This window comes from Enterobacter cloacae complex sp. IR5450 (assembly GCF_049238665.1).
GTDB lineage: Bacteria > Pseudomonadota > Gammaproteobacteria > Enterobacterales > Enterobacteriaceae > Enterobacter > Enterobacter hormaechei_C.
This window is the reverse complement of sequence record NZ_JBMKIC010000004.1, coordinates 114,040-171,311: the sequence shown is the minus strand read 5'-3', so window position 1 is coordinate 171,311 and position 57,272 is coordinate 114,040. Positions and strand designations below refer to the sequence as shown.

Sequence of the window (57,272 nt, the reverse complement as noted above, 5' to 3'; positions counted from 1 at the left end):
CAACGCTCGCCTGCTGAGCCTGTGCGGGCCGTTTGATGACAACATCAAACAACTGGAGCGACGTCTGGGTATCGAAATCAATCGTCGCGATAACCATTTCAAACTCACCGGACGCCCAATCTGCGTCAACGCCGCGGCAGATATTCTCCGCAGCCTGTATGTTGATACCGCCCCGATGCGCGGTGAGATCCAGGATATTGAACCTGAACAGATCCACCTGGCCATCAAAGAGGCGCGCGTGCTTGAGCAGAGCGCGGAGAGCGTGCCGGACTATGGCAAAGCCATCAACATCAAAACTAAACGCGGCGTGATTAAGCCTCGTACCCCGAACCAGGCGCAGTACATCGCCAATATTCTCGACCATGACATCACCTTCGGCGTGGGCCCGGCGGGTACGGGTAAAACCTATCTGGCCGTTGCTGCTGCGGTCGATGCGCTTGAGCGTCAGGAGATCCGCCGTATCCTGCTGACCCGCCCTGCTGTTGAAGCCGGTGAAAAACTGGGCTTCCTGCCGGGCGATCTGAGCCAGAAGGTCGACCCGTATCTGCGCCCGCTGTATGACGCGCTGTTCGAAATGCTCGGCTTCGAGAAAGTTGAAAAGCTCATCGAGCGTAACGTGATTGAAGTGGCCCCGCTGGCCTACATGCGTGGCCGTACGCTTAACGACGCGTTCATCATTCTGGATGAGAGCCAGAACACCACTATCGAACAGATGAAGATGTTCCTGACGCGTATTGGCTTTAACTCGAAAGCGGTTATCACCGGTGACGTCACCCAGATTGACCTGCCGCGTAACACCAAATCGGGTCTGCGTCACGCCATCGAAGTCCTGGCCGAGGTAGAGGAAATCAGCTTCAACTTCTTCCACAGTGAAGACGTGGTACGCCATCCGGTGGTCGCGCGTATCGTTAACGCTTATGAGGCCTGGGAAGAGGCAGATCAGAAGCGCAGGGCCGAACTGGCCGCAGAACGTAAGCGCGAAGCGCAGGAGCATGAACAGAAATGAGTCAGGTGATCCTCGATTTACAGCTGGCCTGTGAAGATAATTCCGGCATGCCAGAAGAGGCACAGTTTCAGAAATGGCTGGATGCCGTTATCCCCCAGTTTCAGGAAGAATCAGAGGTCACGATTCGCCTGGTGGATGAAGCAGAAAGCCATGAGCTCAACCTGACCTACCGCGGGAAAGATAAGCCGACCAACGTGCTCTCTTTCCCGTTCGAAGCCCCTCCGGGCATTGAGATGCCGCTGCTGGGCGATCTGATCATCTGCCGTCAGGTGGTTGAGCAGGAAGCCAAGGAGCAGCAAAAGCCGCTGGAAGCGCACTGGGCACACATGGTGGTGCACGGTAGCCTGCATCTTCTGGGTTACGACCATATTGAAGATGACGAAGCGGAAGAGATGGAATCCCTCGAGACAGAGATAATGCTTGCTCTGGGCTATGAGGATCCGTACATTGCCGAGAAAGAATAGTCAGTCACTGACTACCATGCCGCCGCGCAGGGACATAGCGCGGCGGTTAACGTTGAACTAACAAGAGAACCCTTAACAAACGCCATGAGCGACGACAATTCACACAGTAGCGACACGACAACCACTAAAAAGGGATTTTTCTCCCTCATTCTGAACCAGCTTTTCCACGGCGAACCGAAAAACCGTGATGAACTGCTGGAGCTGATTCGTGATTCCGGGCAGAACGACCTTATCGACGAAGATACGCGCGAAATGCTCGAAGGGGTGATGGACATCGCCGACCAGCGCGTCCGCGACATCATGATCCCCCGCTCGCAGATGATTACCCTGAAACGCAACCAGACGCTGGACGAGTGCCTCGATGTGATTATCGAATCGGCTCACTCACGTTTCCCGGTCATCAGCGAAGATAAAGATCACATTGAAGGGATTTTGATGGCGAAAGATCTGCTGCCGTTTATGCGCAGCGATGCCGAAGCCTTCAGTATGGAAAAGGTGTTACGCCCGGCCGTGGTTGTGCCGGAAAGTAAGCGTGTGGATCGGATGCTGAAGGAGTTTCGCTCCCAGCGCTATCACATGGCGATTGTTATTGATGAATTTGGTGGCGTTTCCGGTCTGGTCACAATCGAAGACATCCTTGAGCTGATCGTGGGCGAAATCGAAGACGAGTATGACGAAGAAGAGGATATTGACTTCCGTCAGCTGAGCCGCCACACCTGGACCGTGCGCGCGCTGGCCTCCATTGAAGACTTCAACGATACCTTTGGCACCAGCTTCAGCGATGAAGAAGTGGACACCATTGGTGGTCTGGTGATGCAGGCCTTCGGCCATCTTCCGGCCCGCGGTGAAACCGTTGACATCGATGGTTACCAGTTCAAGGTCGCAATGGCTGACAGCCGACGTATTATTCAGGTTCACGTCAGAATGCCGGACGACTCACCGGTGCCAAAACTGGAAGATTAATGTAAATGGCATTTGCCCCACTCTTTGAACGCCAGCGCGTCCGTTTGCTGCTGGCGCTGTTACTCGGAGCCAGCGGTACGCTGGCTTTTTCTCCTTACGATATCTGGCCAGCCGCTATTCTCTCCCTGATGGGGATACAGGGGCTTACCCTGAACCGTCGTCCGGTACAGGCCGCGGCCATCGGCTACTTCTGGGGGCTGGGACTGTTTGGCTCTGGTATCAACTGGGTCTACGTCAGTATCGCGCAATTTGGCGGAATGCCGGGGCCGGTTAACGTCTTCCTGGTTGTGCTGCTCGCCGCCTATCTTTCGCTCTACACTGGCCTGTTCGCGGGCATCCTGTCTCGCCTGTGGCCAAAAACGACCTGGCTGCGCGTGGCGATAGCGGCACCCTTTGTCTGGCAAATCACCGAATTTCTGCGCGGCTGGGTACTGACCGGCTTCCCGTGGTTGCAGTTCGGCTATAGCCAGGTAGACGGCCCGCTGAAAGGCCTGGCCCCGGTCATGGGCGTGGAAGCCATCAACTTCCTGTTGATGATCGTCAGCGGCCTGCTGGTGCTGGCCCTGGTGACACGTAACTGGAAGCCGCTGGTTGCCGCGTTAATCCTGTTTGCCCTGCCCTTCCCGCTGCGTTATATCCAGTGGTTTACGCTGGAGCCCGCGCGCGCCACGCAGGTTTCTCTGGTCCAGGGCGATATCCCGCAGTCCCTGAAATGGGATGAGAATCAGCTGCTGAACACGCTGAAAATCTACGCCAACGCCACTGAAAAGGTGATGGGCAAATCGCAGCTCATCATCTGGCCTGAGTCTGCGATCCCAGACCTGGAGATCAATCAGCAGCCCTTCCTGAAGATGATGGACGATCTGCTGCGCGCACGCGGCAGTACGCTGATCACCGGAATTGTGGATGCGCGTCTCAATCAGCAGAACCGCTATGACACGTACAACACGATCATTACGCTCGGTAAGGGCAGCGAATACAGCTATACCTCCACCAATCGTTACAACAAAAACCACCTTGTACCGTTTGGCGAATTTGTTCCGCTGGAGTCTATTCTGCGCCCACTGGCACCGTTCTTTGATTTGCCGATGTCCTCATTCAGCCGGGGCCCTTACGTTCAGCCGCAGCTGCATGCGCACGGTTTTGCCCTGACGGCCGCCATTTGCTACGAGATTATCCTCGGCGAGCAGGTGCGCGATAATTTCCGCCCGGACACCGACTATCTGCTGACCATCTCAAACGATGCGTGGTTCGGTAAATCGATTGGCCCGTGGCAGCACTTCCAGATGGCGAGAATGCGTTCTCTGGAGCTGGCGCGTCCGTTGCTGCGCAGCACCAATAACGGCATTACCGCCGTGATTGGTCCGCAGGGTGAAATCCAGGCCATGATCCCGCAATTTACCCGTGAGGTGCTGACTACTAACGTCACGCCAACTACCGGGCTCACCCCTTACGCGCGCACCGGGAACTGGCCGCTTTGGATTTTGACCGTGCTGTTCGGCTTTGGCGCAGTGCTGATGAGCCTGCGTCAGCGTCGTAAATAACCTTACCTTCTGTTGCCGGGTGGCGGCTACGCCTTACCCGGCCTGCTCTCCGGCGCCGGCGCCGCCCGACAATTTCCTCCCAAACTTCAATTCTGGCACGCCTGTTGCTTTGTTTACTTACATCAACGCTGTCTGGCTTAACATGCAACCTTGTCGCACCAGCGTAGATCATCGGTAGCACCGAAACGGTGCAGCGAGGGATTATTGCCTCTGAATGGTGCGGCGCGCTTCGCAAAAATAAACAATAACGCAGCAAAATCTTTACATTAAGCCAGACTAAATGTTAACAAGCTTGCATAACACTGCACTCGCATTGCGCGAGATATAACAACATCACAATGGGTATCTATGCGTCACTGGCGCTGATAAGAAAGGAGTTGGGTATGCAATTACGTAAACTGGCCACAGCAATGCTGGTTATGGGAATGTCTGCGGGGGTTGTCCACGCTGAAGACGCTCCGGCAGCAGGAAGCACTCTCGACAAGATTGCCAAAAACGGCGTGATCGTGGTCGGCCACCGTGAATCTTCTGTCCCGTTCTCTTACTACGACAACACGCAAAAAGTCGTGGGCTATTCACAGGATTACTCCAACGCCATCGTTGAAGCCGTGAAGAAAAAGCTGAACAAACCTGACCTGCAAGTGAAGCTGATCCCCATCACTTCACAGAACCGTATTCCTCTGCTGCAAAACGGCACATTTGATTTTGAATGTGGCTCAACCACCAACAACCTTGAGCGTCAGAAACAGGCCGCTTTCTCGGACACCATCTTCGTTGTGGGCACCCGCCTGCTGACGAAGAAAGGCGGCGACATCAAAGATTTTGCTGACCTGAAAGGCAAAGCGGTTGTCGTGACCTCCGGTACCACGTCCGAAGTGCTGCTGCACAAGCTGAACGACGAGAAGAAAATGGACATGCGCATCATCAGCGCGAAAGACCATGGCGACTCCTTCCGTACCCTGGAAAGCGGCCGTGCCGTCGCGTTTATGATGGATGACGCTCTGCTGGCAGGCGAGCGCGCCAAGGCGAAGAAACCAGACAACTGGGAAATCGTCGGTACCGCCCAGTCGAAAGAAGCCTACGGCTGTATGCTGCGTAAAGGTGACGAGGACTTCAAGAAACTGATCGATGACACCATCGCTCAGGCGCAAACCTCCGGCGAAGCGGCAAAATGGTTCGACAAATGGTTCAAGAACCCAATTCCACCAAAAAACCTGAACATGAACTTTGAACTGTCTGACGACATGAAAGCGCTGTTCAAATCACCAAACGACAAAGCTCTTAACTAATTAGAACGACAGGGGCGGGATCTCCTGCCCTCTCGATTGTCGGGAAGCATGGACAGACTATACGTTGAGTGGTCGTTCCCCACTCAGCGCAAAAATTGAGCTTCTCACCAATCTTCGAGGGTAGCGCTGCTACCCTTTTTTTTCTGGAGTTTACTATGTCAATTGACTGGAACTGGGGCATCTTTCTGCAACAAGCCCCGTTCGGCAACACCACCTATCTCGGCTGGCTGTGGAGCGGCTTTCAGGTTACCGTTGCATTATCGATAACGGCGTGGATTATCGCGTTTCTTGTCGGTTCGCTGTTCGGTATTCTGCGTACCGTCCCTAACCGTTTTCTCTCTTCGATTGGCACGCTCTATGTGGAACTGTTCCGTAACGTTCCGCTGATCGTGCAGTTCTTTACCTGGTATCTGGTGATCCCGGAACTGCTGCCGGAAGATCTCGGCATGTGGTTTAAGGCCGAGCTGGATCCTAACGTACAATTTTTTGTCTCCTCTATGCTGTGTCTGGGGCTGTTCACCGCTGCGCGCGTCTGCGAGCAGGTACGTGCCGCCATACAGTCACTGCCGCGCGGGCAAAAGAATGCGGCACTGGCGATGGGCCTGACTCTGCCTCAGGCCTACCGTTACGTACTGCTGCCGAACGCTTACCGCGTCATCGTTCCGCCGATGACGTCCGAAATGATGAACCTGGTAAAAAACTCGGCTATCGCCTCAACCATTGGTCTGGTAGATATGGCGGCGCAGGCGGGCAAACTGCTGGATTATTCCGCTCACGCATGGGAATCCTTCACGGCGATCACGCTCGCCTATGTTCTGATTAACGCATTTATCATGCTGGTGATGAACCTGGTTGAACGCAAAGTACGCCTGCCGGGCAATCTGGGGGGCAAATAAATGTACGATTTTGACTGGAGTTCCATTGTTCCCTCCATGCCCTATCTGCTGGATGGACTGGCAATCACCTTAAAGATCACCGTTATCGCCATTATCGTCGGTATTGTCTGGGGCACCCTGCTGGCAGTGATGCGCCTGTCGAGCTTTAAGCCGCTCGCCTGGTTTGCCACGGCTTACGTTAACGTGTTCCGCTCCATTCCACTGGTCATGGTGCTGCTGTGGTTTTATCTGATTGTTCCCGGCTTTTTACAGAACGTACTGGGACTGTCGCCAAAGACCGATATCCGCCTGATCTCTGCCATGGTGGCGTTTTCCATGTTTGAAGCCGCCTACTACTCAGAGATCATCCGCGCCGGTATTCAGAGTATCTCGCGCGGGCAGTCCAGCGCTGCGCTGGCGCTCGGTATGACGCACTGGCAGTCTATGAAGCTCATTATTCTGCCGCAGGCGTTTCGCGCCATGGTTCCGCTGCTGCTGACGCAGGGCATCGTCCTGTTCCAGGATACCTCCCTGGTCTACGTGCTGAGCCTGGCAGACTTCTTCCGTACCGCCTCCACCATTGGCGAACGTGACGGAACGCAGGTTGAGATGATCCTCTTCGCGGGCGGGGTCTATTTTGTGATTAGTTTAAGCGCATCGCTGTTGGTCAGCTGGCTGAAGAAAAGGACGGTATAATGATTTCCCTGAAAAATGTTTCTAAATGGTATGGGCACTTTCAGGTGCTGACCGACTGCTCAACAGAAGTGAAAAAAGGCGATGTGGTGGTGGTCTGCGGCCCGTCCGGTTCCGGTAAGTCCACGCTTATCAAAACCGTTAATGGGCTGGAACCTGTCCAGCAGGGCGAGATTGTCGTTAACGGCACCAAAGTGACTGACCGCAAAACCAACCTTGCCCAGCTTCGCTCCCACGTAGGGATGGTGTTCCAGCATTTTGAGCTGTTCCCTCACCTCTCCATCATTGAGAACCTGACGCTGGCGCAGGTGAAAGTGCTGAAGCGCGACAAAAAAGCGGCGCGCGAAAAGGGGCTGAAGTTGCTGGAACGCGTCGGGCTGTCTGCACATGCGGATAAGTTCCCGGCGCAGCTTTCGGGCGGCCAACAGCAGCGTGTGGCAATCGCGCGTGCGCTGTGCATGGATCCGGTGGCTATGCTGTTTGATGAGCCGACGTCCGCGCTCGATCCTGAGATGATCAACGAAGTGCTGGACGTCATGGTGGAGCTGGCGCACGAAGGGATGACCATGATGGTGGTGACGCACGAAATGGGCTTCGCCCGTAAAGTGGCCAACCGCGTGATCTTCATGGATGAAGGGAAAATTGTTGAAGACTCACCAAAAGAAGAGTTCTTCGCAAATCCTAAATCTGAACGTGCAAAAGACTTCCTCGCCAAAATCCTGCATTAATCTTTTTAGTGCGCAATCTGCGGATTGCGCACTGCTTCACGCTTTAGATCTCTTTTTCTATTCGGCGTCACATCGCAGCGTTAACCTTGTCACAAATAATGCTGAGAATGGAGAACGCTATGGCACAGCCAATTATTCTCGACTGCGATCCGGGTCATGATGACGCGATCGCACTCGTCCTTGCTCTTGCTTCCCCTGAACTGGACGTAAAAGCTGTCACCTCCTCCGCCGGAAACCAGACGCCGGATAAAACCTTGCGAAACGTGTTGCGCATGTTGACGCTGCTGAAACGCACCGATATTCCTGTCGCAGGTGGCGCCGTTAAGCCGCTGATGCGCGAGCTGATCATTGCGGATAACGTTCACGGTGAAAGTGGGCTGGATGGTCCGGCGCTGCCGGAGCCGGATTTCGCACCGCAAAACTGCACTGCCGTCGAGCTCATGGCGAAGGTGCTGCGTGAAAGCGCAGAACCCGTGACGCTGGTGGCGACCGGCCCGCAGACCAACGTAGCGCTGCTGCTGAACAGCCATCCTGAACTGCACAGCAACATCGCCCGTATCGTCATCATGGGCGGGGCAATGGGGCTGGGGAACTGGACGCCAGCCGCGGAGTTCAACATCTTCGTTGACCCGGAAGCCGCGGAAATCGTCTTCCAGTCGGGCCTGCCGATTGTGATGGCGGGGCTGGACGTTACCCACCGCGCACAAATTATGGCGCAGGACATCGAACGATTCCGTTCTGTGGGCAACCCGGTTGCAACGACCGTGGCAGAGCTGCTCGATTTCTTTATGGAGTATCACAAAGCCGAGAAGTGGGGCTTCCACGGTGCCCCGCTGCATGACCCATGCACCATCGCCTGGCTACTGAAGCCGGAAATGTTTACCACGGTCGAGCGTTGGGTTGGTGTGGAAACACAGGGGAAATATACCCAGGGAATGACGGTGGTGGACTATTACTCGCTAACGGGAAACAAGCCGAATACCACGGTGATGGTGGATATCGATCGGGAAGCGTTTGTGGATTTACTGGCGGAGCGGCTGGCTTATTATTCTGCGGCCTGATGCCCTCACCCCGACCCTCTCCCACAGGGAGAGGGTGCAAACAGTTTTGCTTTTACCTACGGCTCAAACGGCCGACGCTGGAACTGGTCGTGCCCGCACTTCGGACACAGCGACAACACCTCCGGCGTATAAACGGCGATATGGTGGTGGCACTTCTCACACACCAGGTTCCCCAACCCCACTACTTCGCCGCTGTGATAGACACCGTGGTGGTTTAAATCCTGAAACACCTCACGCCATTCCAGCTGAGTTTTATCGGTAATATCCGCCAGCTCCTGCCACAGGCTCTCTTTGATGACCCGCATAAAAACGCTGTCGCCGATCTCGTCCTGGCTCTCTTCATAGCTTCGCGCGAACTCCTCCAGGTCACGGCGCACGGCGCGCGTCACCTCTTCCACTTCGGTTCGCGTTAACTCACCCGTTTGCGTCACGCGTGCGCGTGCCTGTTCGACCAGCGCGTCGATATCACGCTCGCCGTTACGCAGCCGTTCCGTCAGAGTCGCTACCAGTTCACGGTAAAATTGAGCAACCTTGTTCATCATTTTGCCTCCCGGGTAAGTAACTGTCTCTAATAATAGACCTTATTTCGCCGCCGCTTTGTCAGGTGAAGCACAGACCCGGTAAATTCCTGCAAAGTGCATTTGCGTGAAAGGCTGTTTTGACGCGGGCGTTTGGGCTATGCTATGCGGATCTGAATTACCACATCCATTGGCTACATTTGTAGCTGTATTGAACACAGGACCACTGGCTGCCATGCAAGAGCAATACCGCCCGGAAGAGATAGAATCAAAAGTCCAGCAACACTGGGACGAGAAGCGCACCTTTGAAGTAACCGAAGACGAGAGCAAAGAGAAGTATTACTGCCTGTCGATGCTTCCCTATCCTTCTGGTCGACTACACATGGGCCACGTGCGTAACTACACCATCGGTGACGTGATTGCACGCTACCAGCGCATGCTGGGCAAAAACGTTCTTCAGCCTATCGGCTGGGATGCGTTCGGCCTGCCTGCTGAAGGCGCGGCGGTGAAAAACAACACGGCACCGGCTCCGTGGACGTACGACAACATCGCGTACATGAAAAACCAGCTGAAAATGCTGGGCTTCGGCTATGACTGGAGCCGCGAGCTGGCAACCTGTACCCCGGAATACTACCGCTGGGAGCAGAAATTCTTCACCGAGCTGTATAAAAAAGGCCTGGTGTACAAGAAGACCTCTGCCGTTAACTGGTGCCCAAATGACCAGACCGTTCTCGCGAACGAACAGGTTATCGATGGCTGCTGCTGGCGCTGCGACACCAAAGTAGAGCGTAAAGAGATCCCGCAGTGGTTTATCAAAATCACCGCCTACGCTGACGAACTGCTGAACGATCTGGACAATCTGGACCACTGGCCAGATACCGTTAAGACCATGCAGCGCAACTGGATCGGCCGTTCCGAAGGTGTGGAAATTACCTTCAACGTTGAGAACTACGATCAGACCCTGACCGTCTACACCACCCGCCCGGACACCTTCATGGGCGCGACCTACCTGGCCGTGGCCGCAGGTCACCCGCTGGCGCAGAATGCGGCAGAAAACAATCCGGAGCTGGCGACTTTCATCGACGAATGCCGCAATACTAAAGTGGCCGAAGCCGACATGGCGACGATGGAGAAAAAAGGCGTTGATACCGGCTTTAAAGCTATTCACCCGCTGACAGGCGAAGCGATCCCTGTCTGGGCCGCCAACTTCGTACTGATGGAATACGGCACAGGCGCCGTGATGGCCGTGCCGGGTCACGACCAGCGCGACTACGAATTTGCCACCAAATACGGCCTGACCATCAAGCCTGTTATTCTTGCTGCTGACGGCTCTGAACCCGATCTCTCTGAGCAAGCGCTGACTGAAAAAGGCACCCTGTTTAACTCCGGTGAGTTCAGCGGCCTGAGCTTCGAAGAGGGCTTCAACGCCATCGCCGACAAGCTGGCCTCCCTGGGCGTGGGCGAGCGTAAAGTGAACTACCGTCTGCGCGACTGGGGCGTTTCCCGTCAGCGTTACTGGGGTGCGCCAATCCCAATGGTGACGCTGGAAGATGGCACCGTGATGCCAACGCCGGAAGATCAGCTGCCGGTGATCCTGCCGGAAGACGTGGTCATGGACGGCATCACCAGCCCGATCAAAGCCGATCCTGAGTGGGCGAAAACCACCGTCAACGGTCAGCCAGCGCTGCGTGAAACCGACACCTTTGACACCTTTATGGAATCCTCCTGGTACTATGCGCGCTACACCTGCCCACAGTACAAAGAAGGCATGCTGGATTCTGATGCAGCAAACTACTGGCTGCCGGTAGACATTTACATCGGTGGCATTGAACACGCCATCATGCACCTGCTCTACTTCCGCTTCTTCCACAAACTGATGCGTGACGCAGGCCTGGTCAACTCCGACGAGCCGGCAAAACAGCTGCTGTGTCAGGGTATGGTGCTGGCAGATGCGTTCTACTACGTTGGCGCGAACGGCGAGCGTAACTGGGTTTCTCCGGTTGATGCGATTGTCGAGCGCGACGAGAAAGGCCGTATCGTGAAGGCGAAAGACGCTGAAGGTCATGAACTGGTTTATACCGGCATGAGCAAGATGTCCAAGTCTAAAAATAACGGCATCGACCCGCAGGTGATGGTTGAGCGTTATGGTGCGGATACCGTGCGTCTGTTCATGATGTTCGCCTCCCCGGCAGATATGACCCTTGAGTGGCAGGAATCCGGCGTTGAAGGGGCCAACCGCTTCCTGAAGCGCGTCTGGAAACTGGTTTACGAGCACACCTCTCAGGGCGATGCGCCAGCGCTGAACGTAGCTGCACTGACTGAAGATCAACAGGCGCTGCGTCGTGATGTTCATAAAACCATTGCGAAAGTCACCGATGATATTGGTCGTCGTCAGACCTTCAATACCGCAATTGCGGCTATTATGGAACTGATGAACAAGCTGGCGAAAGCCCCGCAGGATGGCGAGCAGGATCGCGCGTTAATGCGTGAAGCGCTGCTGGCGGTCGTTCGCATGCTGAACCCGTTCACGCCGCACGTTAGCTTTACCCTGTGGCAGGAGCTGAAAGGCGAAGGCGATATCGACAATGCGCCGTGGCCAGTGGCGGATGAATCCGCTATGGTGGAAAACACCACGCTGGTGGTGGTGCAGGTTAACGGTAAAGTGCGCGGTAAAATTACCGTCGCGGTCGACGCAACCGAAGAACAGGTTCGCGAGCGCGCAGGCCAGGAGCATCTGGTCGCGAAATACCTTGAGGGCGTTACCGTACGTAAAGTGATCTACGTACCTGGTAAATTGCTGAATCTGGTCGTTGGCTAAGCGCGGGAGGATACGTGCGACAACTGGCAACAATACTCTTATCTCTGGCGGTGCTTGTCACCGCTGGCTGCGGCTGGCACCTGCGCAACACCACGGCAGTGCCTGCGCAGATGAAAACGATGATCTTCGACTCATCCGATCCGAACGGACCGCTGAGCCGGGCCATTCGTAACCAGCTGCGTTTGAACGATGTTGAACTGATCGAGAAGGGAACCCTGCGTCAGGATGTTCCTTCGCTTCGCGTCCTGAAATCAACGCTGGCAAAAGACACTGCGTCAATCTTCCAGGATGGGCGGACGGCGGAATATCAGATGGTGCTGACCGTTAGCGCGGCTGTTCTGATGCCAGGTAAAGATATTTACCCTATCAGTACCAAAGTCTACCGTTCGTTCTTCGATAACCCGCAGACGGCGCTGGCGAAAGACGCCGAAGAGCAGATTATCATCAAAGAGATGTACGATAAGGCTGCGGAACAGCTGATCCGTAAGCTGCCTACCATTGCCGCGTCGACGAAAAAAGGCGCTGACGTCATCGAAACACCGGATGCCCGCACGCCGGATATGCCAACGTCGCTGGGTAACTGATGATCAGGTTGTATCCTGAACAACTCCGCGCGCAGCTCAACGAAGGGCTGCGCGCGGCCTATCTGCTACTCGGCAACGACCCCCTGTTACTCCAGGAAAGCCTTGATGCGGTTCGCCATGCGGCAGCCGCGCAGGGTTTCGATGAGCATCATACGTTCCAGATCGATAACAGTACCGACTGGAACGCTATCTTCTCGCTTTGTCAGGCCATGAGCCTGTTTGCCTCTCGTCAGACAATCCAGATCCTGCTGCCTGAGAATGGTCCTAACGCTGCCATCAATGAACAGCTGGCTATGCTGGTGAGTTTGTTACACGGCGATCTGCTGCTTATCGTACGCGGCAACAAACTCACAAAAGCGCAGGAAAACGCTGCCTGGTTTACCCGGCTAACCCCCAGTGCGGTGCTTGTCTCCTGCCAGACTCCAGAGCAGGCGCATCTGCCAAAATGGGTTGCCGCGCGAGCAAAGCAGCACAATTTGCAGCTGGATGAGGCCGCCAGTCAGCTCCTGTGCTACTGCTACGAAGGCAACCTTCTGGCACTGGCGCAGGCGCTGGACAGGCTCGCCCTGCTGTGGCCCGATGGCAAGCTGACGCTGCCGCGCGTGGAACAGGCGGTGAATGATGCCGCGCACTTTACCCCCTTCCACTGGGTTGATGCGCTGCTGTCGGCGAAAAGTAAACGTGCTCTGCACATCCTGCAACAGCTGCGCCTGGAAGGGAGTGAGCCGGTCATCCTTCTCCGTACGCTCCAGCGCGAATTACTGCTGCTGAACAACCTTAAACGCCAGTCAGCACACACGCCCCTGCGCGCCTTATTCGACAAACATCGCGTCTGGCAAAACCGTCGGGCGATGACCACGGAGGCGATAAACCGCCTGAACCAGGAGCAGTTGCGTCAGGCAGTGCAACTTCTGATGCGCGCCGAACTGACGTTAAAACAGGATTACGGTCAGTCTGTCTGGGCGGAGCTGGAGAGTCTCTCTTTGCTGCTCTGCCATAAGGCTCTGGCAGACGTATTTATCGATGGGTGATATGCATTCTTTACAGGCAATGTATGGCGGGACCTTCGACCCGGTGCACTATGGGCATCTTAAGCCGGTAGAAATCCTCGCGAATTTGATTGGCTTGCAGCGGGTGATCATCATGCCCAACAATGTTCCGCCGCACCGTCCTCAGCCAGAAGCAACCAGCGAGCAGCGTAAAGCGATGCTCGCGCTGGCTATCGCCGATAAGCCTCTCTTCACGCTGGATGAGCGTGAACTGCGCAGGGATACCCCTTCCTGGACATCGCAAACGCTGCGGGAGTGGCGCGCTGAGCAGGGGCCCATGAAACCGCTGGCGTTTATCATCGGCCAGGATTCCTTGCTCAACTTTCCCAGCTGGTACCAGTACGAAACCATTCTGGAAAACAGTCATCTGCTGGTCTGCCGCCGTCCGGGCTACCCGCTGACCATGCGCGACGCGCAGCATCAGCAGTGGCTTGACGCACATCTGACGGACAATATAGAAGACCTGCACAGTCTCCCCGCCGGGAAAATTTACCTCGCTGAAACGCCGTGGTTTGATATTTCCGCGACCCTCATCCGCGAGCGTCTCCAGCAGGGTTTAGACTGTGACGATCTCCTCCCCTCGCCCGTGCTGGCCTATATCCTTGCGCACGGTCTGTATCAGAAAAGTACAGATGTCTGAGCATCGCCGGCGAAATTGTCCGTTAATGATTATCCTGCCTTGACAGGCTAAGCCATACTGATATCCTCCGCTGCCAGACTTTCCCGCCGATCGCTGCTTTACAGAAATTGTTTTACAAAAATGGCGATGCAATCTCAGGCGGAGGGTGGGATGATACCCGCCTTCAAAAGCCGGGCGGTGACATTTGTCCCGCGACTGGCGTCAGTTCAGGTATACTGACTGGCCACGAATTCATAGTTGTACAATCTCATTCACCCAGGGGGAAAACTTGCAGGGTAAAGCACTCCAGGATTTTGTTATCGACAAAATTGATGACCTGAAAGGTCAGGACATCATCGCTATCGACGTTAAGGGTAAATCCAGCATCACCGACTGCATGATCATCTGCACCGGCACCTCAACTCGTCACGTTGTTTCGATTGCTGACCATGTTGTTCAGGAATCGCGCGCGGCAGGGCTGCTTCCGCTGGGCGTTGAAGGTGAAGCGACCGCTGACTGGGTGGTTGTCGATCTCGGCGATGTGATTGTCCACGTCATGCAGGAAGAGAGTCGTCGCCTGTATGAGCTGGAAAAACTCTGGGGTTAATGCGTGAAGTTGCAACTGGTCGCCGTCGGCACCAAAATGCCGGACTGGGTACAAACCGGTTTTACTGAGTATCTGCGTCGTTTCCCAAAAGATATGCCGTTCGAACTGGTGGAGATCCCAGCAGGAAAGCGCGGCAAGAACGCAGATATCAAACGTATTCTCGATAAAGAGGGAGAGCTGATGCTGGCTGCCGCAGGCAAAAACCGCATCGTGACCCTCGATATCCCGGGCAAACCCTGGGATACGCCGCAGCTGGCGCACGAACTGGAGCGCTGGAAGCAGGATGGTCGGGACGTCAGTCTGTTGATTGGCGGACCAGAGGGGTTATCTCCCGCCTGCAAAGCGGCAGCAGAACAAAGTTGGTCACTCTCGGCGCTGACGCTGCCCCACCCGCTTGTACGGGTTCTCGTGGCAGAAAGTTTGTATCGCGCATGGAGCATCACTACCAACCACCCTTATCACCGCGAGTAATGACTGACCAGGGTAATTTAAGCAGCGGATGAAACTACAGAATTCTTTTCGCGACTATACGGCTGAGTCCGCGCTGTTTGTGCGCCGGGCGCTGGTCGCCTTTACGGGGATTTTGCTGCTTACCGGCGTGCTGATCGCCAACCTCTATAATCTGCAAATTGTCCGCTATACCGATTACCAGACCCGCTCAAACGAAAACCGTATCAAGCTGGTGCCCATCGCGCCCAGCCGCGGCATTATCTACGATCGTAACGGCACGCCGCTGGCGCTTAATCGCACCATCTACCAGATAGAGATGATGCCCGAGAAAGTGGATAACGTGCAGGATACCCTGAACGCGCTGAGAAGCGTTGTCGACCTGACTGATGACGATATCGCTGCGTTCAAAAAAGAGCGCGCACGTTCTCACCGCTTCACCTCCATTCCGGTAAAAACCAACCTGACAGAAGTGCAGGTCGCCCGTTTTGCCGTTAACCAGTACCGTTTCCCCGGAGTGGAAGTCAAAGGCTATAAACGCCGCTACTATCCTTACGGCTCCGCGCTGACGCACGTCATTGGTTACGTCTCCAAAATCAACGATAAAGACGTCGAACGCCTTGATAAAGACGGCAAGCTGGCTAACTACGCCGCAACCCATGATATTGGCAAGCTGGGGATCGAACGTTATTACGAAGATGTGCTGCACGGTCAGACCGGGTATGAAGAGGTTGAAGTTAACAACCGTGGCCGCGTGATCCGTCAGCTGAAAGAGGTGCCCCCGCAGGCGGGGCATGACGTCTATCTGACGCTCGACCTGAAGCTACAGCAGTATATCGAGACGCTGCTGGCGGGTAGCCGTGCTGCGGTTATTGTGACCGACCCGCGTACCGGCGGCATTCTGGCGATGGTTTCGATGCCAAGCTACGATCCGAACCTCTTCGTGGATGGCATCTCCAGCAAGGATTACTCCGGCCTGCTCAACGATCCAAACACGCCGCTGGTAAACCGCGCGACGCAGGGGGTTTATCCTCCAGCTTCAACGGTTAAACCGTATGTCGCCGTGTCTGCGCTGAGCGCGGGCGTCATCACCCGTAATACCAGTCTGTTTGACCCCGGCTGGTGGCAGTTGCCTGGCTCTGAGAAACGCTACCGCGACTGGAAAAAATGGGGCCACGGCCATCTGAACGTGACCAAATCACTGGAGGAGTCGGCGGATACCTTCTTCTATCAGGTCGCCTACGACATGGGTATTGACCGTCTGTCTGAATGGATGAGCAAGTTCGGCTACGGGCATTACACCGGTATAGATTTGGCGGAAGAGCGTTCCGGCAACATGCCAACCCGCGAATGGAAGCTGAAGCGCTTTAAAAAACCCTGGTATCAGGGTGACACCATTCCGGTGGGGATCGGCCAGGGCTACTGGACGGCAACGCCGCTGCAAATGAACAAGGCGATGATGATCCTCATCAACGATGGCGTCGTGAAAGTGCCGCACCTGCTGCAAAGCACCGTTGAAGACGGCAAAAAAGTGCCATGGATACAGCCGCACGAGCCGCCGGTGGGTGACATTCATTCCGGATACTGGGAAATCGCGAAAGACGGCATGTACGGTGTAGCCAACCGCCCTAACGGGACGGCGCACAAATATTTCGCTGGCGCACCGTATAAGGTAGCCGCGAAATCAGGTACGGCTCAGGTCTTCGGTCTTAAAGCGAATGAAACTTACAACGCACATAAAATTGCCGAACGTCTGCGTGACCACAAGCTCATGACGGCGTTTGCCCCTTATGATAACCCGCAGGTTGCGGTGGCGATGATTCTGGAGAACGGCGGCGCAGGCCCGGCGGTGGGTACCATCATGCGTCAAATCCTCGACCACATCATGCTGGGTGACAACAACACCGAACTGCCAGCTGAAAACCCGGCAGCCGCTGCGGCGGAGGACCAATAATCATGACGGATAATCCGAATAAAAAATCGCTGTGGGACAAGATCCACATCGACCCAGCCATGCTGCTGATTCTGCTGGCTCTGCTGGTCTATAGCGCCCTCGTTATCTGGAGCGCCAGCGGCCAGGATATCGGCATGATGGAGCGTAAAATCGGCCAGATCGCCATGGGTCTGGTTATTATGGTGGTGATGGCGCAAATACCGCCGCGCGTGTACGAGGGCTGGGCGCCCTATCTCTATATTTTCTGTATCATTTTGTTGGTGGCAGTAGATGCTTTCGGCGCCATCTCGAAGGGGGCACAGCGCTGGCTGGATCTGGGGATTGTCCGCTTCCAGCCGTCGGAAATCGCCAAAATCGCCGTCCCGCTGATGGTGGCGCGCTTTATTAACCGCGACGTCTGCCCGCCGTCGTTGAAAAATACCGCCATTGCGCTGGTGCTGATTTTCCTGCCGACGCTGCTCGTGGCCGCACAGCCGGACCTCGGTACCTCGATTCTTATCGCCCTCTCCGGCCTGTTCGTCCTGTTCCTGTCCGGCCTGAGCTGGCGTCTGATTGGTATCGCCGTGGTGCTGGTTGCCGCGTTTATCCCTATCCTCTGGTTCTTCCTGATGCATGATTACCAGCGTCAGCGCGTTATGATGCTGCTCGATCCCGAGACCGATCCGCTGGGCGCAGGCTATCATATTATTCAGTCGAAGATTGCGATTGGCTCCGGCGGCCTGCGCGGCAAAGGCTGGCTGCACGGTACGCAGTCGCAGCTCGAATTTTTACCGGAACGCCACACCGACTTTATCTTTGCCGTTCTGGCTGAGGAGTTAGGGCTGGTTGGCATCCTGGTTCTGCTTGCACTCTACGTGCTGCTGATCATGCGAGGTTTGTGGATTGCCGCACGCGCCCAAACCACCTTTGGTCGCGTGATGGCAGGCGGATTAATGTTGATTTTGTTCGTTTATGTCTTCGTAAATATTGGTATGGTGAGTGGGATTCTGCCGGTTGTCGGCGTACCGCTGCCGCTGGTGAGTTACGGGGGCTCGGCACTGATCGTGTTGATGGCCGGGTTTGGTATCGTCATGTCGATCCATACCCACAGGAAAATGTTGTCCAAAAGCGTATAAAAATAAGGGGATCGCAATGCGTAAGCAGTGGCTGGGGATCTGCATCGCAGCAAGTTTACTTGCCGCCTGTACAAGTGATGATGGTCAGCAACAGGCAACCGTCGCGCCGCCGCAGCCTGCGGTCTGTAATGGCCCGATTGTCGAGATTAGCGGTGCCGATCCCGTTTATGAACCGCTGAACGCCAGCGTGAATCAGGATTATCAGCGCGACGGTAAAAGCTATAAAATCGTTCAGGATCCTTCCCGTTTCAGCCAGGCTGGCTTTGCTGCCATCTATGACGCTGAGCCCGGCAGCAACCTGACCGCGTCGGGTGAAACCTTCGATCCGATGCAGATCACGGCTGCACACCCGACGCTGCCTGTCCCGAGCTATGCACGCATCACTAACCTGGCGAATGGCCGAATGATCGTGGTGCGTATCAACGATCGCGGTCCTTACGGCACCGATCGCGTGATCTCCCTGTCCCGCGCGGCGGCCGACCGTCTGAACACCTCAAACAATACTAAAGTGCGTATCGACCCAATTATCGTAGCGCAGGATGGTTCGCTGTCTGGCCCGGGCACGGCCTGTACCACGGTCGCGAAACAGACCTATGCCCTGCCCGCTCGCCCGGATCTGAGCGGTGGTATGGGGGGCGCTTCAACGCCGGCAGTGCCCGCGCAGCCGCAGGGTGAAGTGCGCGCCATCAGCAACGATACGCTGCAAAGTGAAGACGCGACAGGCGCCCCGGTGAAAAGCAGTGGTTTCCTTGGCGCACCCACCACGTTAGCGCCGGGCGTGATTGAATCAAATGAACCTGCCCCAGCGCCTGCGCCCGTCGTTGCTGCACCCGCTGCACAACCCGCCCCGGTGACCGCGCCTGCTGCTACGCAGACTGCGACGGCGAGCGGCAGCTACGTGGTTCAGGTTGGCGCTGTCAGCGATCGGACCCGTGCAGAGCAATATCAGCAGCGTTTAAGCAAACAGTTTGGCGTGCCAGGCCGCGTTGAGCAAAACGGTGCGGTATGGCGTATCCAGATGGGTCCGTTTGCCAGCAAATCGCAGGCAGCATCCCTGCAACAGCGTTTGCAGAGCGAGGCGCAGCTCCAGTCGTTTATCGCTGTTGCAAAATAATTATTCGGTGGTATCCGAAATGTCAGTTTGTGTAAACCACGTTAACACTCTCATGATGAAAGTCGGATGCCTGCCCGTATAGCATTTGCTATAGTAAGGCACTTTTTTTAATTCCATCACGGATGTCGTAGTTCTGACCATGAAGACCACTTTTTCTGCTCGTTTTGTGCAGCGCATGGCGCTGACCACGGCCCTTTGCGCTGCTGCGTTCTCCGCAGCTCACGCGGATGACCTGAACATCAAGACCATGATCCCTGGCGTTCCGCAGATCGACGCGGAATCCTACATCCTGATTGATTACAACTCCGGCAAAGTTCTGGCAGAACAGAACGCCGATGCCCGCCGCGATCCGGCCAGCCTGACCAAAATGATGACCAGCTATGTTATCGGCCAGGCTATGAAAGCAGGCAAATTCAAAGAAACCGACCTGGTGACTATCGGTAACGATGCGTGGGCAACCGGCAACCCCGTGTTCAAAGGTTCATCGCTGATGTTCCTGAAACCTGGCATGCAGGTTCCGGTCTCTCAGCTTATCCGTGGCATCAACTTGCAGTCCGGTAACGACGCCTGCGTGGCCATGGCTGATTTTGCCGCGGGCAGCCAGGACGCGTTTGTGGGCCTGATGAACAGCTACGTCTCCGCGCTGGGTCTGAAAAACAGCCACTTCCAGACCGTTCACGGCCTGGACGCCGAGGGTCAGTACAGCTCCGCGCGTGACATGGCGCTGATCGGTCAGGCGCTGATCCGCGACGTGCCAAACGAGTACTCTATCTACAAAGAGAAAGAGTTCACCTTCAACGGCATTCGTCAGACCAACCGTAACGGCCTGCTGTGGGACAACAGCCTGAACGTCGACGGTATCAAAACCGGCCACACCGATAAAGCTGGTTATAACCTGGTGGCCTCCGCCACTGAAGGCCAGATGCGTCTGATCTCTGCCGTGATGGGGGGGCGTACGTTTAAAGGACGCGAAACGGAAAGCAAAAAACTGCTGACCTGGGGCTTCCGCTTCTTCGAAACCGTGAACCCGCTGAAAGCCGGTAAAGAATTTGCCTCTGAACCTGTCTGGTTTGGCGATAACGACCGCGCTTCCCTGGGTGTGGACAAAGATCTCTATCTGACTATCCCACGCGGTCGTATGAAAGATCTGAAAGCCAGCTATGTGCTGAATACCACCGAGCTGCACGCCCCGCTGCAAAAGAATCAGGTCGTGGGTACTATCAACTTCCAGCTGGATGGCAAAACCATCGATCAACGCCCGCTGGTGGTGCTGGAGGAGATTCCTGAAGGCAATTTCTTCGGCAAAATCATTGATTACATTAAGCTGATGTTCCATCACTGGTTTGGTTAAAAATTGAACACTTGAAAGTGTGATTTTGATCCCCATATACTACGTATCAGTAAAACTCCCGCCCCGTGGCGGGAGTTATTATTTTTTACACACACGCCGGAGCTGACATGAAAACCAAACTTAACGAACTGCTTGAATTCCCTACCCCTTTTACTTACAAAGTAATGGGTCTGGCGAAACCTGAGCTGGTTGATCAGGTGGTTGAAGTGGTACAGCGCCATGCGCCGGGCGACTACTCTCCATCAGTCAAACCGAGCAGCAAAGGTAATTACCACTCGGTCTCAATCACCATCACTGCGACACACATTGAGCAGGTTGAGACGCTGTACGAAGAGCTCGGCAATATCGAAATTGTTCGTATGGTGCTGTAGTCCCTCTGCGGTTACCCGGTTTGCCGGGTAACCCACTTCCCCGCTGTGATATACTCCGCGTTACCTATTCTCCCTTGTCTTCGGAGACGTCCTTTTGTACCAGGATAAAATTCTTGTTCGCCATCTTGGGATACAGCCTTACGAGCCAGTCTCTCAGGCTATGCATGACTTTACCGATATGCGCGATGACACCACCCCTGATGAAATCTGGCTGGTTGAACACATGCCGGTGTTTACTCAGGGCCAGGCAGGAAAAGCCGAACATTTATTGATGACGGGTGATATCCCGGTGATCCAGAGCGATCGCGGTGGACAGGTAACCTACCACGGCCCGGGCCAGCAGGTAATGTATGTCCTGCTTAACCTGAAACGCAGAAAGCTGGGCGTACGTGAGCTCGTGACCTTACTGGAACAGACCGTGGTGAACACGCTCGCTGAGTACGGTATCGACGCTCATCCTCGCGCCGATGCCCCGGGCGTCTACGTGGGAGAGAAGAAAATCTGTTCGCTGGGGCTGCGTATCCGTAAAGGCTGCTCGTTCCACGGGCTGGCGCTGAATATCAATATGGATCTGACCCCTTTCCAGCGCATCAACCCATGCGGGTATGCGGGTATGGAAATGACGCAAATGCGCCAGTGGGTCGCTACCGCCACGCCTGAGAATATCCGCCCCGTGCTTTTGAAGAATTTTTTAGCGCTGCTTAACAATCCTGACTACGAATATATTGCTGCTTAACACACTTCCGGCAGTGGTTCGGTTATTTGACCAGCCACTGCTTAATTGCCGCATTTACGCTTTACAATAAACCGCATATTCTATATTTTCGAGTCGCCCATATATTAGCGTCCCATATTAATTAGAACCTTAATAGTACCATCACCGGGTATCGTGTAACGTGCGTGATAATCACCCAACTGCTTGTTTTCGATAAACAAGGGAAACTTACGAAACACTTTACGAATCTCTGCAAGCATAATAAATAAATTCAACTATCATTCATATTGTGAATGAATACGGAGTAAGAGCGTGGAGCCTACTAATTTACCAGCCAAACGCCTGAATGAAACCAGCGGCGAAGATAAGCCGCAAATTTTCCGGACTTTACGTAATATTGATCTCAATTTATTGACTATTTTTGAGGCGGTATATGTCCACAAAGGTATCGTTAATGCTGCGAAAATTCTTAATCTCACACCCTCTGCTATTAGCCAGTCAATTCAAAAATTGCGCGCGATATTTCCCGATCCCTTATTTATTCGTAAAGGCCAGGGCGTAACCCCCACCGCGTACGCCACCCATCTGCATGAGTACATCAGCCAGGGTCTGGAATCGATTCTGGGCGCGCTGGATCTCACCGGCAGTTACGATAAGCAACGAACCATCACCATAGGCACCTCTCCCTCTGTGGGCGTTCTGGTCATGCCCGCTATTTACCAGGCTGTTAAACAGCATGCGCCACAGCTGCTGATCCGCAATGTGCCCGTTAACGATCCGGAAACTCAGCTGGCGCAATTCCAGACGGACCTGATCATCGACAGCAACAGCTTCGCGGCCAGAGCATTAGGGCATAACGTTCTCTATACCGACTCTCTGGCGCTCGTTTGTCGTCAGAATCATCCTGTATTGAGCGCACCTTTGACGCCTGAAAATTTGCGTCATTACGAACATGCAACCTTTATGTCCGAGGGGCAGGGCCCGGATCCGCTGCGCCAGCGTATTGACGAACTGTTCCCGGACCGTCTGATCAGCTTCAGCAGTTACAATATGTTTACCCTCGCGGCCCTGATTGGCAGCAGCGATTTGCTCTGTATTATGCCTGTGCGTCTCTTCGCTTTGCTTCAAAAATGCTGGCCGCTGGAGAGGATTCCATTGAGTCAACTTACGACGGAATCTGTTGAAATCTCACTGCATTACAACAAGCTAAGCCTGCGCGATCCGGTGCTGGAAAACGTCATTAACGTGATCCGCCAGGCTTTCTGATCCCGCCTTTCAGCGCAAGCCCCTGCCGCAAGCGGGGCAAAAGGCACAAAACAACAACTATTTTACAAATTGGCGACCTGGCAGGCTGCTTTATCGCCCCTTTAAATGATATACTGCCTGTCGTTCGTTCAAAAATAGTTGATAATTACAACATTCCCTTGAATTGAAACGCTTTCCTTCGATATTCGCAACTGGAACACGCACGCTATGAGTAAACCCATTGTGATGGAACGCGGTGTTAAATACCGCGATGCCGATAAAATGGCCCTTATCCCGGTTAAAAACGTGGCTACAGAGCGCGAGGCGCTGTTAAGAAAACCGGAATGGATGAAAATCAAACTTCCGGCCGACTCTTCGCGTATCCAGGGGATCAAAGCGGCGATGCGCAAAAATGGTCTTCACTCTGTCTGTGAAGAGGCCTCGTGCCCTAACCTTGCTGAATGTTTCAATCACGGTACCGCGACATTTATGATTCTGGGTGCCATCTGCACCCGCCGCTGTCCGTTCTGTGACGTTGCCCATGGCCGTCCCGTTGCGCCAGACGCTAACGAACCGCAAAAACTGGCGCAGACGATTGCCGATATGGCGCTGCGTTATGTTGTTATTACCTCCGTTGACCGTGACGATCTGCGCGATGGCGGTGCTCAGCATTTTGCTGACTGTATTACCGCCATCCGCGAAAAAAGCCCGAACATTAAGATTGAGACGCTGGTGCCGGATTTCCGTGGCCGTATGGATCGCGCGCTCGATATCCTGACCGCGACGCCACCAGACGTGTTCAACCACAACCTGGAGAACGTACCGCGTATCTACCGTCAGGTACGTCCCGGTGCAGACTACAACTGGTCGCTGAAGCTGCTGGAACGCTTTAAAGAAGCCCATCCGCATATTCCAACCAAGTCTGGTCTGATGGTCGGCCTGGGTGAAACCAACGCTGAGATCATTGAAGTGATGCGCGATCTGCGCCGCCACGGCGTCACCATGCTGACGCTGGGCCAGTACCTCCAGCCAAGCCGTCACCACCTGCCTGTACAGCGTTACGTAAGCCCGGATGAGTTCGATGAAATGAAAGCCGAAGCGATGGCGATGGGCTTTACCCATGCCGCGTGCGGTCCGTTTGTTCGCTCCTCTTATCACGCCGATATGCAGGCGAAGGGCGAAGAAGTGAAATAAAGCTGTAAAATTTATTTACAGTAAAACAAAAAACCGGCCTCGTGAGCCGGTTTTTTTATGCAAGCCTTGCAGCATTGCCATTACTCTTTGTGTGAAAGCTTCTGTGCAGTGATGTCATCTTCGGCACTTTTCTTCGCTGCCGCGTCGTCATCGTTCATTGCTTTCTTAAAGCCCTTAATGGCAGCACCCAGGTCTCCACCCAGCGTGCGTAACTTCTTGGTACCGAACAGCAGGACGACCAGTGCGGCAACCACCAGCAGTTTGGTAATACTAATCTCACCCATAAATACCTTCTTTACATGAAACAGGCTGCATTCCGCCAAAAAACCTGAACGTATTAACGGTCATTTGGCGCGTGCACACAATAGCAATCTGTAACAAGGTGAATCAAGCATTGTTGAAAAAAACATCACATTAATTGCGGTGGCGCAAACCTGCGGTTGCGCAGAACAGGTAATTGCTGCCGCGCAAGCGCTATTCGGGCTGAAATTATCTCCGTCAGCAATAACGCAGGCGTCTCTGCCGCCGCCGCAACCGTCACTCCCAGCGGATCGACAACTCTGCTCTGCCCAATATTTTTGTTACCACATTCACCCGCGGCTACCACGTAACAGGTGGTATCCAGCGCGCGTGCTGCCAGCAGCGTCGCCCAGTGATGCTCCTTAAGCGGTCCTTTGACCCACGCAGCGGGCAGAACCAGCACCTCCGCCCCCTGCAATGCCAGGTTCAGCGCCAGCTCGGGAAAACGGATATCGTAGCAGGTCATCAGGCCAACCTTAAAACCCTCCACCTCAATCAGCGGCGGAATTACACTCCCCGGATCGACCAGGCGCGACTCCTGAACGCTGAACGCATCATACAGATGAAGTTTGGCGTAGCTCGCGACAATGGCACCCTCACGTATCGCCACCAGCGTGTTCACCGCGCGCCCCGGCGAGGACGGAATATGGACCGTCAATATGGTGGTGAGCGTGTTGCCAACGCTTTCGGCCAGCAGTCGTTTCAGAAACCCCCCTTCCAGCGTTTGCGCAGACTTTACCGACAGATCCGGATCGCCATCATCACGGGCCAGTAACGCCTCGGGAAGTACCAGCAACGACGCCCCCTTTTGCTTCGCCGCATGCATCAGGGAGACGCATTTATCCGCGTTTTCATTCCAGTCCGGCGTCACCGCGAACTGCCCTACTGCAACATACATAATTGTCTCCCGGTCAAAAACAGCGTTACACTCGACGCACTTACACAGCAAATAGCAGGTATTGACAGTGTTACAACTACTTATAGCCGTTTTTATTGGTGGAGGCACGGGTAGCGTTGCGCGGTGGCTCTTAAGCATGCGGTTTAACCCTCTGCATCAGGCCATTCCGATGGGGACACTGGCGGCAAATCTGATCGGGGCGTTTATTATTGGGATGGGGCTGGCCTGGTTTAATCGCATGACCAACATCGACCCTATGTGGAAGGTTCTGATTACAACCGGTTTCTGCGGCGGCTTAACAACGTTTTCTACCTTCTCTGCGGAGGTGGTGTTTCTGTTTCAGGAAGGCCGGATGGGCTGGGCGCTGACGAACATTGCCGTTAACATGCTTGGCTCGTTTGCGATGACTGCGATCGCATTCTGGTTATTTTCCTCCGCCAGCGGACATTAAGCACGGCAACCTTAATGTTGGCTTAATTTTTCTCTGTCACTCTTGGCTCAATATTGAACGAGGGTGATAGCATGAAAGAAAATCTCTTAGGCGTGGGTATGGTATTGCTAAGCGTCGCGATCGTCGCCAGCTTCCTGAAGATCTATCTTATCGGTTGATCCAGAACGAAAAAAACCCGCTCATTGAGCGGGTTTTGAAATTCTTGCTGACGCGTCTGAATTACAGAGCGATTACGTTAGCAGCAGAAGGGCCTTTGGCACCGTTAGTGATTTCGAACTCTACGCGCTGACCTTCAGCCAGAGTTTTGAAACCATTAGACTGGATTGCAGAGAAGTGTACGAACACGTCTTTGCTGCCATCTTCAGGAGTAATGAAACCGAATCCTTTGGACTCATTAAACCACTTAACGTTACCTTTAATCTTAGACATCAAAATTACCTTTACATTAAAAAACGACACAAATGCTGTGTCGGGTATCAGTACAACAATTGTGAGGCGTTTTGTCCAGCGGATCTTTGATAAAAAGTGACAAAAGTCGCGTTAATTTTCGCTGTCCGATTTTTATTCTTTACATTTCAATGTCTGTGCATTTTTTGGCCGATTTAGCAGAAAAACTCAGTTAAAACTGAAACCGCATCCAGGCAAAGTAAACGTTACCGTTGTTATAGGTACCCGGTATGTAGGTCATCTGAAACGTCGCCGGAACGTAACCAATGGAGGCAAGCGGCAGCAGTACCGGAACAGGAATGTATTTCCAGTTATCACGCGCCGTAAACCCTGCCGTATAGCCCAGCCCGAGACGGAAGTTGTCGTCCGATAACGGACGCCAGGTTTTTTCCCAGCCGTAGCCACCAATAGGCTCCCATTTATTGTAGGAGTCCTTAAACGCCATCAGGTATAGGCCATGCCAGTTACCTTTTTCATCCCAGCGAGACTGACCGAAGCCGGCCCCCCACGGACGTTCGTTATAACGGTCTGTTTTTTCTTTATCGTAGGCGAAACGTGCATGCCACGTAATGGCCGGAATATAGAGATCGTAATGCTCAGGTTCATTCCATGTTTGCGCGACGTTATCCGTGAAGGTGGTGAACCAGCCTTTATCCGCTGTATTGCTGTCTGCATTAACAGCAAACGCACACGATAACTGCCCAATAATAAACAACAAAATCAGGGGGAATTTAATTCGTACAATCACAATGCCATTACCATATTTAGTATTCGGTGCAGACCTTAACACAGAATACTTGAATGAACGCTTAACAGCATGGGTGTTATTCCTAATTACCATCCCGTTCCTGGGAATAATCTGAGGATACATAAACTGCATGCCTGAATAAGCACATGCAGTTGACATATTTAACGTTGATGTAACAATTTGTAGAGTGCGGGAATAACTAACATCGACAATAACGGTGCCGTTACCATGCCACCAATCATCGGCGCGGCAATACGTTGCATCACCTCCGAGCCACTCCCACTCCCCCACATGATGGGCAGCAGTCCTGCCATAATAGTAGCGACCGTCATCACCTTCGGACGCACGCGCAGCACGGCACCTTCGTGGATCGCCCGCATCAGCACCGTATTTCCCCCTTCTGGCTCCAGCCTGTGATATTTATCGATCGCATGATTCAAATAAAGAACCATAATTACGCCGAATTCTGCCGCCACTCCGGAGAGGGCGATAAAGCCAACGCCCCCCGCCACTGACAAATTATATTCAAGCAGCCACAATAACCACACGCCCCCAATAAGCGCGAACGGCAATGTCCCCATTATTATCAGGACATTTGATATCCGCCTGAAGGTTAACCATAAAAGGACGAATATAATCATCAGCGTGACAGGTAAAACTATTTTGAGCCTCTCGGTCGCCCGTTCCAGATATTCAAACTGCCCGGACCAGGAGAGAGACACGGCCTGCGGCAATACCACCTTCTCTCCCACCCGTTTTTGCATTTCATCCACGGCGGATTTCAGATCGCGCCCGCGCAAGTCAACATAGATCCAGCTGGAAAGGCGCGCGTTTTCACTTTTTAGCATCGGTGGGCCTTCCGTCACGACGATATCGGCCAATTCCCCCAGCGCCACCTGGCTACCGCTGGCGGTCACTACCGGCAACACCCGCAACGCGTCGACGTTATCACGCAAATCGCGGGGATAACGCAGGTTGATGGGATACCGCTCGCGTCCCTGGATCACCTCGCCAATGTTATCGCCCCCGACCAGCGTGGAGACCAGGCTTTGCAGTTCATCGACGGAAACGCCGTAGCGCGCGGCTTTTTGCCGATCGATACGAATATCCACGTAGCGTCCGCCTTCCAGACGCTCCGCCAGCGCAGAGGAGACGCCAGGAACGTCCTTCACCACCTGCTCAATCTGCCGGGCCACACGCTCAATGTCGGCAATATTATTGCCGTTCACCTTAATGCCGACCGGGCTTTTGATCCCGGTTGCCAGCATGTCCAGACGGTTACGGACAGGCGGCACCCACACATTGGCAATGCCCGGCAGCGACACGGTTTTATCGAGCTCCTCCACCAGCTTTTGCGGCGTCATTCCTGGCCGCCACTGCTCGCGGGGCTTAAAGTGGATGGTTGTTTCCAGCATGGTTAATGGCGCGGGATCGGTTGCCGACTCTGCCCGACCGGCTTTGCCAAACACGCTCGCCACCTCCGGGACGCTTTTGATCAAGCGGTCCGTCTGCTGAAGCAGCCGTGATGCCTCGCGAGCAGAGATCCCCGGCAGCGTGGAGGGCATATAGAGTAAATCTCCTTCATCCAGCGGCGGCATAAATTCGCTTCCCAGGCGGCTCAGCGGCCAGAGCGTGGCGATCAGCAGCAGACATGCCAGTGCCAGCGTCGTTTTCGGGAAGGTCAGTACCTTGTCCAGCAGCGGCTCATACAGGCGGATCAGGAGGCGGTTGATCGGGTTTGCCTTCTCATCCGGGATTTTCCCGCGAATGAAAAAGCCCATTAGCACCGGCACCAGGGTGATCCCAAGCCCGGCGGCCACGGCCATCGACCAGGTTTTGGTGAACGCCAGCGGCGAGAACATTCTCCCCTCCTGCGCTTCCAGCGAAAAAACCGGTATAAATGACAGCGTGATGATTAACAGGCTGCAAAACAGCGCCGGTCCCACTTCAACCGCCGCCTTTTCCGCCAGACGCCAGTATTCCCCCGGCGCGGGCTCCTTGCCCGGATTATCATGCCGCCACTGCTCCAGCACCTTGTGCATGTTTTCAATCATCACAATTGCGGCATCCACCATCGCCCCGATGGCAATGGCGATCCCGCCGAGCGACATCATATTCGCGTTAATGCCCTGATAGTGCATCACCACAAAAGCCCCGAGGATCCCCAGCGGCAGAGAGACCATCGCCACCAGCGCGGAGCGCAGGTGGAACAGGAACAGCGCACACACCAGTACCACCACGGCAAACTCTTCGAGCAGCTTGTGCGTCAGCGTTTTGACCGAGTCCTCAATCAGCGTGGAACGATCGTAGACCGGAACAATCTCGACTCCCTGCGGCAGCGTTTTTTGCAGCTCGCTCAGTTTCGCTTTTACCGCGCGAAGGGTTTCCAGCGCGTTCTGCCCGTAGCGCATCACGATTACGCCGCCAGCAACCTCCCCTTCACCGTTAAGCTCCGCCACACCCCGGCGGATCTCCGGGCCAATGCCAATGGTGGCGACATCTTTCAGCAGGACAGGTACGCCATCGCGGGTGGCGATCACCACATTGCGAAAATCCTCCAGCGAGCGCAAATAGCCCGTTGTCCGCACCATATACTCCGCTTCGCCCATCTCCAGCAGGGCGCCGCCGCTCTCCTTATTGGCGGCCTGCACCGCGCCGGATAGCTGGCTGTGGGTAATATTCAGCGCGCGCATTTTCGCCGGGTCCGCCACGATCTGATACTGACGCACCATTCCGCCAATACTTGCCACCTCAGATACATTCGGTACCGTCTTAAGCTCGAACTTAAGCGTCCAGTCCTGTAGGGCCCGCAGATCTGCCAGGCTGTGTTTTCCACTACGGTCGATCAGTGCATATTCGTAGATCCAGCCGACGCCCGTCGCATCCGGCCCCAGCGACACCTTCACGCCCGGCGGAAACTGCGCCTGTACCTGGCTTAAATATTCCAGCACCCGGGATCGCGCCCAGTAGAGATCGGTGCCATCCTCAAACAGCACATACACATAAGCGTCACCAAACATTGAAAAACCGCGCACGGTTTTAGCGCCCGGCACAGACAACATGGAGGTTGTCAGCGGCCAGGTCACCTGATCTTCAATCACCTGCGGCGCTTTCCCGGGGTAACTCGCTTTGATAATGACCTGCACATCAGACAGATCGGGCAACGCGTCCAGCGGCGCGCGCTGCACCGCCCACCAGCCCCAGCTGGCCATCATCAGCGCGGCCAGGATCACCAGCAGGCGGTTACGCAACGAGGCGCGAATCACAGCGGCAATCATGGCGTCACCTCCGGCATCACGCTACGCAGGCTGGCTTCGGAATCAATGAGGAATTGCCCGGACGTCACCACCTTATCGCCCTCTTTGACCCCGGACAGGATCGCCGTCCAGCCCTGCGCCGTCAGGCCGGTTGTCACCGTCACAGGCCGGAAATAACCGTCCCCGCTAGCCAGCAGCAGACGCGCAGACTCTCCGCTGTTAATCACCGCCTCTTCCGGCACCGCCAGCACCGGCGGGCCTTTCATCTCTTCCGCACGCCTGACGGAGAGGTACATGCCCGGCTTCAGCTTATGTGCGGAATTTTCCAGCACGATACGGGCTTTCAGGGTTCGCGTGGTCGTCTCCATCTGCGGCAGCAATTCGCTGACCGTGCCGTGGAATTGCTCCCCCGGCCAGCTTTCTGACGTTGCGACCACGTTGCTGCCCACTGCCAGAGACTGCGCCTGCGTTTGCGGGTAATCGACCACCAGCCAGACCGGATCGAGCCTGGCGATCTCAAACAGCGGCGCCGTTGCGGTGATTTGCGCCCCTTCCCGCACGTCCAGCTTCACCACATACCCCGCCCGGTCAGCGCGCAGGGTGAGCGTGGTCTGCGGCTTACCGCTACGCTCCAGCAAACGAATGACCTCTTCCGGCATAAACTGCAACGCCAGCCGCTCGCGTGCGGCGCGGGTCAATGCGGCATCGCCAAGCTGACGAACCGCGAGATACTCCTGCTGGGCGGTGGTCCACTGCGGGATCCACAGTTGCGCCAGCGCCTCTCCGGCTTTCACCTGCTGCTGCGGCGCATTAACAAACAATTTTGACACCACGCCATTGGCCGGGGCTGACACCACCGAGACGTTACGTTCATCCGTTGCAACCGTGGCAAAGACCGAGAACGGCGAAACCAGCTGGCGCATCTCAACGTTGGCGGTTTTCATCCCCAGGTTTTGCTGCTGTTGAGTGCTGATGGCCACGCCTGACGCCGCCTGTGCTTCATCGGCGTAGCGCGGGACCAGATCCATATCCATAAAGGGGGATTTACCCGGCTTATCGAAGCGCTGACCGGGCACCATAGGGTCGTACCAGTAAAGCACCTTACGTTCAGAGGGTTGTGCAGCCGCAGCCGGCTGATGCGTCTGCTTCTGTCCGACAAAATAGCCGCCAGCGGCAGCTATCGCGATGGCAATCGCCATTAACGTTGTTTTTTTCATTGCGCCAGCTCCTGCGGGATCAGCCAGTTCACGGCAGCCCAGGTTCGCGCCATTTCGCGCTCCGCCTGGTTCACCGCCAGTTCCGTATCCAGTACGCCACGACGCGCCTCCAGCAGGGCCGGAAGCGCCGACTGTCCAGAGCGATATTGCGCCGTCAGTACCGCCAGCCGTTGACGCTGCAACGGTAGTACCTCGTCCCGCTGTCGCTGCCACACCGTTTGCGCAGCCTGATACTGCGCCACCAGCGTTTGCACCTGGGCAATGTGTTCGCGCTTGAGCAGCGTCAGTTGATCCACCGCCTGCATAGAGCGGGAAACATCGGCGGCGTAATTCTTGTCCTGACGTTTTGACTGGAACAGAGGCAGATCCACGCTGAACATCACGCCAGCCATATCGTCATAGCCTTCAGCGCGGTGGGCGTAATAGACCTCCACATCCACATCGGGTATCGCCGCCACGGCAGATTGCGCTGAACGCGCTTTCGCGGTCTCGGCTTCACGTCGTGCGGCCTCCACTTCCGGGTGCCTGACGATCCCCTCCTGCAACGTTTTTTCATCGGCAGGAAGACGCTGATAGCGCGGCAGCGGACCGCGAACCGCCGTAATCGCGTGCCCCGTAAGCTCCAGCAGACGGCTTTGCGCCAGCTGCACATCCCGCTGCGCCAGCGTCTCTTTGTCGCGCATGGAGCTGAGGATCATTTGCAGGGCCAGTACGCTGTCCGGCATTGCGCTTCCCGCCCCGACGCTCGCCTTCTGCACGCCGCGCTGACGTTCCGTTTCACGGACCAGCGTTCTGGCCGTGTTCAGTGCCTGCTGGGCCAGCGCCAGATCCAGCCAGGCCTGGGCGGTATCACGCTGAAGCGCGGCGCGGACGGCCTCGGATTTTGCCAGCACGCTTCGCGCCTGCGCCTGAAAGGTCTGCGCTTTACGTTCCCGCTTCTCTGAGCTGACGTAGCTTTGCATGATGCCAACCTTCTGCATGGTCATCCCTTCGCGCGTCAGCCGCCGATCGTTGCTGCCCTGTACCGGCACGTTTTCGATACCGAATTTCAGTTTTGGGTCAGGTAATTGCGTGGCGGAATCCGCCATCGCATCCAGCGCCTGCGCTTCGTTACGGCTGGCGGAAAGTTCTGCTGAGTAGCGCTGGGCTTCGGTCAGGGTGTGTCGAGCGTCCACGGCTCCGCCTGCGCGGCGGAGGTTAACAGGCCGAACAACACCCCACCGAGCCACAGGCTCAGTGTGTGTTGTTTCATGGTGACCTCGCTTAGCGCGCTGGCGTCAGCGAGATAATCTGGAAACCGTCACCCGCACGCTCAAGCGTGAAGGTCACCTCATCCCCCGGTTTGGTGCCATTCAGCGTGGCGCCGGCAGATAAAGTAAACGGCATGGTCATCGCTGACCATTTTAGTTCCGGTATGGCCTCGTGCCGGAGCATGACGGCGCTGTCAGAGATCGACTGAACCACGCCGCGGCCCTGCCAGGTCTGGTTTGCCTGAACGGTATAAGAAGCGAAAGAGACGGACGCGCCAACCAGCGCGGAAAGGAATACGGTACGCATGATAAAACTCCTGTTAAACGTTAAGTAAATAAAATCAACGAATTAACAGGTTTTTACTCCCGAAACCGGCAATAGCGGATCGTTGCCGGCGGCCCCACAGCAGGAGGGGTAACGGACCACGCAGAATGGCTTGCAGACGAGCACTCTGGCGGAGTTAAGGTCAGGGTCATGGCGGCAGGCAGCGCCACCAGATGCGGCTGGGCAGGATCTTTTTGTACCTGATCCGGCACACAATGTTTTTCACACAGCGGTGAAGCACCGGCAGCATAATGCGGCCCCGGTTGCGCCATCATCTCCATATGCTGGATGGTGGCCACCTCGCCGCGCAAATCCATTGAACATTGATGGGAGGCGACGGCCACCTGAGTCTGGATCAACAGCCAGCCAAACGCCAGCAAAAACATCAGCAGATGTTTTTTGATAAAGCGCAGGCGATATGTCCAGGTGGCGTACATATTGAGATCGTCGGACAGGAGAAAGTGAACCGAGTATAAGCAGGCAAAAGAATGAAAGAGGAGTGGTTTTAAAGAGATTTACGTTTTAAATCGATTGTCGGCAAGTAATACTCAAAACCTTAACACTTCACCATCAATTTAATGACATATAATATCTATTCATCAGGTCAATAACGTCTTAATATAAATGACGCAGGGTTAGCAAAAATATCGTCATCAGTGCCTTTAGTAGTCTCTTTCTTGATTTTAATCAGCAAGGACTGGACATTTATTCGGCACATTTCAGCTTCTTTTTTATTGATTATTTGTCTCTCGGGCAGCAAGGAAATAGGGGAAATCATGCTTACTTTTCTCGAACTCCTCATTGGAGTCGTGGTCATTGTCGGTGTAGCACGCTACATCATTAAAGGTTACTCAGCCACCGGCGTGCTATTTGTCGGCGGCCTGACGCTGCTGATCATTAGCGCGCTAATGGGTCATCAGGTTTTACCCGCCAGCGAAGCCAGTACCGGATATACCGCTACCGATATTGTGGAATATATAAAAATTCTGCTGATGAGCCGCGGCGGCGATCTGGGCATGATGATCATGATGCTCTGCGGATTTGCTGCCTATATGACCCATATCGGCGCGAATGATATGGTGGTAAAGCTGGCTTCTAAGCCGCTGCAATATATTAACTCCCCCTATCTGCTGATGGTCGCGGCCTATTTCCTGGCCTGTCTGATGTCATTAGCCGTTTCCTCAGCAACGGGCCTTGGCGTGCTGTTAATGGCAACTTTATTCCCGGTAATGGTTAACGTCGGGATCAGCCGTGGTGCAGCGGCGGCTATTTGCGCCTCTCCGGCGGCGATTATTCTCTCCCCTACTTCCGGTGACGTAGTGCTGGCCGCGAAAGCCGCGGAAATGTCGCTAATTGACTTCGCCTTCAAAACCACACTGCCGATCTCCATCACCGCTATTCTCGGCATGGGCGTGGCGCATTTCTTCTGGCAGCGCTATCTCGATAAGAAAGAGAACGTCAGCCACGAAATGATGGACGTCAGCGAAATCACCACTACCGCCCCGGCGTTTTATTCCATCCTGCCCTTCACGCCGATTATTGGCGTGCTTATTTTCGACGGCAAATGGGGCCCGCAGCTGCACATCATCACTATCCTGGTGATCTGTATGCTGCTGGCGGCCATCCTGGAGTTCGTTCGTGGTTTTAACACCCAGAAAGTGTTCACGGGTCTGGAAGTAGCCTTCCGCGGTATGGCGGATGCCTTCGCGGGCGTGGTGATGCTGCTGGTTGCCGCGGGGGTGTTTGCCCAGGGGCTGAGCACCATCGGCTTTATTCAGAGCCTGATCTCTATCGCCACCTCGTTCGGCTCGGCCAGCATTATCCTGATGCTGGTGCTGGTGGTGCTGACCATGCTGGCGGCGATGACCACCGGCTCCGGTAACGCGCCGTTCTACGCCTTTGTTGAGATGATCCCTAAGCTGGCACACTCCTCCGGCATCAACCCGGCTTACCTGTCCATTCCAATGCTTCAGGCCTCCAACCTGGGTCGTACCATTTCTCCGGTATCGGGCGTGGTGGTTGCGGTTGCGGGGATGGCGAAAATCTCTCCGTTTGAAGTGGTAAAACGCACGTCAGTGCCGGTGCTGGTTGGCCTGATTATCGTTATTATCGCCACCGAAGTACTGGTTCCCGGCGCTGCCTAAGCGAAATTCCTGATTTCCAAAAAGCGCCTGCGGGCGCTTTTTGTGCTTTAATAACCCCCAGAAATTAATCGCGCCCAACCAATCAGGAAAGCAAATGTTCAGGAAGGATATCGTTATCCCGTCTGGCGCAGTAGCGCTTGCACTCTGTGTCTTCTCAATTCAGGCAGATCCGCTTAAGCCAACCCAGTACGACGATTTCGATCGCTACGTTCTGGCCCTTTCCTGGCAAACCGGATTTTGCCAGAGCATGGTCGAACGTAACCGTGACGAACCGGAAGAGTGTCGCCTGCAAAAAGAGAGCAGCAACAAAACCGATTTTCTGACCGTCCACGGCTTATGGCCAGCATTGCCGAAATCGATTGCCGCTCGCGGAGTGGATGAACGCCGCTGGATGCGCTTCGGCTGCGCCACTCGTCCGGTTCCGAATATGCCGGAAGCAAAAGCCAGCCGCAAATGTGACGCCGCAGAGACCGGACTATCGCTAACGGGCGCGGCGAAGCTGAACAGCGTGATGCCCGGCGCGGGCGGCAACTCCTGCCTTGAACGTTATGAATACGCGAAACACGGCGTCTGCTTTGGTTTTGATCCCGACGCTTACTTCGGCACCATGGTGCGCATGAACCAGGAAGTGAAGCACAGCGCGGCAGGAAAATTTCTGGCGGAAAACTATGGCAAAAGCGTCCGCCGCAGCGACTTCGATGCAGCCGTGGCCAAAAGCTGGGGAAAACAGAGCGTAAAAGCGTTCAAGCTTACCTGCCACGGCAATCCGGCTTATCTGACCGAAATGCAGATCTCGCTGAACGCCAGCACCATCAACAACCCACTCTCTGCCGGCTCCTTTGCGCCACAGCCGCATCCGGGCAACTGCGGCAAACAGTTTGTCATTGATAAAGCCGGTTACTGATGCTGCGCCGGGCAACTTTTTGCCCGGTTTTTCATCGGCTTCCGTGATATGACGATTAACCTCACACTTCCGCTCACACGCATCATTTTTCCAGCAAAAGCATTATTAATCTGGTAAACATCACTGAAACCTCCCCGTCATAATCGTGGCGTTATCTACAGGAGGAATTTCACATGGCTAAAAAACTGATTGCACTGTGCGCCTGCCCGATGGGCCTGGCACATACCTTCATGGCAGCCCAGGCGCTGGAAGACGCGGCGACGGAAGCCGGTTATGAGGTAAAAATTGAAACCCAGGGCGCGGACGGGATCCAGAATCGCCTGACCCCGCAGGATATTGCCGACGCTGACATTATCATCCACGCCATCGCGATCACCCCGGAAGACAATGAACGCTTCGAAACGCGCGACGTGTATGAGATTACGCTTCAGGACGCCATTAAAAACGCGGCAGGCACCCTGAAAGAGATCGAAGAGATGATTGCAGCAGAACAATAATAATCTTCACATCCAGGGGTTTTCGTCATGGCTATTAAAAAACGCAGCGCGGTTCGCCCGAACAGTCACGAGGGTGACACACTTGCCATCAAATCCGCACCGGTTGCCGCCGGTGCGTCTTTCTGGAAAGAGCTTCCACAGCACATTATGTCGGGGATATCCCGCATGGTGCCAACACTTATCATGGGCGGGGTTATCCTCGCCATTTCACAGCTTATCGCCTACGTCTGGCTGGAGATCCCGCCTGACACCGGTATTCTCGACGCGCTTAACTCAGGCAAATTCACCGGTTTCAATCTCTCGCTATTGAAATTTGGCTATCTGACTGAATCGTTCGGCGGGCTGCTGTTCAGCTTCGCCATCCCAATGTTTGCCGCCTTTGTCGCCAACTCTATCGGCGGAAAACTGGCCTTCCCGGCCGGGTTTATTGGTGGCCTTGTCGCCACGCAGCCGACGCTGGTGCTGAACTTTGATGCGGAAAAACTGACCTGGCTTGCCACCAAACCCGTGCCCTCCACGTTTATTGGCGCACTGATTATCGCCATAGCCGCAGGCTATCTGGTCAAATGGCTGAATAGCCGCATTAACGTTCCACAGTATCTGCTGGCCTTTAAAAGCACCTTTCTGATCCCAATCCTCTCGGCGCTGTTTGTGATGCAGGCGATGTATTACATCATCACGCCGATTGGCGGCTGGCTGAATGCAGGTATGCGGACCGTACTGCTGGCGGCGGGTCAGGCGGGCTCCATGATGTACGCCATCGGGATGGCGGCGGCCACGGCGATTGATCTTGGCGGCCCCATTAACAAAGCGGCGGGATTTGTTGGCCTGGGGCTGACAACCGATCATGTCCTGCCCATCACCTCCCGCGCCGTGGCGATTGTTATTCCGCCCATTGGTCTGGGGCTGGCCACGCTGATTGACCATCGTCTGACCGGCAAACGCCTGTTTAGTCCGCAGCTTTATCCGCAAGGCAAAACGGCCATGTTCCTCGCCTTTATGGGCATCAGTGAAGGGGCCATCCCGTTCCTGCTGGAAAATCCGCTTGCGACGCTGCCGGCGTATATGGCGGGCGCGATCGCCGGTGCAATGACCGCCACCGCGCTCGGTGCCGTGCAGTGGTTCCCTGAATCGGCGATCTGGGCGTGGCCACTGGTCACCAATCTGGGGGCGTACATGCTCAGTATTGTGGTCGGGGCGGCGATCACCGCGCTGTTGGTAGTGATTATTCGTAACAGTCTGCACAAGCGCGGGAAACTCGCTATCAACACGCTGTAACGGGGTGAAACATGGAATTACTGAGAAGGCTTCGTGCCTGGCTGGCTGCGGAAAAACTGGACGGCGTGCTCATCTCTTCGCGCCAGAATAAACAGCCGCACCTGGGCATTTCAACCGGTTCGGGCTATGTACTGGTGACACAAACCGCGGCACATATCCTGGTGGATTTCCGTTACTACAGCGATATCGCTTCACGAGCGGCGGGCTATGAGATGCACCTGCTTAACACGGAGAACCCGCTTGCGCAGGCGGTGAATCAGATTATTGCGAAGGAAGCTCTCACCCGTCTTGGCTTTGAGGGTGAATACGTGAGCTGGCAAACAGGCGTGCTGTGGCGCGATACGCTGAATACCGCCCTTTGCAGCACCTCGCTCGACGCGCTGCGGCAGATAAAAACCGCTGACGAAATCGACCGTATCCGTGCAGCATGCGGCATTGCCGACCGCGCCGCACAGCACATCCGGCGTTTCATTCAGCCCGGTATGCGCGAACGTGAAGTCGCTGCCGAGCTGGAGTGGTTTATGAAGCAGGAGGGTGCGGACAAGCCCTCTTTCGACACCATTGTCGCCAGCGGGCCGCGCGGTGCGCTGCCCCACGGCAAAGCCTCTGACAAAGTGATTATGCCTGGCGAGATGATCACCCTTGATTTCGGCGCCCAACACCAGGGGTATTGCTCGGATATGACAAGGACCTTTCTTGTCGCCGGGCAAAACACGCCGCCGGAGGAACACCCTCTCTATGCGGTGTACCAGATCGTTCTGGCGGCACAACAGGCAGCTATTGATGCCATCCGCCCCGGCGTTTCCTGTCATCAGATCGATAGCGCCGCACGTTCCGTGATTGAACGTGCAGGTTACGGTCCGCAGTTCGGGCATAACACCGGCCATGCCATTGGTATTGATGTTCATGAAAATCCACGTTTTTCCCCTACTGACCGCACCCCGTTGCAGCCCGGCATGGTGCTGACCGTTGAGCCGGGGATCTACCTTGAACACCTGGGCGGGGTACGAATTGAAGATGTGGTGCTGGTGACGGAAACGGGCGCCGAGGTGCTTTATACCTTCGACAAACAGCTATTGCTGACGGGAGAACAAGAGTGGACAGCGATTTACTGCGCGCCCTGAGCGAAGCAGACGCCATTGCGGCCTCAGAGCAAGAGGTGCGCGACATCCTGCTCAGTGAGGCGCAAAAATACCATAAAGAGGTTCAGTTTGATGGGCTGGGTTCCGTGCTTATCCGCGTCAACCAGAGCCGGGGCCCGAAGGTGATGGTCTGCGCCCATATGGATGAAGTCGGTTTTATGGTGCGTAGCGTCTCGCGCGAAGGGGCCATTGATGTCCTGCCCATCGGCAACGTGCGCATGATGGCCCGTACCCTTCAGCCGGTGCGCATCACCACGCGTAACGGGAAAAAAATACCGGGACTGCTGGATGGGGATCTGAAAGGAGAAAACGTTGACAATTTGCGTGTCGACATTGGCGCGACGTCGGCGGAGGAGGTGTTCGCCGCCGGTATCGACGCAGGCGACCGCGTGACGTTCGATACACCCTTTCAGACCCTTCCCCACAATCGGGTGATGGGTAAAGCCTTCGACGATCGTCTCGGCTGTTACCTGCTGATTGCGCTGCTGCGCGAGCTGCACCAGACGCCGCTCGACTGCGAGCTTTGGCTGGTGGCCAGCTCAAGTGAAGAGGTCGGCCTGCGCGGCGGCCAGACCGCCACGCGCGCCATTCATCCTGATATCGCGCTGGTGCTGGATACCGCCTGCTGGTCAAAAAATTTCGATTATGGCAGCGCCAACCATCGCCAGATCGGTGCGGGCCCGATGCTGGTGCTGTACGACAAAACGCTCATCGCCCCAGCCAAACTGATTGCGCTGGCTGAGACAATCGCGCGCTCGCAGGGGATCCCGCTGCAAAAAGACATGTTCAGCAACGGCGGAACGGACGGCGGGGCGATCCATCTCTCCGGCACTGGCGTGCCGACTCTTGTGCTTGGTCCCCCTACCCGACACGGGCACTGCGCGGCATCCATTGCCGACGAAAAAGACATTCATCACACCCAACAACTGCTTGTCGCGCTTGTGGCAGGCATGAACCGTGAGACCGTGGATCATCTGACGGACTTCAGATGCTGAGCTCACGCGGCCAGGAGGAAGTATGATTTCAATTGAATTTTTCTGCCCACTGCCCAACGGCCTGCATGCGCGTCCGGCCTGGGCGTTAAAAGAGCAGTGCAGCGCATGGCGCAGCGATATCCGCTTTATCAACAGACGGCTTAACACTCACGCGGATGCCAAAAGCTCGCTGGCGCTGATCAGTACCGGTACGCTGTTTAATGACAGCTGCGTGCTGGAAATTAACGGCGGCGACGAGGAGCAGGCCCGACGCGTGCTGGAGGCATATCTCACCGGCGCGTTTATCGACAGCGACAGTATTCCCTCCGGCGACGCGCCGCACGTTGCGCATCCCCTGCCCCGCTCGCTCGTAAGGCTTGCTCCCCATCTTCAGCACGGCATTACGCTCGCCAGTGGCATCGGGGCTGGCACTCTGCGAGGCTGGCAGAGCGATAACCTCAAACGTTATTGTCAGATCCCCGCCTCGCCGGAAGATATTACCCGCCTGGAACACAGCCTGGCGACGCTGGCTGAACAGCTCAACCACCGCCTGCGCGGGCTAGACGGCGAGAGTAAAACCATTCTCAGCGCGCATCTTTCACTGATCCAGGATGAGGAGTTTGGCGGCACCATACGCCGACTGATCGCCGAGGAGCGGCTAAGCCTTGCGGAGGCGATCATTCGTAATATGGAGCTGATCTGCGAAAAGCTGTCACTCTCCGCCAGCGATTACCTGCGTGAACGCGTCAGCGATATTCGCGACATCAGCGAGCAGCTTCTTAACATTACCTGGCCGGAGTTGCAGCAAACCTCCGCATTCACCCTCAGCGCCCCCACTATTCTGGTGGCGGAAGATCTGACGCCCAGCCAGTTTCTCAGCCTCGACACGCAGTACCTGAAAGGCATGGTGCTTGAAAAAACAGGCCGGACGTCGCATACGCTGATCCTGGCACGCGCGGCCTCCGTGCCTGTGCTGAGTGGTTTAACGGTCGCCTCACTGGCGCCGTTGATGGGAAAAGAGGTCATTCTGGACGGCATCTGTAGCGTGCTGGTCGTTGAACCCAACGACGCGGTGAATGATTACTACAGCGTGGCGCAGCGCCTTGCCGACCGACGCCACCAGCAGCAGATCAAAGATGCGGGTCTTCCAGCGCTCACCCGCGACAACGTACCGGTAGAGATTGCCGCCAACATCGGCAGCGCGCTGGAAGCGCCCGGGGCGTTTACCTGCGGCGCGCAGGGTATCGGGCTGTTTCGCACTGAAATGCTGTATATGGACAGAGACACCGCGCCGGACGAGCAGGAGCAATTCGAAGCCTATCAGCAGGTGCTGCTCTCCGCGCAGGGCAAGCCGGTCATCTTTCGCACAATGGACATCGGTGGCGATAAGCAGATCCCTTACCTGAACATTCCCCAGGAAGAAAACCCGTTCCTCGGCTATCGCGCCGTTCGCATTTATCCCGAATTTGCCGATCTCTTCCGCACCCAACTGCGCGCGATCTTACGCGCAGGCGCAAGCGGCAATGCGCTGTTGATGATCCCGATGGTGCACAGCCTCGATCAGATTTTATGGATCAAACAGGAGCTGCAAAACGTTCGTGACGCCCTGGCCTCACAGGGGTTACGTCACACCGCGCGCCTGCCGCTGGGGATCATGGTTGAAGTGCCTTCAGTCTGCTTTATCATCGATCACTTCTGCGAAGAGGTGGATTTCTTCAGTATCGGCTCGAACGATATGACTCAGTATCTCTACGCTGTCGATCGCAACAACCCGCGCGTTTCGGGGCTGTATAACCCCATCACACCGTCTTTTTTACGCATGGTTCGCCAGATCGTCACCGCAGCGCATCGTCACGGGAAATGGGTCGGCATTTGCGGGGAACTTGGCGGAGAGCAGCGCTACCTCCCTCTTCTGCTTGGGCTGGGCTTAGATGAGTTCAGCATGAGCGGGCCGCGCATCCCTGCGGTAAAAACCCAGTTGCGTCAGCTGGACATGGCGACCTGCCGGGCGCTGGCAGATAAGGCCTGCGACAGCCGCAGCGCAGAGGAGATTGAAGCCCTGCTGGCGGATTTCACACCGGAAGCGCCGCCGCGTCCATTGCTGGCGCTGGAGACTATCGTGGTCAATGAGCCGCTGACCTCAAAAGAGCAGGTGCTTCAATTCTTATGCGGAAATCTTGCGATTCATGGCAGGACCGAAAACCCGCTCGAGCTTGAAGAAGATCTCTGGCAGCGCGAAGAGATTGTCACCACCGCCGTCGGGTTTGGCGTGGCGATCCCTCACACCAAATCGCAATGGATACGCCATTCCAGCATCAGCATTGCCCGTCTGGACAAGGCGATTGACTGGGAGTCGGATTTGGGCGACGTCGAGCTGGTGATCATGCTGACGCTCGGCGCTCAGGAAGGGATTAATCACGTGAAGGTCTTTTCCCAGCTGGCGCGGAAGCTGGTCAATAAAACGTTTCGCGAGTCGCTGTTTGCAGCAACGACGCCGCAAAGTATCCTGGATCTGTTGAACGCAGAAATCACGTTCTGACTGTCACTGAAAGCGTGCGCGATACTCCCCCGGCGTCAGGCCAAACTGGCGCCGGAACAGACGGCTAAAATAGTCGCTATCGGCATAGCCGCAGCGCTTCGCCACTTCCCCCACCGGCAGGTGGTATTTTTGCAGGATGGTTCTCGCCTTCGCCATACGCACCCAACGAACGTAATCCACAAAACTCATCGTCCCCTGTTGAGAGAACAGGCGTGACAGATGGTTAGCCGAAATATTAAACAGCGAAGCGACGCTGTCCCGCGACAGGGGTTCAGCATAGTTTTCCTGCACCCAGTTACAAATGCTCTGATAGAGGAAATCCCCGCGCGACACTCCCGGTTCAGGCAGCGACGACACCACTTTACGGCACCAGTGCAGCAGGCTCAGCACCAGTGGTTGAATAATAGCCTGGTCCTGCGGGGAAGCGCTCAGGTGCGTCAGGGCCATCAGCATCGCGGCACACTCACCTCGTTCAGGGTGAGGAAGCTCCACGTGTCGCTGCGCAGGCACGGATCGCCCGTGCCGGGTATCATGAAACACCAGCCCCAGCCACGACGGCGCGAAAAGAATGCTCAGCAGCATGACCGGTCGTTCAAACACCGGGACGCTGGCGGTCTGGGCGGGAAGAAACAGCATTTCCCCCTGGTGGAGGGGCTGCTGCCCGGCAACCAGTCTGTTGCCATATTCCCCGCGAAGAACGACGTCAAGCCGTGGCCAGTCGCGGCTCACGCTTCCGACAGCGTCAGACGCGCCACGATGAGCAAACCAGACTCGCCCCAACTGCTGTGGGTTGAGCACCAGGCCGCTCAACAGATCGGCAAAAAACTGCTGATCGGCGGGCAACAGGGTTGCGCGCATATTACCCCCTGCGCGCATCCGGGCGTACCAGGTCGAAGCGATGGCTATCACTGATGGCATAGTAGGCCGTCGGTCCACCCGCACGCAGAATGGGCTGCGCTTTCGCGGTCTGGTAAATCCCCTCTTCCAGCAAACTCTCGGCGATATGGACGCCCACGACTTCGCCGAGCACCAGCCAGGTATCAATCGGTGTCCCATCCGCGCCGGTAAGCTGAATGCACTGTGACAATCGACACTCGAAATTCACCGGGCTTTCCGCCACGCGCGGCGAGCTCACAAGCTGGCTGGCTACGGGCGTCAGGCCGGCAAAGGTAAATTCATCCTCGCCATGAGGGAGCGTGGCGGAGGTTTCATTCATCGCCTCGGCCAGATCGCGCGTTGCGAGGTTCCAGACAAACTCCCCCGTTTCGGTAATATTCCGCACGCTATCCTTCCAGCCATTGCTGGAAAAACCAATGATCGGTGGGCGATAGTTAAAACAGTTAAAGAAGCTGTACGGGGCAAGGTTCAGTTGACCGGCCTTATCACAGGATGAGATCCAGCCAATTGGACGTGGACCGATAATGGCGTTCAGCGGGTCGTGCGGCAGGCCGTGCCCCTGAGAAGGTTGGTAAAAGTACATATCGCTCTCTCTACGCTGGGGCTGCAACGCGCATTGCCCGGGTTCAGTCTTTCCAGCGTAACGAAATTTCCGTTCAGCGTGAATCGGGACGCCGGGTTTATTGCCAAAAATTCATATGGCGCATGATTGTGACCTTCATCACTTCAAACTTACGGTTTCAGACAGTATCATCAGCTAAGTTAAACCCTCGCTGCCAGACGGCGAGGGTTTTCTTTTGGATTGGTTTCTGCGTTACACGCAGCATTAACGACATGGAGTAAAAATGTCCAGACCTACGATTATCATCAATGAACTCGACGCAGAACGTATTGACCGACTGTTGGAGAAACCAGAATTCGCCTCGCTGCCGGTAGCCGATGCGCTGAACGAAGAGCTAGACCGGGCGCAGATGTGTACGCCTGAGACCATGCCGCATGATGTGGTCACCATGAACAGCCAGGTGAAGTTCCGCAACCTGACCACCGGCGAGGAGCTCACCCGTACGCTGGTCTATCCGGCGCAGATGACCGACAGCAGCACGCAACTGTCGGTGCTGGCACCCGTGGGCGCGGCGCTGCTTGGACTGCGCACAGGCGATACTATCCACTGGGAACTCCCTGGCGGTGCCTCAGCTCACCTGGAAGTGCTTGAGCTGCTCTACCAGCCCGAAGCCGCTGGCGATTACCTGCGTTAATCCCTTCTGAACAAGCGACCCCGCTTTGCACAGAGGATGCACCCGCATCCTCTTTCCGCAAATTCACCCGATTGTGTTATATCGGACAAAAACCGCTTAATCCACGCTTACTCTGTTGTGGTGCCGTGGGGACGGTCATGGGTGAGATACTTGTTATCACACTGGTTTTTCTCATCATCCTGGCGATCCTCGTCGTGGCGGTGCTATACCTTGAGCGCCACTGGTGAGTGAGGAACCTCACACAACGCCGCCGGGGAAGGCATTCACCAGTCCCTTCACTTTCTGCTGCGCTGCCTCCGGGGTGTCTGCACCAGGCACCAGGATCACCTTGCGGCACTCCTCCTCCCGTTTTTCGAAGATTTTATAGGCGCGCTCCGCATCAGCCAGCGGAAGATAGTGGGTGACAATATCTTCCGGTGTAAGCAGCCCTTTTTCGATAAGCGGCAGCAGCTCTCCCAGCCAGGCATGGACGTGGGTCTGCCCCATCTTAAAGCTCAGCCCTTTATCGAAGGCATCGCCAAACAGGAAGCCGTGTATAAAACCGGCATACACGCCCGGCACGCTGACCACGCCTCCGCGCCGCACCGCAGCAATGCACTGGCGCAGGGCTTTGCCGCTGCTGCCTTCAATTTTCAGGTTACTGAGGATCGTTTCCGTGGTGCTGCCTTTGGCCTCAAACCCGACGGCATCAATCACCGCATCCACTCCGCGCTGTCCGGCCGTTTGCTCAATGATTTTCTCCGCCGCGTCGTTATCGTCATCAAAGTTAATCGGGATCGCGCCGTAGCGCTCCTGGGCAAACCGCAGTCGATAGGGATGATGGTCAACCACAAAAATCTGCTCTGCGCCGAGAAGCCGCGCGCAGGCAATGGTCAGTAACCCCACCGGCCCGGCCCCGAATACGGCGACGCTGGAGCCTTTCTGAATCTGCGCATTTTTCGCCGCCTGCCAGGCGGTAGGCAGAATATCTGACAGGAAAAGCGCTTTGTCGTCAGACAGCAGCTGAGGCACTTTAAACGGCCCCACGTTGCCTTTCGGGACGCGCACATACTCCGCCTGTCCGCCCGGCACGCCGCCGTAAAGATGGCTGTAGCCAAACAGCGCGGCAGGGGCGGGAATTTGCTTTTTGTTCAGCGCCGCGCCCTGCCCGCGATTCGTGTTTTCGCAGGCCGCGTACTGTTGCATCTGGCAAAAGAAGCAGTCACCGCAGGCAATTACAAACGGGATCACCACCCGGTCACCTTTCTGCACGTTCTTCACTTCGCTCCCGCACTCCACCACCTCGCCCATAAATTCATGACCAAAGATATCGCCATGCTGGACCTTGGGAATTTTTCCGCGATAAAGATGCAAATCAGAACCACAGATCGCCGTGGCCGTTACGCGCAGGATGATATCGTCAGGCTGTTCGATGCCCGGATCGGGGACATTATCGACCCGAACATGATGTGGACCGTGATAGGTGAGAGCTTTCATGCGACCTCCGAAAGGGTGTGGGTAAGCTTATAAAAGGGTAGCTACCTCTCGGGATCTGCCCCGGAATCCGGCTTTTTTGAGATTTATCCTGGCGAGATAAAAAAGTGCTGTCGGGATTACAGAAACCATTTATATTTTGTGGTTGAATGATTTCAGCGTTTATTAACAAGGAGAAACGGTTATGTATCAAACAATCATTATGCCGGTTGATGTTTTTGAAATGGAACTGAGTGATAAGGCTATACGTCACGCGGAATTTCTCGCGCAGCAGGACGGAATTATTCATCTTCTGCATGTTTTGCCGGGCTCTGCCAGCCTGAGCCTGCATCGTTTCGCTGCTGATGTGCGTCGTTTTGAAGAGCATTTACAGCACGAAGCCGAGACGCGCCTGCAAACCATGGTCGGGCACTTCAGCATCGATCCTTCCCGCATCAAAACCCACGTCCAGTTCGGTAGCGTGCGCGACGCCGTTAATGAGCTTGCCGGGGAATTAAATGCCGACGTGGTAGTGATTGGTTCACGTAACCCTTCCATCACCACTCACCTGCTGGGGTCGAACGCCTCCAGCGTGATCCGCCACACCCACATTCCGGTGATGGTCGTCAGATAAAAAAAGAGGCCACCTTTAGGTGGCCTCTGGCATTGCAGGTGTCGTCTTGCTTTCTTTTATTATGCAGTTTTGGTGCGGATCAGGTAATCAAACGAGCTCAGCGACGCTTTCGCACCTTCACCGGTAGCGATGATGATCTGTTTGTACGGCACGGTGGTGCAGTCGCCCGCCGCAAATACGCCCTTCACGCTGGTTTCGCATTTCGCATCGATGATGATCTCGCCCATGCGGTTACGCTCAATAGCGCCTTCCAGCCAGGTGGTGTTTGGCAGCAGGCCAATCTGAACAAAGATCCCTGCCAGCGCTACGCTGTGGATATCGCCGCTCACGCGGTCACGGTATTCCAGACCAGTCACTTTGCTGCCGTCGCCTTTCACTTCTGTCGTCTGGGCATTGAGCACAATGTCGACGTTATTCAGGCTACGCACCTTATCCTGCAACACCTGGTCCGCTTTCATCTCCGGAGCGAACTCCAGCAGGGTAACGTGTTCCACAATTCCCGCCAGATCGATAGCCGCTTCCACGCCGGAGTTACCGCCGCCGATCACCGCGACGCGTTTACCTTTGAACAGCGGGCCGTCACAGTGGGGGCAATAGGTCACGCCTTTGGTGCGATACTGATCTTCGCCCGGGACGTTCATGTTGCGCCATTTCGCGCCGGTGGCAATGATCACGCTGCGCGCCTTCAGCACCGCGCCGGACGCCGTTTCAATCTGGTGCAAACCACCCTCGACCGCCGCCGGAACCAGTTTGCTGGCGCTCTGGCTGTCAATGACATCCACGTCGTAGTCGCTGACGTGCGCTTTCAACGCACCGGCCAGCTTCTGGCCTTCGGTTTTCGGCACGGAAATGTAGTTTTCAATGTCTACGGTATCCAGAACCTGACCACCGAAACGCTCGCCCATCAGACCGGTACGGATCCCTTTACGTGCGGAGTAGACCGCTGCCGCCGCGCCCGCCGGGCCTGAGCCAACAATCAGCACGTCATAAGCATCGCGTTGGTTCAGCTCTTCCGCCGCGCGTTTTTCTGCGCCGGTATCCACTTTGGCGACGATTTCGGTCAGCGTCATGCGCCCCTGGCCGAACTCCTGGCCATTCAGGTAAACCGCCGGAACGCCCATCACGTTGCGCTCGGTGATTTCGTTCTGGAACGTACCGCCGTCAATCGCCGTGTGCTTAATGCGTGGGTTGAGGACTGACATCAGGTTCAGCGCCTGCACCACGTCCGGGCAGTTGTGGCAGGAGAGCGAGTAATAGGTTTCAAACTCAAAATCACCGTCGATATCGCGGATCTGCTCCAGCAGCGCCTGCGCTTCTTTTGACGGATGACCACCGGTCCACAGCAGCGCCAGCACCAGGGACGTAAATTCGTGCCCCAGCGGAGAGCCCGCGAAACGCGGCCCCTGGTCAGACCCTGGGTTGGCGATCAGGAAAGAAGGCTTACGGACTGCCAGCGTGTTGTCTTCTTTGAAGGTCACTTTCGGCGACAGCTCAGCAATCTCTGTCAGCAGTGCTTTGATTTCTGCCGATTTCGCGCTGTCGTCCAGCGTGGCAATCAGCTCAACAGGTTTGGTCAGTTTCTCAAGGTAGGCCTTGAGCTGGGTTTTCATGTTAGTGTCGAGCATTATTCTTCCCTCTCTTAAAACGTCATCATGCAAGCCGCCTTATACGGGCTGCCTGAATGCAACTTGCATCATGGTGCTGGAATGAAATGGGCGCGGGGAGCGCCCATGACTGAAACAATTTCCAAAGTATTTCGCGTCAGAGCAAGGCGGCTAGCCTGAGAATCCCCGGGAGCTTACTAAAGTAAGTGACCGGGGTGAGCAGGCGACGCCAACGCAGCTATGGCGTGAAAAACAACGGAAATTTAGATCTTGCCGACCAGGTCCAGAGATGGCGCCAGCGTCGCTTCGCCTTCTTTCCATTTCGCCGGGCACACTTCGCCTGGGTGAGAAGCAACGTACTGAGCCGCTTTCACTTTGCGCAGCAGGTCAGATGCATCACGGCCGATACCTTCAGCGGTAACTTCGATAGCCTGGATAATGCCCTGCGGGTCAACAACGAAGGTCGCGCGGTCTGCCAGGCCTTCATCTTCACGCATGTTGTCGAAGTTACGGGTCAGGGCGCCAGTCGGGTCGCCGATCATCGCGTATTTGATTTTCGCGATAGTTTCAGAGCTGCTGTGCCACGCTTTGTGGGTGAAGTGGGTATCGGTAGAAACAGAGTAAACGTCTACGCCCAGCTTTTGCAGTTCTTCGTAGTGGTCTGCCACGTCGCCCAGTTCGGTCGGGCAAACGAAGGTGAAGTCAGCCGGATAGAAGAAGAACACGCTCCAGCGGCCTTCGATATCTTTCTCGGTTACTTCGATGAACTCACCGTTTTTGAACGCCTGGTTTTTGAAAGGTTTAATTTTAGTGTTAATCAAAGACATCTGTACTTCCTCCGTGTTTTCGTTGAGATGTAAGGTAACCAACTTTATCCATCGGGGCTAATGCGTATGCTTTATCAAATCAATCAGCCAAACCTTACAACAGCAACAAGACAGCAAGGTGAACCTTTTACAGGAAAGCCTGAAAGTAAAAAGGCCGCCTCAACGGGCGGCCCTGATACCTGAATTCCCCGCAGGTACATTCAGTGCCAGCCGAAGCTGGCGTTGCGTTGCGCTCTACATACCTTGTATCAAGGCCGTAACAGCGCTTTGATTACAGCACCCCTGCGCGCATTGAGCAATGCATAAGAGGGATAGTCCTGCCTATGGCTGTGATAGGCAGTATCGAAGAGTTCTCTGAAAGATTATAAATTTAATTTCATTATGGGTTTCACGCTATATATAAACACCACTTTTCATTCAAATAATTCAATCAAACTTTAAAGATAAAATTATCTTAATTAGTCTTGAAGTTATGTTTCAATAATCCAAAGCCGTGATATATTAAGATCACTTAAATTTTAAATTAAGCGAGTTATTCACACGGATTGTAAAGGGTAACTTCCCTCTGTCGTACTCCAGGATGTGATAACGACAGCAAACTCAACTCACTCAGGACGAAACATGGCAAACCTCTACGACCTAAAAAAATTCGATCTCAATCTGTTAGTCATCTTCGAATGCATTTACCAACATCTCAGTATCAGTAGGGCTGCCGAGACGCTTTATATCACGCCATCCGCCGTCAGCCAGTCGCTGCAACGCCTGCGCGGTCAGCTTAATGACCCCCTGTTTATCCGTTCAGGGAAGGGAATTACGCCAACCACAGTAGGTACCAACCTGCATCATCATCTGGAAAAAAATCTCAATCAGCTTGAGCAGACGATCAACATGATGCATCACTCGGACATCAAAAAAAAGTTCGTTATCTATTGCTCTCAAATGGTGTCTCCTGGTTCGATGCTCGAACCGTTGAAGCTTTTAATATCTGAAGAGAATTATGAGATAGAGCAAAGAGACATGCTCATTTCCTCCGAATCAGCGGAAGATTTGTTGGCCTATCGTAAGGCCGATCTCATCTTCTCTATCGCACCTATCCACAATCGCTCTGTGGTCTGCACCCACTTCACCACGGTGCCGATAGCCTTAATCTGTAGAGCAGACCACCCAAGGCTCGCTGACGCAGTCACGCTGGAAGTGCTATACCAGGAGAAATTCACTTTTTACCAGAGTGCTCATCCGGGTGTAAAAGAGTTTCAGAGTCGCGCAAATGACGCGTTTCCGGAAAGGAATATTGCTTTTCGTACGGACTCCCTTAGCTCTCTCATCTCCATGGTCTGTTCATCTGATCTGTTAGGCTTCATCCCCGTGTCGATCTATGAAACATATAAAGAACCGTTGAAATTAAAAAGGCTTGAGCCACCGTTTGAGCTGCCTGAATTAAAGATCTATATGCTCTACAGCCGTTCATCACTGAATAGCACTGTTTTTTCAACATTCATTGAAAAAATGCATAAGCTCTGCGTTTCTCCGCCGTCTGCGTAAAATACATTTGCATGGTGAATGCAAATAAGGCAACCCGAAGAAAATGCCCCCGTGAAATTAAGGACAAATAATTCCATAATATCGTTTTGTTTTTTTCCAGACATTTAACACGCAGGACGCGATTAATCATGTCGATCTATAAAATCCCTTTACAGGAAAATGTTTTAGACGCTTCTGCGGAACGCATAGACTGGACGCTTAACAATTTCTCCAGGGTCTGCGTTTCCTTTTCCGGTGGAAAAGATTCTACCGTGATGCTGCATCTCGTTGCCCAGAAAGCACGGCAATTAAAGCGAAAAATAGATGTCATCTTTCTGGACTGGGAAGCGCAATTCTCCTCAACCATTCAGCATGTTGACACGATGAGAACGCTGTATCGGGATGTTATCCATCAGTTCTGGTGGGTAGCGCTTCCGCTCACGACCCAGAACGCCCTGTCACAGTTTCAACCTGAATGGCAGTGCTGGGAACCCGAGACAAACTGGGTTCGCCAGCCACCGGAAGATGCCATTACCGATTACCACTATTTCGATTTTTATCAGCAGGGAATGACGTTTGAAGCCTTCGTGCGCGAGTTTGCCGAATGGTATGCACAAAAACGTCCTGCCGCCGTCATGGTGGGGATCCGCGCCGATGAATCTTACAACCGCTTTCTGGCTATCGCGTCGGCGCGTAAGCAGCGCTTTTCTGACGATAAACCCTGGACGACCGTCGCCCCGGGTGGGCACGCCTGGTATATCTACCCCTTGTACGACTGGAAAACCGCCGACATCTGGACGTGGTTCGCGAAATCAAAATGTTGCTATAACCCGTTATACGACCTGATGTACAAGGCGGGGGTGCCGCCGCGTTATATGCGCATCTGCGAACCGTTTGGCCCGGAACAGCGTCAGGGCTTGTGGCTCTATCATGTCATTGAACCCGAACGCTGGGCGGCGATGTGTGAACGCGCCTGCGGCGTGCGAAGCGGAGGTATTTATGCCGGGCACGATAACCATTTTTATGGCCACCGGAAGATCCTGAAACCAGACCATCTCGGCTGGCGCGAATACGCCATGCTGTTACTCGACAGCATGCCGCAAAATACGGCGGAACATTACCGCAACAAAATCGCGGTTTATCTCCACTGGTATCAAAAGCGAGGCATGAACGATATTCCCGACACGCAGGAGGGTGACATTGGTGCAAAAGATATCCCTTCCTGGCGACGCATTTGTAAGGTTTTACTCAACAATGACTATTGGTGCCGGGCACTTTCGTTTAGCCCAAATAAGCCTAAACACTATCAGCGCTACAGCGACAGAGTGAAAGCAAAACGCAAGGAATGGGGGATTTTATGCAACAACGAATAATCACCGAAATGGAAACGTACCTTCAGGCACTTTTAGAAGAAGAGCGAATAGCCGCTATTAATGCGTTTCGTCAGGCATTACATGAAATCAGCCCTTTTCGCGATCAGCCCGTCGATTGCGTATTGTGGATAAAAAAGACAAACATCACCGCTAACGATTACAACCCAAATAACGTCGCGCCGCCGGAAAAGCGGCTGCTCAGCAAGTCACTGGAGCTGGATGGATTCACACAACCTATCGTTGTGACGGAAAATGCGCCACAGCACTACGAAATTGTCGATGGTTTTCACCGTCATGATATCGGCAGTAACCGGGCGATCCTGAAGCGCCAGCTTAAAGGTTACCTCCCTGTTACCTGCCTGCGTAAAGCGCGCCAGGAAAAGTTCGATCGCATGGCGGCAACTATTCGTCACAACCGCGCGCGTGGACGCCACCAGATCAACGCCATGTCAGAAATCGTGCGAGAACTGGTGCTTATGGGCTGGAGTGAGCAGAAAATTGGCCAGGAGTTAGGTATGGACAGCGATGAAGTGCTGCGTCTGAAGCAGATCAACGGTCTGCTCGAACTCTTCGCAGACCGTCGTTTTTCAGAAGCCTGGACGGTGAAATAGTCAGAGCGTCGCCAGACGCTCTGCCGCAGCGAGCAGCGTCGATTCCTGCTTCGCAAAGCAAAGACGAATCAGCTTATGCGGGAAGGGATCGGCGCAGAACACCGACAGCGGAATGGCCGCCACTCCCACCTCTTTCGTCAACAACTGGCAGAAACTCACGTCGTCCAGATCGGAAATCGCGCTGTAGTCGGCCAGCAGGAAATAGGTTCCTTCAGACGGCAAAATTTCCAGGCGGCTTTTGCTCAGGGCCGCCACAAACAGATCCCGACGTTCACGATAGAAGTGCGGCAGCTCGCGGTAATTCCCGGGTTCCGCACGCAGCATATCCGCCAGCGCCAGCTGAGCCGGTGTGTTCACGGCAAACGTCAGGTACTGATGCACTTTGCGCAGCTCAGCGCTAATGGCCGCCGGGGCCACGCAGTACCCTACCTTCCAGCCGGTCATATGGTAGGTTTTCCCAAATGACGATACCGTGATTGCACGCTCGCGAAGTTGCGGATGCGCCAGCACGCTGGCATGCCCCTCTTCGGCGAAGCAGATATGCTCATACACCTCGTCGCTCAGAACATATATTTCACGTTCGGCGATGGCCTGCCACAACGCAGCAAAATCGGCTTTTTGCCACACCGTCGCCGACGGATTATGCGGAGTATTCAGGATCACCAGACGGGTTTTGTCACTCAGCAGCGCAGCAAATGCCTGCCAGTCAGGGCGAAAATGCGGTGGCTGGAGCGCCACGCGCTTCACCACGCCGCCGGCCAGTTCAATCGCCGGGGCGTAGCTATCGTAGCTCGGGTCAAAACAAATCACCTCATCACCCGTACGCACCAGGGCGGTTATCGCCGCATACAGCGCTTCGGTCGCCCCTGCCGTCACCGTAATATCGCTGTTCGCGTCAGGCTTATGGCCGTATAACTCCGCCGTTTTATCCGCAATGGCTTCACGCAACGTCTGCACGCCGGTCATCGGCGCATACTGGTTGGCTCCCTGCGCAACGTGGTACGCCAGACGCTCCTGCAAATATTTCGGCCCATCAAAATCCGGGAAACCTTGTGAGAGGTTAATGGCGTTGTGCTGCTGCGCCAGGGCGCTCATCTGCGTAAAAATCGTCGTGCCGAGATTGGGAAGTTTACTCTGCGGGATCAACGGGTTATTGCTCATTGTAGTGTGCCTGCCTGTAATACTTATGTTGCTGACACTATAACACGATGTTAGTCTTTGGCAATCAAGACGCTTAGACGTCTAAACGATATAAATATTCCTGGCCGAGAGGGTAAAAGGAAATGACAGACAACCTGCAACTCACACACCTGGTCGAGGCCTGCCGCTGGATTGGCGCTAAAGGCTGGGCGCCCGCTACCGGCGGCAATATGTCCGTGCGTCAGGATGAACACCTGTGCTGGCTGAGCGAATCCGGAAAAGATAAAGGTAGCCTGACCACCGCCGATTTTCTACAGGTTGAAATCGCCACCAACCGTGCGCCGTCTGGCCGTAAACCGTCGGCAGAGACCGGGCTGCATACCCTCATCTATCGCCTGTTCCCCGAAGCTAACGCCGTCCTGCACGTTCACACCGTCAATGCCACGGTGCTGTCGCGGCTGGTGAACGAGGCCGAGCTGAAGATCACCGGTTTCGAGATGCAAAAATCCCTTACCGGGCAGACCACGCATCGGGATACGGTGGCCATCCCGGTGTTTGATAACGACCAGGACATCGACGCCCTCGCCTCGCGCATCGCCCATTACGCGCAGGAACGCCCGCTTAATTATGGTTTTCTTCTGCGCGGCCATGGCTTAACCTGCTGGGGACGCGACGTGGCCGAAGCCCGCCGTCATCTGGAAGGTTTAGAATTCTTATTTGAATGCGAAATGCGTTTACGACAATGGGAGAGAGTATGATTCGCGCGATTGTGACGGATATTGAAGGGACCACCAGCGATATCCGTTTTGTCCATGATGTTTTGTTCCCCTACGCGCGTGAGCGGCTGGCGGCCTTCGTGACCGCGCAGCAGTACGCCGAGCCGGTCAAATCGATTCTGGACAACCTGCGCGATGAAATCAGCGCTCCGCATGCCAGCGTCAGCGATCTCATCAACGTGCTGTTTACCTTTATGGATGAAGACCGCAAATCGACGGCGCTCAAAGCCCTGCAAGGCATCATCTGGCAGGACGGTTACGTCAATGGTGACTTTACCGGACACCTCTATCCTGACGTACTGCCCGCGCTGGAAAAGTGGAAGGCACAAGGGATTGATCTCTATGTTTATTCCTCTGGCTCCGTCGCCGCGCAGAAACTGTTATTTGGCTACAGCGACGAAGGTGATATTACTCACTTATTCAGCGGCTATTTTGATACCCACATTGGCGCCAAGCGCGAGGTGCAGTCTTATCAAAATATTGCGGCGCAAACGGGCATCGCCCCGTCGCAGATCCTGTTTCTGTCGGATATTCATCAGGAGCTGGACGCGGCTGAACAGGCGGGTTTTCGTACCCTGCAGCTGATTCGCGGTGAAGATGACGGCGCAAGCCATCACCATCAGATCCACCAGTTTGACGAGATTAATCCGGAGCAGATCCCTTCATGAGCGCATTGACCATTTATTCCGATAAAGACGCCAGTCAGCACCAGTGGCACAGCACCGACGCCGCCGAGATTGCCCAACAGCTCAACGCAAAAGGCGTGCGGTTTGAACGCTGGGCTGCGGATCGCGATTTAGGGCACGATCCCGCGCCTGAAGCCGTGATCGCTGCGTATCAGCATGCGATCGACAAGCTGGTGGCAGAGAAAGGTTACCAGAGCTGGGATGTGATCAGCCTGCGCGCCGACAATCCGCAGAAAGAGGCGCTGCGCGCGAAGTTCCTGAACGAACACACCCACGGCGAAGACGAAGTACGTTTTTTCGTGGAAGGGGCGGGATTATTCTGCCTGCACATCGGCGATGAGGTATATCAGGTCTTGTGCGAGAAAAACGACCTGATCTCCGTGCCCGCGGGCACGCCGCACTGGTTTGATATGGGCTCAGAGCCGAACTTTACCGCCATTCGTATTTTCGATAACCCGGAGGGTTGGGTGGCGCAGTTTACCGGGGATGCGATTGCGGATGCGTATCCGCGCCTGGCCTGATCTTTTCTCCCTCTCCCTGTGGGAGAGGGTCGGGGTGAGGGCACCAGCGCGCACTAAGCGTTAAGCCCTTTCACATACCCCACCAGCTGATCCAGCACAATCCCCCACCCTTCGTGAAATCCCATCTGTTCATGCTGCTCGCAGATTTCCTTCGTGGGGTGGCGCGCTATCGCCGTATAGCGGGTTTTGCCCTCCCCGGCGTCTTCCAGGAGCAAAATTGCCGTCATAAACGGCTTCTCGGCCGGTTTCCAGCCTTCGGTATAGCCGTCGGTAAAGACCAGCTTTTTCCCCGGATCGATTTCAAGGAATACGCCCCGGTTATCCATCCGCTGCCCGTCCACCTCAAACACGGTATTGAACCGCCCGCCCACGCGCAGGTCGAGGTCGCATTCGGTCACCTTATGGGGAGCAGTTATGAAGAAGTTTTTGATGTGCTCTGGCGTAGTCCAGCAGAGCCACAGCAGATCGCGCGGTGCGTCCACCACGCGCTCCAGTTTTAAGTCTGTTTCAGGATCGAGCGTCACGATGTTGTCCTCTTAAGGGAGCCCCTTAAAGGATAGCCGGACTCAGGCAAATTTCCCTTCCGCCACCTCGTCCGGAGTGACCACGCCCGTATCCAGCACCCAGCCGCTAATCAGCGAGGCGGGGGTGACGTCAAACGCCGGGTTATAGACCTGCGCTTCTTGCGGCGCCCACTCCACCGCGCCAAAGCTCCCCGCCACGCCCGTCACTTCGCTGGCCGCACGCTGCTCAATCGGGATCGCGTCGCCGTTCGGGCAGTCCGGGTCGAGGGTCGTTTGCGGCGCGGCGACATAGAACGGAATGCCGTGGAATTTCGCCAGCACCGCCAGAGAGTAGGTGCCGATTTTGTTCGCCACGTCGCCGTTGGCCGCAATGCGGTCTGCCCCCACCCACACGGCGTCCACCTGCCCTTTTGCCATCAGGCTGGCGGCCATGGAGTCGGTAATTAGCTGATACGGCACGCCCAGCTCGCCGAGTTCCCACGCGGTCAGCCTGCCGCCCTGCAATAGCGGACGGGTTTCATCCACCCAGACGTTGCTTATCTTGCCTTCCTTATGCGCGCGAGCAATCACCCCCAGCGCGGTACCGACGCCCGCCGTCGCCAGCCCGCCGGTGTTGCAGTGGGTCAGCAGACGGCTGCCGGATTTCACCAGCGCGCTGCCCGCTTTGGCAATCGCGTCGCAAAGCCGTTTGTCTTCGTCAATCAGGCGCAGCGCCTCAGCCACCAGCGCCGGAACGAAATCCTCTTCCCACAGCG

At 55.2% G+C, this 57,272-nt stretch carries 57 protein-coding genes and 1 pseudogene (2 of these 58 only partly in view); 40 read left to right on the top strand and 18 right to left on the bottom strand.

What is annotated here, in order from left to right:
* The 9 genes from ACOTYB_RS05905 to rihA all read left to right on the top strand — a co-directional run.
* Window positions 1–1,006, top strand: partial view of a PhoH family protein gene (locus ACOTYB_RS05905; RefSeq protein WP_003858674.1) — the 3' portion only. The gene continues 41 nt to the left of window position 1, outside the view; only the last 1,006 of its 1,047 coding nucleotides appear in the window; its start codon lies off the left edge, out of view; it ends in the stop codon at window positions 1,004–1,006.
* Window positions 1,003–1,470, top strand: a complete 468-nt coding sequence (gene ybeY / locus ACOTYB_RS05900) for an rRNA maturation RNase YbeY (protein WP_003858677.1) — start codon at window positions 1,003–1,005, stop codon at window positions 1,468–1,470. The genes ACOTYB_RS05905 and ybeY overlap by 4 nt, the downstream gene beginning before the upstream one ends.
* Before the next feature lie 84 nt (window positions 1,471–1,554).
* Window positions 1,555–2,433, top strand: a complete 879-nt coding sequence (gene corC / locus ACOTYB_RS05895; protein WP_003858679.1) for a CNNM family magnesium/cobalt transport protein CorC — start codon at window positions 1,555–1,557, stop codon at window positions 2,431–2,433.
* A 5-nt stretch (window positions 2,434–2,438) separates the two neighbouring features.
* Complete coding sequence (gene lnt / locus ACOTYB_RS05890) at window positions 2,439–3,977, top strand: apolipoprotein N-acyltransferase (protein ID WP_047054210.1); 1,539 nt, start codon at window positions 2,439–2,441, stop codon at window positions 3,975–3,977.
* Window positions 3,978–4,360: 383 nt separating this feature from the next.
* A complete protein-coding gene (locus ACOTYB_RS05885; protein ID WP_003858681.1) occupies window positions 4,361–5,266 on the top strand; it encodes an amino acid ABC transporter substrate-binding protein in 906 nt (301 codons plus the stop codon).
* Window positions 5,267–5,421: 155 nt separating this feature from the next.
* Complete coding sequence (gene gltJ, locus ACOTYB_RS05880) at window positions 5,422–6,162, top strand: glutamate/aspartate ABC transporter permease GltJ (RefSeq protein ID WP_015571133.1); 741 nt, start codon at window positions 5,422–5,424, stop codon at window positions 6,160–6,162.
* Window positions 6,163–6,837 carry a glutamate/aspartate ABC transporter permease GltK gene (gene gltK, locus ACOTYB_RS05875; RefSeq protein WP_003858686.1) on the top strand — a complete coding sequence of 225 codons (675 nt, stop codon included), beginning with the start codon at window positions 6,163–6,165 and terminating at the stop codon, window positions 6,835–6,837.
* Window positions 6,837–7,562 carry an amino acid ABC transporter ATP-binding protein gene (locus ACOTYB_RS05870; RefSeq protein ID WP_045342242.1) on the top strand — a complete coding sequence of 242 codons (726 nt, stop codon included), beginning with the start codon at window positions 6,837–6,839 and terminating at the stop codon, window positions 7,560–7,562. The genes gltK and ACOTYB_RS05870 overlap by 1 nt, the downstream gene beginning before the upstream one ends.
* A gap of 119 nt (window positions 7,563–7,681) precedes the next feature.
* Window positions 7,682–8,623 carry a pyrimidine-specific ribonucleoside hydrolase RihA gene (rihA, locus tag ACOTYB_RS05865; RefSeq protein WP_032657583.1) on the top strand — a complete coding sequence of 314 codons (942 nt, stop codon included), beginning with the start codon at window positions 7,682–7,684 and terminating at the stop codon, window positions 8,621–8,623.
* A gap of 56 nt (window positions 8,624–8,679) precedes the next feature.
* Here the strand turns inward: rihA and ACOTYB_RS05860 are convergent, their stop codons facing one another.
* On the bottom strand, window positions 8,680–9,162 hold the full coding sequence (locus ACOTYB_RS05860) for a zinc ribbon-containing protein (RefSeq protein ID WP_421765772.1): 483 nt from the start codon (window positions 9,160–9,162) through the stop codon (window positions 8,680–8,682).
* Window positions 9,163–9,376: 214 nt separating this feature from the next.
* On the opposite strand from ACOTYB_RS05860, the gene leuS reads away from it, so the two are divergent.
* The 14 genes from leuS (at window position 9,377) to lipA (ending at window position 24,324) form a co-directional block, all read left to right on the top strand.
* Window positions 9,377–11,959, top strand: a complete 2,583-nt coding sequence (leuS, locus tag ACOTYB_RS05855; RefSeq protein WP_045345767.1) for a leucine--tRNA ligase — start codon at window positions 9,377–9,379, stop codon at window positions 11,957–11,959.
* Between the two features lie 14 nt (window positions 11,960–11,973).
* Window positions 11,974–12,543, top strand: coding sequence for an LPS assembly lipoprotein LptE (gene lptE / locus ACOTYB_RS05850; RefSeq protein ID WP_032657581.1), 570 nt, complete (start codon window positions 11,974–11,976; stop codon window positions 12,541–12,543).
* Window positions 12,543–13,574: a DNA polymerase III subunit delta gene (gene holA, locus ACOTYB_RS05845; RefSeq protein WP_409248778.1), complete on the top strand. Its 1,032-nt coding sequence runs from the start codon at window positions 12,543–12,545 to the stop codon at window positions 13,572–13,574. Before lptE ends, holA begins: the two co-directional genes overlap by 1 nt.
* Window positions 13,567–14,232: a nicotinate-nucleotide adenylyltransferase gene (nadD, locus tag ACOTYB_RS05840; RefSeq protein WP_032608857.1), complete on the top strand. Its 666-nt coding sequence runs from the start codon at window positions 13,567–13,569 to the stop codon at window positions 14,230–14,232. Before holA ends, nadD begins: the two co-directional genes overlap by 8 nt.
* A gap of 268 nt (window positions 14,233–14,500) precedes the next feature.
* Window positions 14,501–14,818: a ribosome silencing factor gene (gene rsfS, locus ACOTYB_RS05835; protein ID WP_003858696.1), complete on the top strand. Its 318-nt coding sequence runs from the start codon at window positions 14,501–14,503 to the stop codon at window positions 14,816–14,818.
* A gap of 3 nt (window positions 14,819–14,821) precedes the next feature.
* A complete protein-coding gene (rlmH, locus tag ACOTYB_RS05830) occupies window positions 14,822–15,289 on the top strand; it encodes a 23S rRNA (pseudouridine(1915)-N(3))-methyltransferase RlmH (protein WP_003858701.1) in 468 nt (155 codons plus the stop codon).
* Window positions 15,290–15,317: 28 nt separating this feature from the next.
* Window positions 15,318–17,219: a peptidoglycan DD-transpeptidase MrdA gene (gene mrdA, locus ACOTYB_RS05825; protein WP_015571138.1), complete on the top strand. Its 1,902-nt coding sequence runs from the start codon at window positions 15,318–15,320 to the stop codon at window positions 17,217–17,219.
* 2 nt (window positions 17,220–17,221) lie between these two features.
* Window positions 17,222–18,334: a peptidoglycan glycosyltransferase MrdB gene (gene mrdB, locus ACOTYB_RS05820; protein WP_015571139.1), complete on the top strand. Its 1,113-nt coding sequence runs from the start codon at window positions 17,222–17,224 to the stop codon at window positions 18,332–18,334.
* Between the two features lie 16 nt (window positions 18,335–18,350).
* A complete protein-coding gene (gene rlpA / locus ACOTYB_RS05815) occupies window positions 18,351–19,448 on the top strand; it encodes an endolytic peptidoglycan transglycosylase RlpA (protein WP_045342244.1) in 1,098 nt (365 codons plus the stop codon).
* 139 nt (window positions 19,449–19,587) lie between these two features.
* Complete coding sequence (gene dacA, locus ACOTYB_RS05810) at window positions 19,588–20,799, top strand: D-alanyl-D-alanine carboxypeptidase DacA (RefSeq protein WP_003858714.1); 1,212 nt, start codon at window positions 19,588–19,590, stop codon at window positions 20,797–20,799.
* Window positions 20,800–20,906: 107 nt separating this feature from the next.
* Window positions 20,907–21,170 (top strand): DUF493 family protein YbeD, encoded by a 264-nt coding sequence (gene ybeD / locus ACOTYB_RS05805; RefSeq protein WP_003858718.1) that lies wholly within the window; start codon window positions 20,907–20,909, stop codon window positions 21,168–21,170.
* Window positions 21,171–21,264: 94 nt separating this feature from the next.
* Window positions 21,265–21,906 carry a lipoyl(octanoyl) transferase LipB gene (gene lipB, locus ACOTYB_RS05800; protein ID WP_045342245.1) on the top strand — a complete coding sequence of 214 codons (642 nt, stop codon included), beginning with the start codon at window positions 21,265–21,267 and terminating at the stop codon, window positions 21,904–21,906.
* 291 nt (window positions 21,907–22,197) lie between these two features.
* Window positions 22,198–23,151, top strand: coding sequence for a YbeF family transcriptional regulator (locus ACOTYB_RS05795; RefSeq protein WP_022650600.1), 954 nt, complete (start codon window positions 22,198–22,200; stop codon window positions 23,149–23,151).
* 207 nt (window positions 23,152–23,358) lie between these two features.
* Window positions 23,359–24,324 carry a lipoyl synthase gene (gene lipA / locus ACOTYB_RS05790; protein WP_006809637.1) on the top strand — a complete coding sequence of 322 codons (966 nt, stop codon included), beginning with the start codon at window positions 23,359–23,361 and terminating at the stop codon, window positions 24,322–24,324.
* An 80-nt stretch (window positions 24,325–24,404) separates the two neighbouring features.
* Here the strand turns inward: lipA and tatE are convergent, their stop codons facing one another.
* On the bottom strand, window positions 24,405–24,608 hold the full coding sequence (gene tatE, locus ACOTYB_RS05785) for a twin-arginine translocase subunit TatE (protein WP_003858723.1): 204 nt from the start codon (window positions 24,606–24,608) through the stop codon (window positions 24,405–24,407).
* 125 nt (window positions 24,609–24,733) lie between these two features.
* A complete protein-coding gene (locus tag ACOTYB_RS05780) occupies window positions 24,734–25,522 on the bottom strand; it encodes a deaminated glutathione amidase (RefSeq protein ID WP_047054216.1) in 789 nt (262 codons plus the stop codon).
* Window positions 25,523–25,589: 67 nt separating this feature from the next.
* On the opposite strand from ACOTYB_RS05780, the gene crcB reads away from it, so the two are divergent.
* A complete protein-coding gene (gene crcB / locus ACOTYB_RS05775; protein ID WP_017382474.1) occupies window positions 25,590–25,973 on the top strand; it encodes a fluoride efflux transporter CrcB in 384 nt (127 codons plus the stop codon).
* 219 nt (window positions 25,974–26,192) lie between these two features.
* On the opposite strand, the gene cspE is transcribed toward crcB, so the two are convergent.
* From cspE to ACOTYB_RS05740, 7 genes and pseudogenes are all read right to left on the bottom strand, one after another.
* Window positions 26,193–26,402 carry a transcription antiterminator/RNA stability regulator CspE gene (cspE, locus tag ACOTYB_RS05770; RefSeq protein ID WP_002439184.1) on the bottom strand — a complete coding sequence of 70 codons (210 nt, stop codon included), beginning with the start codon at window positions 26,400–26,402 and terminating at the stop codon, window positions 26,193–26,195.
* Between the two features lie 190 nt (window positions 26,403–26,592).
* Window positions 26,593–27,168, bottom strand: a complete 576-nt coding sequence (gene pagP, locus ACOTYB_RS05765; RefSeq protein ID WP_409248776.1) for a lipid IV(A) palmitoyltransferase PagP — start codon at window positions 27,166–27,168, stop codon at window positions 26,593–26,595.
* A gap of 161 nt (window positions 27,169–27,329) precedes the next feature.
* Complete coding sequence (locus tag ACOTYB_RS05760; protein ID WP_126525177.1) at window positions 27,330–30,446, bottom strand: efflux RND transporter permease subunit; 3,117 nt, start codon at window positions 30,444–30,446, stop codon at window positions 27,330–27,332.
* Window positions 30,443–31,642, bottom strand: a complete 1,200-nt coding sequence (locus ACOTYB_RS05755) for an efflux RND transporter periplasmic adaptor subunit (RefSeq protein WP_409248775.1) — start codon at window positions 31,640–31,642, stop codon at window positions 30,443–30,445. The genes ACOTYB_RS05760 and ACOTYB_RS05755 overlap by 4 nt, the downstream gene beginning before the upstream one ends.
* A pseudogene (locus tag ACOTYB_RS05750) lies at window positions 31,639–32,894 on the bottom strand (TolC family protein). The gene ACOTYB_RS05755 and the pseudogene ACOTYB_RS05750 overlap by 4 nt, the downstream one beginning before the upstream one ends.
* Window positions 32,895–32,905: 11 nt before the next feature.
* Window positions 32,906–33,199 carry a copper-binding protein gene (locus ACOTYB_RS05745; protein WP_032608845.1) on the bottom strand — a complete coding sequence of 98 codons (294 nt, stop codon included), beginning with the start codon at window positions 33,197–33,199 and terminating at the stop codon, window positions 32,906–32,908.
* A gap of 53 nt (window positions 33,200–33,252) precedes the next feature.
* Window positions 33,253–33,654, bottom strand: a complete 402-nt coding sequence (locus ACOTYB_RS05740; protein WP_126525174.1) for a hypothetical protein — start codon at window positions 33,652–33,654, stop codon at window positions 33,253–33,255.
* A gap of 339 nt (window positions 33,655–33,993) precedes the next feature.
* Here ACOTYB_RS05740 and dcuC point away from each other — a divergent pair, with 339 nt between their 5' ends.
* The 7 genes from dcuC (at window position 33,994) to ptsP (ending at window position 42,695) form a co-directional block, all read left to right on the top strand.
* The gene (dcuC, locus tag ACOTYB_RS05735) at window positions 33,994–35,361 is read left to right on the top strand and encodes an anaerobic C4-dicarboxylate transporter DcuC (RefSeq protein WP_017382481.1); all 1,368 of its coding nucleotides are present in this window, start codon (window positions 33,994–33,996) and stop codon (window positions 35,359–35,361) included.
* A gap of 94 nt (window positions 35,362–35,455) precedes the next feature.
* Complete coding sequence (rna, locus tag ACOTYB_RS05730; protein ID WP_409248774.1) at window positions 35,456–36,265, top strand: ribonuclease I; 810 nt, start codon at window positions 35,456–35,458, stop codon at window positions 36,263–36,265.
* Between the two features lie 173 nt (window positions 36,266–36,438).
* A complete protein-coding gene (locus tag ACOTYB_RS05725) occupies window positions 36,439–36,762 on the top strand; it encodes a PTS fructose transporter subunit IIB (protein ID WP_017382483.1) in 324 nt (107 codons plus the stop codon).
* Between the two features lie 27 nt (window positions 36,763–36,789).
* Complete coding sequence (locus ACOTYB_RS05720) at window positions 36,790–38,040, top strand: PTS fructose transporter subunit IIC (RefSeq protein ID WP_421765770.1); 1,251 nt, start codon at window positions 36,790–36,792, stop codon at window positions 38,038–38,040.
* A gap of 11 nt (window positions 38,041–38,051) precedes the next feature.
* Window positions 38,052–39,164, top strand: coding sequence for an aminopeptidase (ypdF, locus tag ACOTYB_RS05715; protein WP_126525173.1), 1,113 nt, complete (start codon window positions 38,052–38,054; stop codon window positions 39,162–39,164).
* Window positions 39,137–40,177 (top strand): aminopeptidase, encoded by a 1,041-nt coding sequence (gene ypdE / locus ACOTYB_RS05710; protein WP_058658460.1) that lies wholly within the window; start codon window positions 39,137–39,139, stop codon window positions 40,175–40,177. Before ypdF ends, ypdE begins: the two co-directional genes overlap by 28 nt.
* 22 nt (window positions 40,178–40,199) lie before the next feature.
* Entirely contained in the window at window positions 40,200–42,695 is a 2,496-nt protein-coding gene (gene ptsP / locus ACOTYB_RS05705; protein WP_193132405.1) for a phosphoenolpyruvate--protein phosphotransferase, read from the top strand.
* A 3-nt stretch (window positions 42,696–42,698) separates the two neighbouring features.
* On the opposite strand, the gene ACOTYB_RS05700 is transcribed toward ptsP, so the two are convergent.
* The gene (locus ACOTYB_RS05700; protein WP_220153646.1) at window positions 42,699–43,553 is read right to left on the bottom strand and encodes a helix-turn-helix domain-containing protein; all 855 of its coding nucleotides are present in this window, start codon (window positions 43,551–43,553) and stop codon (window positions 42,699–42,701) included.
* Between the two features lies 1 nt (window position 43,554).
* A complete protein-coding gene (locus tag ACOTYB_RS05695; protein WP_003858756.1) occupies window positions 43,555–44,175 on the bottom strand; it encodes a flavin reductase family protein in 621 nt (206 codons plus the stop codon).
* Between the two features lie 262 nt (window positions 44,176–44,437).
* On the opposite strand from ACOTYB_RS05695, the gene rnk reads away from it, so the two are divergent.
* The gene (gene rnk / locus ACOTYB_RS05690; protein WP_006809650.1) at window positions 44,438–44,848 is read left to right on the top strand and encodes a nucleoside diphosphate kinase regulator; all 411 of its coding nucleotides are present in this window, start codon (window positions 44,438–44,440) and stop codon (window positions 44,846–44,848) included.
* Between the two features lie 137 nt (window positions 44,849–44,985).
* Complete coding sequence (gene yldA, locus ACOTYB_RS05685) at window positions 44,986–45,075, top strand: small membrane protein YldA (RefSeq protein WP_015571155.1); 90 nt, start codon at window positions 44,986–44,988, stop codon at window positions 45,073–45,075.
* A 10-nt stretch (window positions 45,076–45,085) separates the two neighbouring features.
* Here the strand turns inward: yldA and ACOTYB_RS05680 are convergent, their stop codons facing one another.
* A complete protein-coding gene (locus ACOTYB_RS05680) occupies window positions 45,086–46,324 on the bottom strand; it encodes a zinc-dependent alcohol dehydrogenase (RefSeq protein ID WP_015571156.1) in 1,239 nt (412 codons plus the stop codon).
* 181 nt (window positions 46,325–46,505) lie between these two features.
* Here ACOTYB_RS05680 and uspG point away from each other — a divergent pair, with 181 nt between their 5' ends.
* Window positions 46,506–46,934 carry a universal stress protein UspG gene (uspG, locus tag ACOTYB_RS05675; protein WP_045342261.1) on the top strand — a complete coding sequence of 143 codons (429 nt, stop codon included), beginning with the start codon at window positions 46,506–46,508 and terminating at the stop codon, window positions 46,932–46,934.
* Between the two features lie 59 nt (window positions 46,935–46,993).
* Here the strand turns inward: uspG and ahpF are convergent, their stop codons facing one another.
* Window positions 46,994–48,559 (bottom strand): alkyl hydroperoxide reductase subunit F, encoded by a 1,566-nt coding sequence (gene ahpF, locus ACOTYB_RS05670; protein ID WP_022650587.1) that lies wholly within the window; start codon window positions 48,557–48,559, stop codon window positions 46,994–46,996.
* A 242-nt stretch (window positions 48,560–48,801) separates the two neighbouring features.
* Window positions 48,802–49,365, bottom strand: a complete 564-nt coding sequence (gene ahpC / locus ACOTYB_RS05665; protein ID WP_003858764.1) for an alkyl hydroperoxide reductase subunit C — start codon at window positions 49,363–49,365, stop codon at window positions 48,802–48,804.
* Between the two features lie 621 nt (window positions 49,366–49,986).
* Here ahpC and citR point away from each other — a divergent pair.
* From citR to ACOTYB_RS05650, 3 genes are all read left to right on the top strand, one after another.
* Window positions 49,987–50,907 carry a DNA-binding transcriptional repressor CitR gene (citR, locus tag ACOTYB_RS05660; RefSeq protein ID WP_022650586.1) on the top strand — a complete coding sequence of 307 codons (921 nt, stop codon included), beginning with the start codon at window positions 49,987–49,989 and terminating at the stop codon, window positions 50,905–50,907.
* A gap of 128 nt (window positions 50,908–51,035) precedes the next feature.
* Window positions 51,036–52,259: a phosphoadenosine phosphosulfate reductase gene (locus ACOTYB_RS05655; protein WP_126525171.1), complete on the top strand. Its 1,224-nt coding sequence runs from the start codon at window positions 51,036–51,038 to the stop codon at window positions 52,257–52,259.
* Window positions 52,244–52,870, top strand: coding sequence for an IbrB-like domain-containing protein (locus tag ACOTYB_RS05650; RefSeq protein WP_220153645.1), 627 nt, complete (start codon window positions 52,244–52,246; stop codon window positions 52,868–52,870). Before ACOTYB_RS05655 ends, ACOTYB_RS05650 begins: the two co-directional genes overlap by 16 nt.
* On the opposite strand, the gene ACOTYB_RS05645 is transcribed toward ACOTYB_RS05650, so the two are convergent.
* Complete coding sequence (locus ACOTYB_RS05645) at window positions 52,871–54,031, bottom strand: pyridoxal phosphate-dependent aminotransferase (protein ID WP_220153644.1); 1,161 nt, start codon at window positions 54,029–54,031, stop codon at window positions 52,871–52,873.
* Between the two features lie 122 nt (window positions 54,032–54,153).
* Between ACOTYB_RS05645 and ACOTYB_RS05640 the strand changes: the two genes are divergently transcribed.
* The 3 genes from ACOTYB_RS05640 to ACOTYB_RS05630 are packed head-to-tail and all read left to right on the top strand — an operon-like array spanning window position 54,154 to window position 55,993.
* On the top strand, window positions 54,154–54,768 hold the full coding sequence (locus ACOTYB_RS05640; RefSeq protein WP_022650583.1) for a methylthioribulose 1-phosphate dehydratase: 615 nt from the start codon (window positions 54,154–54,156) through the stop codon (window positions 54,766–54,768).
* Window positions 54,765–55,454 (top strand): acireductone synthase, encoded by a 690-nt coding sequence (mtnC, locus tag ACOTYB_RS05635; protein ID WP_006809660.1) that lies wholly within the window; start codon window positions 54,765–54,767, stop codon window positions 55,452–55,454. Before ACOTYB_RS05640 ends, mtnC begins: the two co-directional genes overlap by 4 nt.
* A complete protein-coding gene (locus ACOTYB_RS05630) occupies window positions 55,451–55,993 on the top strand; it encodes a 1,2-dihydroxy-3-keto-5-methylthiopentene dioxygenase (RefSeq protein WP_023315605.1) in 543 nt (180 codons plus the stop codon). The genes mtnC and ACOTYB_RS05630 overlap by 4 nt, the downstream gene beginning before the upstream one ends.
* A gap of 53 nt (window positions 55,994–56,046) precedes the next feature.
* Here ACOTYB_RS05630 and ACOTYB_RS05625 read toward each other — a convergent pair whose 3' ends face one another.
* Window positions 56,047–56,517: an SRPBCC family protein gene (locus ACOTYB_RS05625; protein ID WP_047054238.1), complete on the bottom strand. Its 471-nt coding sequence runs from the start codon at window positions 56,515–56,517 to the stop codon at window positions 56,047–56,049.
* A 42-nt stretch (window positions 56,518–56,559) separates the two neighbouring features.
* Window positions 56,560–57,272, bottom strand: partial view of an S-methyl-5-thioribose-1-phosphate isomerase gene (mtnA, locus tag ACOTYB_RS05620; RefSeq protein WP_047054240.1) — the 3' portion only. It continues 304 nt past the right edge of the window; 713 of the gene's 1,017 nt are visible here — the last part of the coding sequence; the start codon falls outside the window, past its right edge — the gene reads right to left on this strand; it ends in the stop codon at window positions 56,560–56,562.

Bases quoted from the DNA above. Each gene is read 5' to 3' on its own strand.
- ACOTYB_RS05640 (WP_022650583.1), top strand. From the start codon at position 54,154: ATGACAGACAACCTGCAACTCACACACCTGGTCGAGGCCTGCCGCTGG.
- ACOTYB_RS05680 (WP_015571156.1), bottom strand. From the start codon at position 46,324: ATGAAAGCTCTCACCTATCACGGTCCACATCATGTTCGGGTCGATAAT.
- ACOTYB_RS05760 (WP_126525177.1), bottom strand. From the start codon at position 30,446: ATGATTGCCGCTGTGATTCGCGCCTCGTTGCGTAACCGCCTGCTGGTG.
- ACOTYB_RS05645 (WP_220153644.1), bottom strand. From the start codon at position 54,031: ATGAGCAATAACCCGTTGATCCCGCAGAGTAAACTTCCCAATCTCGGC.
- ACOTYB_RS05655 (WP_126525171.1), top strand. From the start codon at position 51,036: ATGTCGATCTATAAAATCCCTTTACAGGAAAATGTTTTAGACGCTTCT.
- ACOTYB_RS05630 (WP_023315605.1), top strand. From the start codon at position 55,451: ATGAGCGCATTGACCATTTATTCCGATAAAGACGCCAGTCAGCACCAG.
- lipA (WP_006809637.1), top strand. From the start codon at position 23,359: ATGAGTAAACCCATTGTGATGGAACGCGGTGTTAAATACCGCGATGCC.
- rna (WP_409248774.1), top strand. From the start codon at position 35,456: ATGTTCAGGAAGGATATCGTTATCCCGTCTGGCGCAGTAGCGCTTGCA.
- ACOTYB_RS05740 (WP_126525174.1), bottom strand. From the start codon at position 33,654: ATGTACGCCACCTGGACATATCGCCTGCGCTTTATCAAAAAACATCTG.
- ahpF (WP_022650587.1), bottom strand. From the start codon at position 48,559: ATGCTCGACACTAACATGAAAACCCAGCTCAAGGCCTACCTTGAGAAA.
- mrdB (WP_015571139.1), top strand. From the start codon at position 17,222: ATGACGGATAATCCGAATAAAAAATCGCTGTGGGACAAGATCCACATC.
- cspE (WP_002439184.1), bottom strand. From the start codon at position 26,402: ATGTCTAAGATTAAAGGTAACGTTAAGTGGTTTAATGAGTCCAAAGGA.
- nadD (WP_032608857.1), top strand. From the start codon at position 13,567: ATGGGTGATATGCATTCTTTACAGGCAATGTATGGCGGGACCTTCGAC.
- yldA (WP_015571155.1), top strand. From the start codon at position 44,986: ATGGGTGAGATACTTGTTATCACACTGGTTTTTCTCATCATCCTGGCG.
- dcuC (WP_017382481.1), top strand. From the start codon at position 33,994: ATGCTTACTTTTCTCGAACTCCTCATTGGAGTCGTGGTCATTGTCGGT.
- ptsP (WP_193132405.1), top strand. From the start codon at position 40,200: ATGATTTCAATTGAATTTTTCTGCCCACTGCCCAACGGCCTGCATGCG.
- gltK (WP_003858686.1), top strand. From the start codon at position 6,163: ATGTACGATTTTGACTGGAGTTCCATTGTTCCCTCCATGCCCTATCTG.
- ACOTYB_RS05700 (WP_220153646.1), bottom strand. From the start codon at position 43,553: ATGCGCGCAACCCTGTTGCCCGCCGATCAGCAGTTTTTTGCCGATCTG.
- tatE (WP_003858723.1), bottom strand. From the start codon at position 24,608: ATGGGTGAGATTAGTATTACCAAACTGCTGGTGGTTGCCGCACTGGTC.
- ACOTYB_RS05860 (WP_421765772.1), bottom strand. From the start codon at position 9,162: ATGAACAAGGTTGCTCAATTTTACCGTGAACTGGTAGCGACTCTGACG.
- ybeD (WP_003858718.1), top strand. From the start codon at position 20,907: ATGAAAACCAAACTTAACGAACTGCTTGAATTCCCTACCCCTTTTACT.
- ACOTYB_RS05695 (WP_003858756.1), bottom strand. From the start codon at position 44,175: ATGTACTTTTACCAACCTTCTCAGGGGCACGGCCTGCCGCACGACCCG.
- ACOTYB_RS05780 (WP_047054216.1), bottom strand. From the start codon at position 25,522: ATGTATGTTGCAGTAGGGCAGTTCGCGGTGACGCCGGACTGGAATGAA.
- ACOTYB_RS05720 (WP_421765770.1), top strand. From the start codon at position 36,790: ATGGCTATTAAAAAACGCAGCGCGGTTCGCCCGAACAGTCACGAGGGT.
- ahpC (WP_003858764.1), bottom strand. From the start codon at position 49,365: ATGTCTTTGATTAACACTAAAATTAAACCTTTCAAAAACCAGGCGTTC.
- uspG (WP_045342261.1), top strand. From the start codon at position 46,506: ATGTATCAAACAATCATTATGCCGGTTGATGTTTTTGAAATGGAACTG.
- ACOTYB_RS05650 (WP_220153645.1), top strand. From the start codon at position 52,244: ATGCAACAACGAATAATCACCGAAATGGAAACGTACCTTCAGGCACTT.
- ACOTYB_RS05885 (WP_003858681.1), top strand. From the start codon at position 4,361: ATGCAATTACGTAAACTGGCCACAGCAATGCTGGTTATGGGAATGTCT.
- corC (WP_003858679.1), top strand. From the start codon at position 1,555: ATGAGCGACGACAATTCACACAGTAGCGACACGACAACCACTAAAAAG.
- rlpA (WP_045342244.1), top strand. From the start codon at position 18,351: ATGCGTAAGCAGTGGCTGGGGATCTGCATCGCAGCAAGTTTACTTGCC.
- lnt (WP_047054210.1), top strand. From the start codon at position 2,439: ATGGCATTTGCCCCACTCTTTGAACGCCAGCGCGTCCGTTTGCTGCTG.
- leuS (WP_045345767.1), top strand. From the start codon at position 9,377: ATGCAAGAGCAATACCGCCCGGAAGAGATAGAATCAAAAGTCCAGCAA.
- holA (WP_409248778.1), top strand. From the start codon at position 12,543: ATGATCAGGTTGTATCCTGAACAACTCCGCGCGCAGCTCAACGAAGGG.
- mrdA (WP_015571138.1), top strand. From the start codon at position 15,318: ATGAAACTACAGAATTCTTTTCGCGACTATACGGCTGAGTCCGCGCTG.
- rnk (WP_006809650.1), top strand. From the start codon at position 44,438: ATGTCCAGACCTACGATTATCATCAATGAACTCGACGCAGAACGTATT.
- gltJ (WP_015571133.1), top strand. From the start codon at position 5,422: ATGTCAATTGACTGGAACTGGGGCATCTTTCTGCAACAAGCCCCGTTC.
- ACOTYB_RS05725 (WP_017382483.1), top strand. From the start codon at position 36,439: ATGGCTAAAAAACTGATTGCACTGTGCGCCTGCCCGATGGGCCTGGCA.
- ACOTYB_RS05745 (WP_032608845.1), bottom strand. From the start codon at position 33,199: ATGCGTACCGTATTCCTTTCCGCGCTGGTTGGCGCGTCCGTCTCTTTC.
- dacA (WP_003858714.1), top strand. From the start codon at position 19,588: ATGAAGACCACTTTTTCTGCTCGTTTTGTGCAGCGCATGGCGCTGACC.
- citR (WP_022650586.1), top strand. From the start codon at position 49,987: ATGGCAAACCTCTACGACCTAAAAAAATTCGATCTCAATCTGTTAGTC.
- ACOTYB_RS05870 (WP_045342242.1), top strand. From the start codon at position 6,837: ATGATTTCCCTGAAAAATGTTTCTAAATGGTATGGGCACTTTCAGGTG.
- ybeY (WP_003858677.1), top strand. From the start codon at position 1,003: ATGAGTCAGGTGATCCTCGATTTACAGCTGGCCTGTGAAGATAATTCC.
- ypdF (WP_126525173.1), top strand. From the start codon at position 38,052: ATGGAATTACTGAGAAGGCTTCGTGCCTGGCTGGCTGCGGAAAAACTG.
- ACOTYB_RS05755 (WP_409248775.1), bottom strand. From the start codon at position 31,642: ATGAAAAAAACAACGTTAATGGCGATTGCCATCGCGATAGCTGCCGCT.
- rihA (WP_032657583.1), top strand. From the start codon at position 7,682: ATGGCACAGCCAATTATTCTCGACTGCGATCCGGGTCATGATGACGCG.
- mtnC (WP_006809660.1), top strand. From the start codon at position 54,765: ATGATTCGCGCGATTGTGACGGATATTGAAGGGACCACCAGCGATATC.